At 67.0% G+C, this 57,671-nt stretch carries 50 protein-coding genes and 1 riboswitch (2 of these 51 running past the window's edge); of the genes, 20 read left to right on the plus strand and 30 right to left on the minus strand.

What is annotated here, in order from left to right; all coding sequences use genetic code 11:
• Both GGR90_RS15220 and GGR90_RS15225 read right to left on the minus strand, forming a co-directional pair.
• Positions 1–114, minus strand: the 5' portion of a protein-coding gene (locus GGR90_RS15220; protein ID WP_167922255.1) for a hypothetical protein. The gene continues 666 nt to the left of window position 1, outside the view; the window shows 114 of its 780 coding nt (coding positions 1–114); it begins with the start codon at positions 112–114; the stop codon falls past the left edge of the window.
• Positions 51–467, minus strand: coding sequence for a PaaI family thioesterase (locus GGR90_RS15225; protein ID WP_209023797.1), 417 nt, complete (start codon positions 465–467; stop codon positions 51–53). The genes GGR90_RS15220 and GGR90_RS15225 overlap by 64 nt, the downstream gene beginning before the upstream one ends.
• A 183-nt stretch (positions 468–650) precedes the next feature.
• On the opposite strand from GGR90_RS15225, the gene GGR90_RS15230 reads away from it, so the two are divergent.
• Positions 651–881: a hypothetical protein gene (locus GGR90_RS15230; protein WP_037553358.1), complete on the plus strand. Its 231-nt coding sequence runs from the start codon at positions 651–653 to the stop codon at positions 879–881.
• Between the two features lie 7 nt (positions 882–888).
• On the opposite strand, the gene GGR90_RS15235 is transcribed toward GGR90_RS15230, so the two are convergent.
• The 4 genes from GGR90_RS15235 to GGR90_RS15250 are packed head-to-tail and all read right to left on the minus strand — an operon-like array spanning position 889 to position 3,247.
• Positions 889–1,785, minus strand: coding sequence for a JAB domain-containing protein (locus GGR90_RS15235; protein WP_167922257.1), 897 nt, complete (start codon positions 1,783–1,785; stop codon positions 889–891).
• 41 nt (positions 1,786–1,826) lie between these two features.
• Positions 1,827–2,300: a hypothetical protein gene (locus GGR90_RS15240; RefSeq protein ID WP_167922258.1), complete on the minus strand. Its 474-nt coding sequence runs from the start codon at positions 2,298–2,300 to the stop codon at positions 1,827–1,829.
• A gap of 41 nt (positions 2,301–2,341) precedes the next feature.
• Positions 2,342–2,671 (minus strand): hypothetical protein, encoded by a 330-nt coding sequence (locus GGR90_RS15245; RefSeq protein WP_245198718.1) that lies wholly within the window; start codon positions 2,669–2,671, stop codon positions 2,342–2,344.
• A gap of 57 nt (positions 2,672–2,728) precedes the next feature.
• Positions 2,729–3,247 carry a LuxR C-terminal-related transcriptional regulator gene (locus GGR90_RS15250; RefSeq protein ID WP_167922259.1) on the minus strand — a complete coding sequence of 173 codons (519 nt, stop codon included), beginning with the start codon at positions 3,245–3,247 and terminating at the stop codon, positions 2,729–2,731.
• 268 nt (positions 3,248–3,515) lie between these two features.
• Between GGR90_RS15250 and trbB the strand changes: the two genes are divergently transcribed.
• The 11 genes from trbB to GGR90_RS15305 are packed head-to-tail and all read left to right on the plus strand — an operon-like array spanning position 3,516 to position 12,689.
• Positions 3,516–4,445: a P-type conjugative transfer ATPase TrbB gene (gene trbB / locus GGR90_RS15255; RefSeq protein WP_381448615.1), complete on the plus strand. Its 930-nt coding sequence runs from the start codon at positions 3,516–3,518 to the stop codon at positions 4,443–4,445.
• A gap of 2 nt (positions 4,446–4,447) precedes the next feature.
• A complete protein-coding gene (locus GGR90_RS15260; RefSeq protein ID WP_167922261.1) occupies positions 4,448–4,780 on the plus strand; it encodes a TrbC/VirB2 family type IV secretion system protein in 333 nt (110 codons plus the stop codon).
• Complete coding sequence (locus GGR90_RS15265) at positions 4,780–5,049, plus strand: VirB3 family type IV secretion system protein (RefSeq protein WP_037553365.1); 270 nt, start codon at positions 4,780–4,782, stop codon at positions 5,047–5,049. Before GGR90_RS15260 ends, GGR90_RS15265 begins: the two co-directional genes overlap by 1 nt.
• On the plus strand, positions 5,046–7,487 hold the full coding sequence (trbE, locus tag GGR90_RS15270) for a conjugal transfer protein TrbE (protein WP_167922262.1): 2,442 nt from the start codon (positions 5,046–5,048) through the stop codon (positions 7,485–7,487). The genes GGR90_RS15265 and trbE overlap by 4 nt, the downstream gene beginning before the upstream one ends.
• Entirely contained in the window at positions 7,484–8,200 is a 717-nt protein-coding gene (trbJ, locus tag GGR90_RS15275; RefSeq protein ID WP_167922263.1) for a P-type conjugative transfer protein TrbJ, read from the plus strand. Before trbE ends, trbJ begins: the two co-directional genes overlap by 4 nt.
• A gap of 1 nt (position 8,201) precedes the next feature.
• Complete coding sequence (gene trbK-alt / locus GGR90_RS15280) at positions 8,202–8,453, plus strand: putative entry exclusion protein TrbK-alt (RefSeq protein WP_039579026.1); 252 nt, start codon at positions 8,202–8,204, stop codon at positions 8,451–8,453.
• A complete protein-coding gene (gene trbL / locus GGR90_RS15285) occupies positions 8,450–9,736 on the plus strand; it encodes a P-type conjugative transfer protein TrbL (protein WP_167922264.1) in 1,287 nt (428 codons plus the stop codon). The genes trbK-alt and trbL overlap by 4 nt, the downstream gene beginning before the upstream one ends.
• Before the next feature lie 4 nt (positions 9,737–9,740).
• Positions 9,741–10,424 carry a conjugal transfer protein TrbF gene (trbF, locus tag GGR90_RS15290; RefSeq protein WP_054731684.1) on the plus strand — a complete coding sequence of 228 codons (684 nt, stop codon included), beginning with the start codon at positions 9,741–9,743 and terminating at the stop codon, positions 10,422–10,424.
• On the plus strand, positions 10,421–11,257 hold the full coding sequence (gene trbG / locus GGR90_RS15295) for a P-type conjugative transfer protein TrbG (RefSeq protein ID WP_167922265.1): 837 nt from the start codon (positions 10,421–10,423) through the stop codon (positions 11,255–11,257). Before trbF ends, trbG begins: the two co-directional genes overlap by 4 nt.
• The gene (locus GGR90_RS15300) at positions 11,254–12,477 is read left to right on the plus strand and encodes a TraB/TrbI/VirB10 family type IV secretion system protein (protein ID WP_342449951.1); all 1,224 of its coding nucleotides are present in this window, start codon (positions 11,254–11,256) and stop codon (positions 12,475–12,477) included. Before trbG ends, GGR90_RS15300 begins: the two co-directional genes overlap by 4 nt.
• Positions 12,474–12,689 carry a DUF2274 domain-containing protein gene (locus tag GGR90_RS15305; RefSeq protein WP_167922266.1) on the plus strand — a complete coding sequence of 72 codons (216 nt, stop codon included), beginning with the start codon at positions 12,474–12,476 and terminating at the stop codon, positions 12,687–12,689. The genes GGR90_RS15300 and GGR90_RS15305 overlap by 4 nt, the downstream gene beginning before the upstream one ends.
• Positions 12,690–12,765: 76 nt before the next feature.
• Here the strand turns inward: GGR90_RS15305 and GGR90_RS15310 are convergent, their stop codons facing one another.
• Together GGR90_RS15310 and GGR90_RS15315 are read right to left on the minus strand one after the other, a co-directional pair.
• Positions 12,766–13,977: a helix-turn-helix domain-containing protein gene (locus GGR90_RS15310; protein ID WP_245198719.1), complete on the minus strand. Its 1,212-nt coding sequence runs from the start codon at positions 13,975–13,977 to the stop codon at positions 12,766–12,768.
• 77 nt (positions 13,978–14,054) lie between these two features.
• Positions 14,055–14,531: a hypothetical protein gene (locus tag GGR90_RS15315; protein ID WP_167922267.1), complete on the minus strand. Its 477-nt coding sequence runs from the start codon at positions 14,529–14,531 to the stop codon at positions 14,055–14,057.
• A 27-nt stretch (positions 14,532–14,558) separates the two neighbouring features.
• On the opposite strand from GGR90_RS15315, the gene GGR90_RS15320 reads away from it, so the two are divergent.
• On the plus strand, positions 14,559–14,834 hold the full coding sequence (locus GGR90_RS15320; RefSeq protein WP_167922268.1) for a hypothetical protein: 276 nt from the start codon (positions 14,559–14,561) through the stop codon (positions 14,832–14,834).
• Positions 14,835–15,041: 207 nt separating this feature from the next.
• Here the strand turns inward: GGR90_RS15320 and GGR90_RS15325 are convergent, their stop codons facing one another.
• From GGR90_RS15325 to ectA, 8 genes are all read right to left on the minus strand, one after another.
• Complete coding sequence (locus GGR90_RS15325) at positions 15,042–16,310, minus strand: integrase arm-type DNA-binding domain-containing protein (protein WP_167922571.1); 1,269 nt, start codon at positions 16,308–16,310, stop codon at positions 15,042–15,044.
• 287 nt (positions 16,311–16,597) lie between these two features.
• On the minus strand, positions 16,598–17,953 hold the full coding sequence (locus GGR90_RS15330) for an MFS transporter (protein ID WP_167922269.1): 1,356 nt from the start codon (positions 17,951–17,953) through the stop codon (positions 16,598–16,600).
• Entirely contained in the window at positions 17,938–19,215 is a 1,278-nt protein-coding gene (locus tag GGR90_RS15335) for an MFS transporter (RefSeq protein ID WP_167922572.1), read from the minus strand. Before GGR90_RS15335 ends, GGR90_RS15330 begins: the two co-directional genes overlap by 16 nt.
• A 20-nt stretch (positions 19,216–19,235) precedes the next feature.
• Entirely contained in the window at positions 19,236–20,678 is a 1,443-nt protein-coding gene (locus GGR90_RS15340) for an aspartate kinase (RefSeq protein ID WP_167922270.1), read from the minus strand.
• Positions 20,675–21,595, minus strand: coding sequence for an ectoine hydroxylase (gene thpD / locus GGR90_RS15345; RefSeq protein WP_167922271.1), 921 nt, complete (start codon positions 21,593–21,595; stop codon positions 20,675–20,677). The genes GGR90_RS15340 and thpD overlap by 4 nt, the downstream gene beginning before the upstream one ends.
• 31 nt (positions 21,596–21,626) lie before the next feature.
• Complete coding sequence (locus tag GGR90_RS15350; protein ID WP_167922272.1) at positions 21,627–22,028, minus strand: ectoine synthase; 402 nt, start codon at positions 22,026–22,028, stop codon at positions 21,627–21,629.
• 16 nt (positions 22,029–22,044) lie between these two features.
• Positions 22,045–23,349: a diaminobutyrate--2-oxoglutarate transaminase gene (gene ectB / locus GGR90_RS15355; protein WP_167922273.1), complete on the minus strand. Its 1,305-nt coding sequence runs from the start codon at positions 23,347–23,349 to the stop codon at positions 22,045–22,047.
• 4 nt (positions 23,350–23,353) lie between these two features.
• On the minus strand, positions 23,354–23,857 hold the full coding sequence (ectA, locus tag GGR90_RS15360) for a diaminobutyrate acetyltransferase (protein ID WP_167922573.1): 504 nt from the start codon (positions 23,855–23,857) through the stop codon (positions 23,354–23,356).
• Between the two features lie 279 nt (positions 23,858–24,136).
• Here ectA and GGR90_RS15365 point away from each other — a divergent pair, with 279 nt between their 5' ends.
• Positions 24,137–24,616, plus strand: a complete 480-nt coding sequence (locus GGR90_RS15365) for a MarR family winged helix-turn-helix transcriptional regulator (RefSeq protein ID WP_167922274.1) — start codon at positions 24,137–24,139, stop codon at positions 24,614–24,616.
• Positions 24,617–24,619: 3 nt separating this feature from the next.
• On the opposite strand, the gene GGR90_RS15370 is transcribed toward GGR90_RS15365, so the two are convergent.
• Positions 24,620–25,108, minus strand: coding sequence for a PilZ domain-containing protein (locus tag GGR90_RS15370; protein ID WP_167922275.1), 489 nt, complete (start codon positions 25,106–25,108; stop codon positions 24,620–24,622).
• Between the two features lie 489 nt (positions 25,109–25,597).
• Here GGR90_RS15370 and GGR90_RS15375 point away from each other — a divergent pair, with 489 nt between their 5' ends.
• From GGR90_RS15375 to GGR90_RS15400, 6 genes are read left to right on the plus strand one after another with little or no spacing between them, the layout of a single operon-like run.
• Positions 25,598–38,164, plus strand: a complete 12,567-nt coding sequence (locus tag GGR90_RS15375; protein ID WP_167922276.1) for a VCBS domain-containing protein — start codon at positions 25,598–25,600, stop codon at positions 38,162–38,164.
• A gap of 48 nt (positions 38,165–38,212) precedes the next feature.
• On the plus strand, positions 38,213–38,935 hold the full coding sequence (locus tag GGR90_RS15380) for an OmpA family protein (protein ID WP_167922277.1): 723 nt from the start codon (positions 38,213–38,215) through the stop codon (positions 38,933–38,935).
• A complete protein-coding gene (locus tag GGR90_RS15385) occupies positions 38,935–40,329 on the plus strand; it encodes a TolC family protein (RefSeq protein WP_167922278.1) in 1,395 nt (464 codons plus the stop codon). The genes GGR90_RS15380 and GGR90_RS15385 overlap by 1 nt, the downstream gene beginning before the upstream one ends.
• A gap of 36 nt (positions 40,330–40,365) precedes the next feature.
• The gene (locus GGR90_RS15390) at positions 40,366–42,513 is read left to right on the plus strand and encodes a type I secretion system permease/ATPase (protein WP_167922279.1); all 2,148 of its coding nucleotides are present in this window, start codon (positions 40,366–40,368) and stop codon (positions 42,511–42,513) included.
• The gene (locus tag GGR90_RS15395) at positions 42,510–43,592 is read left to right on the plus strand and encodes a cell wall hydrolase (protein ID WP_167922280.1); all 1,083 of its coding nucleotides are present in this window, start codon (positions 42,510–42,512) and stop codon (positions 43,590–43,592) included. The genes GGR90_RS15390 and GGR90_RS15395 overlap by 4 nt, the downstream gene beginning before the upstream one ends.
• Positions 43,593–43,594: 2 nt before the next feature.
• A complete protein-coding gene (locus GGR90_RS15400; protein ID WP_167922281.1) occupies positions 43,595–44,854 on the plus strand; it encodes an HlyD family type I secretion periplasmic adaptor subunit in 1,260 nt (419 codons plus the stop codon).
• Here GGR90_RS15400 and GGR90_RS19705 read toward each other — a convergent pair.
• The 13 genes from GGR90_RS19705 to GGR90_RS15465 form a co-directional block, all read right to left on the minus strand.
• A complete protein-coding gene (locus GGR90_RS19705; protein WP_167922282.1) occupies positions 44,800–45,783 on the minus strand; it encodes a transglutaminase-like cysteine peptidase in 984 nt (327 codons plus the stop codon). The genes GGR90_RS15400 and GGR90_RS19705 overlap by 55 nt on opposite strands.
• Positions 45,784–45,920: 137 nt before the next feature.
• Positions 45,921–46,442, minus strand: coding sequence for a bifunctional adenosylcobinamide kinase/adenosylcobinamide-phosphate guanylyltransferase (gene cobU, locus GGR90_RS15410; protein ID WP_167922283.1), 522 nt, complete (start codon positions 46,440–46,442; stop codon positions 45,921–45,923).
• Positions 46,439–47,896, minus strand: a complete 1,458-nt coding sequence (locus GGR90_RS15415; RefSeq protein WP_167922284.1) for a cobyric acid synthase — start codon at positions 47,894–47,896, stop codon at positions 46,439–46,441. Before GGR90_RS15415 ends, cobU begins: the two co-directional genes overlap by 4 nt.
• Positions 47,884–48,822, minus strand: a complete 939-nt coding sequence (gene cbiB, locus GGR90_RS15420) for an adenosylcobinamide-phosphate synthase CbiB (RefSeq protein ID WP_167922285.1) — start codon at positions 48,820–48,822, stop codon at positions 47,884–47,886. Before cbiB ends, GGR90_RS15415 begins: the two co-directional genes overlap by 13 nt.
• Positions 48,815–49,783: a threonine-phosphate decarboxylase gene (locus GGR90_RS15425; protein ID WP_167922286.1), complete on the minus strand. Its 969-nt coding sequence runs from the start codon at positions 49,781–49,783 to the stop codon at positions 48,815–48,817. Before GGR90_RS15425 ends, cbiB begins: the two co-directional genes overlap by 8 nt.
• A complete protein-coding gene (locus tag GGR90_RS15430; RefSeq protein ID WP_167922287.1) occupies positions 49,780–50,499 on the minus strand; it encodes an adenosylcobinamide-GDP ribazoletransferase in 720 nt (239 codons plus the stop codon). Before GGR90_RS15430 ends, GGR90_RS15425 begins: the two co-directional genes overlap by 4 nt.
• Positions 50,496–51,065, minus strand: coding sequence for a histidine phosphatase family protein (locus tag GGR90_RS15435; RefSeq protein WP_167922288.1), 570 nt, complete (start codon positions 51,063–51,065; stop codon positions 50,496–50,498). Before GGR90_RS15435 ends, GGR90_RS15430 begins: the two co-directional genes overlap by 4 nt.
• Entirely contained in the window at positions 51,062–52,078 is a 1,017-nt protein-coding gene (gene cobT / locus GGR90_RS15440) for a nicotinate-nucleotide--dimethylbenzimidazole phosphoribosyltransferase (RefSeq protein WP_167922289.1), read from the minus strand. The genes GGR90_RS15435 and cobT overlap by 4 nt, the downstream gene beginning before the upstream one ends.
• On the minus strand, positions 52,075–52,482 hold the full coding sequence (locus GGR90_RS15445; RefSeq protein WP_167922290.1) for a DUF1636 domain-containing protein: 408 nt from the start codon (positions 52,480–52,482) through the stop codon (positions 52,075–52,077). Before GGR90_RS15445 ends, cobT begins: the two co-directional genes overlap by 4 nt.
• A complete protein-coding gene (locus GGR90_RS15450; protein ID WP_167922291.1) occupies positions 52,482–54,437 on the minus strand; it encodes a TonB-dependent receptor plug domain-containing protein in 1,956 nt (651 codons plus the stop codon). Before GGR90_RS15450 ends, GGR90_RS15445 begins: the two co-directional genes overlap by 1 nt.
• A 143-nt stretch (positions 54,438–54,580) precedes the next feature.
• Positions 54,581–54,764, minus strand: a riboswitch (cobalamin riboswitch).
• 161 nt (positions 54,765–54,925) lie between these two features.
• Positions 54,926–56,383 carry a S41 family peptidase gene (locus tag GGR90_RS15455; protein WP_167922292.1) on the minus strand — a complete coding sequence of 486 codons (1,458 nt, stop codon included), beginning with the start codon at positions 56,381–56,383 and terminating at the stop codon, positions 54,926–54,928.
• Positions 56,384–56,415: 32 nt separating this feature from the next.
• Positions 56,416–57,135, minus strand: coding sequence for an RlmE family RNA methyltransferase (locus GGR90_RS15460; protein ID WP_209023801.1), 720 nt, complete (start codon positions 57,133–57,135; stop codon positions 56,416–56,418).
• Positions 57,132–57,671: the 3' portion of a Ppx/GppA phosphatase family protein gene (locus GGR90_RS15465; protein ID WP_381448616.1), read on the minus strand. Its footprint extends 549 nt past the window's final position; 540 of the gene's 1,089 nt are visible here — the last part of the coding sequence; the start codon falls outside the window, past its right edge; it ends in the stop codon at positions 57,132–57,134. The genes GGR90_RS15460 and GGR90_RS15465 overlap by 4 nt, the downstream gene beginning before the upstream one ends.

Genomic DNA, 57,671 nt, shown 5'->3' on the forward strand with positions numbered 1-57,671 from the left:
GCCGAAGAACAGCTTCCCATCGGGCGCGACATCGAAAAGGCGTTCGGGCATCAGCTGCGATCTAGGCCGCTCGTCGACACCACCCGTGCCGAGGCGGTCGCGCGCGCCACGCATCGACCCTCTGCGTCGAAAAGCTCGCCCTCGAGAAAGGCGACCGTCTTCCCCAATTGGACGATCCGGCCGACACCGGTGAAGCTGCCCGGCCGCGCGGGAGCGAGATAGCTGATGTTGAGCGAGATGGTTGCGCAATAATAGGCGCCCCCTGATTTCACGAGAACCGTCGGTCCCAGCGTATCGTCGAGCATCGCAGCGACGAAGCCGCCCTGGATATTGCCTCCGGGATTACAGAAGGCGGGCTTCCCTTCCATTCTCACGCGTATGGTGCCGGTGGCTTCGTCGGCCTCGATAAGCTCCCAGCCAAGTGTTTCTGCGCAGGGCGGGCGTGCGAAGCCGTCGAATATGCTCATGTCCATCTCCCGATGCTGCCTGGCTAGTGCAGGCATTCGGCAGCATAGTGACGGGCCTCTCCGCCAAACTCCAGACCTGTCGCAATCAGCATTCCATCCCGGACCAATCTGTCTGGTCATGCTCGCTTTTCTCCGGGTGCGAATGCTGGCATCCCCGGTGCTCCATCACATTGGGAGAGAATAATGGACGAAGACGCTTTGTTCGCGGTTGGAACAGTCCTGGCGGCGATCGGCGGCCTGCTGGAACGAAAGGGCGTCTGTACCACCACCGAATTTGCCGAAACTCTTGGCGGCGTTGCCCTGATGACCGCCGAGTCCGGTGAGCAGTACCGGAACCGTGCCGCCTATGTCGGCAGTTGGGCACAGATGGTGCGCGCTGCCGCCGAACATGCTGGCGGCGCGCGCGAGCATTGACCCATCCTCATTCGGCGCCAGCTTCGAAATAGGCGCGCATCCGGTGGGCAATGACTGGATCGAGCCGGATGAAAGTCCGGCGCCCGTCGATCGGATCGGGCACGCGGCGCGTAATCCCGGCATCGCAGAGGCGCTGCGCCAGCCTCAACGCGCTGCTCATCGGGATCGAGGATGTGACGCACAGCGCGCTGATGGAGAGGCGCTTGCGTTCGCACTCGTGAACAAAGAGATCGATCAGCATCTCCCAAGCGGGATCGCCGAAGAGTTCGGGTGCCCCGATCAGCTGCTGGCGGAGGAGGCGCCTGCGCATTGCGGCCCTTGCATTGGCGAGCGCAATGTCCCCATGGTCGATGCGCGCGGGACCTCCCGGACTTCGCAATGTGAAGGAGGCTGACGGAACGGGCCTTCCGGCAAGGGTGTCATCTCTCACGACGTGATGGCAGTGGGTTGAGGTCACGACGATGTGGTCGATGATCTCGACGTTAAGCGATCGGCCGATAATCTGAAGCTTCTGCGTCGCCTCGATGTCCTCGGTACTCGGATTATGGTTTCCACTCGGGTGATTGTGGACAAGGATGAGGCCCGCTGCATTCAACTCTAAGGCGCGTCGAAAGATCGTTCTCGGAAAGATGGAAAGCTGTGCCAGCGAGCCGCTTTGAACGACCTCATCGGCAATCAGGTGCCGTGCGCCATCTAGGAACAATATCCTGAGACGCTCGTCTGGCAGCGATCCCATCGACATGATCAAATATTGGCGCAGCCGCCGGTCGAACGGATCTATAGCGATGCCTCGCATGTCCCCTGCAAGACTCTCGATGGCGACCGCCCGGGCCTGGAGAAGAAGCGAGACGACGCTGGATTGAGATCCGAGCACCTTGGTCAGTGCCTCGGGCGATTGCGCCAAAATGCGACTGACCGACTGGAACGCTTCTAGAAGCCGCTTCGCTAGGAGGTCGCTGTCCTCGGGCGCGATAACTTCGATGAGCTTCGCCAGGCTGGATCGCTGCCGTTCTTCATGAGCCGCTTTTGATGCCGCCAGGTTGCGGCGATGAGGAGAGGGGGAAGCACCCAGGAAGTGGCCACCTGCATCGTGAGATAGGCCACCGGGTCCATCTGAACGTCCACCGCGCGGCTGAAGTGCGCCAGTAGCGGCAAACTGTGAAGCGGTGCCGCAATCATCGGCCAAAAGCGGTGCGCGACCATCGCGAGGATGAAGGTCGAAGAAGCTCCGAAAATATCGAGAGCAAGATATCCAACATCGACCGAGTGATAGACTACGGTGCCAAATGTCACGAGGATTCGGTCCCAGATCACGATCGTCACCGCAATCCCGACCATCGTTCGCTCGGGAGCGCCACCCCGCCACGCGGCATAACCGAGAGCAACCAGCAAAAAGGCGGCGAAGATGGCTATTCGCATCTTCCGACCTTCCCATGCCGACTGCTCCCGGTCAATTCACCTCAGGCTACGGCCGAAAGATGGTCGCCGCGGAGGCCTGCGGCGGCCGGGCATTCCCGTAAATCGTAGCCAGCAGTCTCTTTTCCGATATCGGCAAGTTCGCCGTGGGCACGGAGGATGTCGCCGCTCACCTCGACCAGCGACATCTGCGCCTTTGCCAGACGAAGAATCGTGCCTTGGCCGGTTTTCGTGGGCACGCCCGTTTCTCGCCTCGCAGTAACAACGCTGGTGAAGAGCGATGATACTGCGATCAGCGCGTCGTCGACCCGCATCTCTGCATTGGGTACCTCACGCTCCAAGCGGGCGGTCATAGAATCCAAATTCTGAAGCATATCCTCTCCTTCGCCGGAGCGCGCGGCTCCTCACGTTGCGGTTGAACGATGAAGGGATCAGCGCGACACGAGCTCGGTAAGCAGGTGTGCAATTCCTAGGCCGCCAAGCGGAACCAGAAGCAGAATGACCACGACGGCCAGCATGATGCCAATTCGCGTTGCCGAACCAAAATCGTGTCGAAACAAATCCCTGAACGGCGAACCCGTGGCCGTTGAACTTCCAACGGCAGCGACGCTGTCGTGCAAGTCCATCAGGTTTGGCGGGCTTCCGTCTGGGAAGTTTGATGGCACCAGTTCGGGAACTGCCGGTAGTATGATTGGATCACATGGTATCCGATCATAGGTCTGGCGGAGCCGCGCGTAGATGATCGCGGTCTCGTCGCGGTTGGCCGCGCCCAGCGTGTCGCGTGCGGTGGTGAGCCGCAAATCCACCGCCTGCTTCGATATGTCGAGGTCGCGGGCGATCTGTTTCGAGGTTTTTCGTTCCAGCAGCAAATCGAGACAGGCCCGCTGCTTTTCTGTCAAGCGCGTCCACCTCAAGAACTCGTCCGAATGCTGCGACCCCGAATCACTCATCCTGACACTGTTGTCAAAATCGCGCTCGGCACAACCCGCCGACCTTCATTTAATCGCTTCCGAATCGGAACTGATCGCATCGCGGCCTACGCCATTCCCTGTCTTTCTTACCCACAGTACGACGCGCGCAAATCTCTGTTGAAGATAGTGAATCTCTGCGTCTCTTACTCGTCCCCGTCGAGCCGGGCGTCCTTGCCCGGACCATCCAACGGGGACTATCATGGGCGCAGAAGCGGTCCGTTTCGAGGCACAGGGACGTGGTGCCCGCATGCTGCGGACAGCGCTTGGCGGCGCGATTGCCGAGTGGCTTGCCGACCCCGCGGTCATCGAAATCATGCTCAATCCCGACGGTCGGCTCTGGGTCGATCGCCTCGGCGCAGGGATCGCCGATAGCGGCATCCTTCTCGCGGCCACCGATGGCGAGCGCATCATCCGGCTCGTGGCGCATCATGTCGGCGCCGAGGTCCATGCCGGGTCGCCGCGCGTGTCGGCCGAACTTCCCGAAAGCGGCGAGCGCTTCGAGGGCCTGTTGCCGCCCGTGGTCGCGGCGCCGACCTTCGCGATCCGCAAGCCCGCGGTCGCCGTCTTCTCGCTCGGCGATTATGTCGCAGCCGGCATCATGTCCGCACCGGCGGCCGAGGCGCTACGCTCCGGGGTCGCCGACCGCCTCAACATCCTCGTCGCCGGCGGAACCGGGACGGGCAAGACCACGCTCACCAATGCCCTGCTCGCCGAGGTCGCCAAGACCAGCGAGCGCGTCGTCCTGATCGAAGACACCCGCGAGCTCCAATGCGCGGCTCCGAACCTCGTCGCGATGCGCACCAAGGATGGGGTCGCGTCGCTGTCCGATCTCGTCCGTTCCTCGCTTCGGCTTCGGCCGGACCGCATCCCGATCGGCGAGGTCCGCGGTGCCGAGGCGCTCGACCTTCTGAAGGCCTGGGGCACCGGACATCCCGGCGGCATCGGCACGATTCACGCGGGCAGCGCGATCGGCGCGCTCCGCCGCATGGAGCAGCTCATCCAGGAAGCCGTGATCACGGTCCCGCGCGCTCTTCTCGCGGAGACGATCGATCTCGTTGCCGTTCTCGTGCGCGACGGCGCCGGGCGGCGCCTTGCCGAACTCGCCCGCGTCGACGGTCTCGATGCGTCGACCGGCGACTATCGCATCACCCCCCTCTTTACCCCCGAAGGAGACTGACCATGACCCACGCCGCCCGGCGGGAGGCACCGCGCTTCCTGCTCGCCTCGACCGCTCTCTATGTCGGCCTCGTTACCGCCTTCCAAGCTCGGGCCGGTGGCTCGTCGATGCCGTGGGAAGCACCGCTGCAATCGATCCTCGAAAGCGTCGAGGGGCCGGTCGCGAAGGTGATCTCGCTGATCATCATCATCATCACCGGGCTGACCATCTCGTTCGGCGACACGTCGGGCGGTTTTCGCCGCATGGTCCAGATCGTGTTCGGGCTGTCGATCGCCTTCGCGGCGTCGAGCTTCTTCCTGACCTTCTTTTCCTTCGGCGGCGGAGCCGTCGTCTGATGGATGCCCCGGCCGAAGTCACCGGTTTCTTCGCGCCCGTGCACCGCGCGCTCGCCGAGCCGATCCTGCTCGGCGGCGCACCGCGCGCCCTCGCGATCGCCAATGGCACGCTCGCAGCCGGGATCGGCCTTGGCCTCCGCCTCTGGATCGCTGGCCTCGTCCTCTGGATCGTCGGCCATGCGCTCTCGGTCTGGGCGGCGCGCCGCGACCCGCAATTCGTCGACGTCGCCAAACGTCACCTCAAATATCCTGTCTGGATGCGGCCATGATGAACCTCGCCGAATATCGCTCGAAGTCGGCCTGCCTTGCCGATTATCTTCCCTGGGTCGCGCTGGTCGCCGAGGGCGCCGTGCTGAACAAGGATGGCTCCTTCCAGCGAACCGCGTCCTTCCGCGGTCCCGATCTCGACAGCGCCACCCCCGCCGAACTCGTCGCGGTCACCGCCCGGCTCAACAATGCGATCCGGCGCCTCGGCTCGGGCTGGGCCTTGTTCGTGGAGGCGCAGCGGCTGCCGTCGCGCGATTATCCCGCATCCTCATTCCCCGATCCGGCATCCGCTCTGGTCGACATGGAGCGCCGCGAGCAATTCCGGGAGGAAGGGGCGCATTTCGAGAGCCGCTATTATCTGACCCTCCTGTGGATGCCGCCGGCCGAGGATGCCTCGCGGGCGGAGGGCTGGCTTTATGAAGGGATGGAGCGCTCGGGGGTCGATCCGAAGGAGCATCTCGCGAGCTTCATCGACCGGTCGAACCGTATCCTTCATCTCGTCGAAGGCTTCATGCCCGAAGCCGAATGGCTCGATGACGGCGAGACGCTGACCTATCTCCATTCAACCGTATCGACGAAGCGGCAGCGTGTCCGGGTCCCCGAGACGCCCATCTATCTCGACGCGCTGCTGACGGACCAGCCGCTCATCGGCGGGCTTGAGCCGCGGCTCGGCGAGCAGCATCTGCGGACACTGACGATCACGGGATTTCCGACCGCCACCTGGCCCGGCCTGCTCGACGATCTCAACCGGCTGGCCTTCGCCTATCGCTGGTCGACCCGCGCGATCATGCTCGACAAGACCGACGCGACCAAGCTGCTGACGAAAATCCGGCGGCAGTGGTTCGCCAAGCGCAAGTCGATCGCGGCGATCCTGAAGGAGGTGATGACCAACGAGCAATCGGCGCTCGTCGACAGCGACGCCTCGAACAAGGCCGCCGATGCCGACATGGCCTTGCAGGAGCTCGGCGCCGATCATGCCGGCGTCGCCTATGTGACCGCGACCGTCACCTTGTGGGACAGCGACGCGGCCCTCGCCGCGGAGAAGCTGCGGCTGGTCGAGAAAGTCATCCAGGGGCGCGACTTCACCTGCACGATCGAGGGCATGAACGCGATCGAGGCCTGGCTCGGGAGTTTGCCCGGCCACGCCTACGCCAATGTTCGCCAACCGCCGATCTCCACCCTCAACCTTGCCCACATGATCCCCCTGTCTGCCGTGTGGGCGGGGGCGGAACGGGACGAGCATTTCGGAGACGCCCCCTTGCTGTACGGCAAGACCGAAGGCTCGACCCCGTTCCGCCTTTCGCTCCATGTCGGCGACGTGGGCCATTGCCTCGTCGTCGGTCCGACGGGGGCGGGCAAGTCGGTCCTGCTCGCGACGATGGCCATGCAGTTTCGCCGCTATCCGGGCTCGCAAATCTTCGCGTTCGATTTCGGCGGCTCGATCCGCGCCGCCGCCCTCGCGATGGGCGGGGACTGGCAAGATCTTGGTGGGGCGCTCCACGATGGGGAGGGCGGCGTGGCGCTGCAGCCGCTCGCCCGGATCGACGAGACGTCCGAGCGGAGCTGGGCGGCCGAATGGCTCGCCGCGCTGTTCACGGGCGAAGGAATGACGATCGACCCCGCGGCGAAGGAGCATCTCTGGTCGGCGCTGACCTCGCTGGCGACGGCGCCTGTCGCCGAACGCACGCTAACGGGGCTCGCGGTGCTCCTCCAGTCGCGCGACCTCAAGCAGGCGCTCGCGCCCTATTTGGTCGGCGGACCCTGGGGACGGCTGCTCGATGCCGACGAAGAGCGCATCGGGGCCGCGCGCGTGCAGGCCTTCGAGACCGAGGGACTTGTCGGCGCCGCGTCGGCGGGACCCGTCCTGTCCTATCTGTTTCACCGGATCGCAGGACGGCTCGACGGCTCGCCGACGCTCATCATCATCGACGAAGGCTGGCTCGTGCTCGACAGCCCGGCCTTCGCGGCGCAGCTCCGCGAATGGCTTAAGACGCTCCGCAAGAAGAATGCGAGCGTGGTCTTCGCGACGCAGAGCCTTGCCGACATCGAATCCTCTAGCATCGCACCCGCGATCATCGAAAGCTGTCCGACCCGCATATTCCTGCCGAACGAGCGCGCGCTCGAGCCGCAGATTGCCCGCATCTACGAGCGCTTCGGCCTCAACGACCGGCAGATCGAGATATTGAGCCGGGCGACGCCTAAGCGCGACTATTATTGCCAGTCGCGGCGCGGCAATCGTCTCTTCGACTTGGGGCTGGGCGAGGTCGCGCTCGCCTTTACCGCGGCATCCTCGAAGACCGACCAGACGCGCATCGCCGAACTCTTCGCAGCGCATGGTCCCGACGGATTCGCGGCCGCCTGGCTTTCCCACCGCAAGCTCGAATGGGCGGCCGAGCTGCTCCCCACCATTGCCGCCCCCAATGAGGAGTCCCCCCGATGAAGAAGAATATCGTCCGCGCCGTCGCTGCCGCGGCACTTGTGTTGCTGCCCGTGTCGGGCGCGATGCTGGCCGTCCCGGCGAGCGCCCAGCTCGGCGGCATCGTCCACGATCCGCGCAACTATTCGCAGAATATCCTGACCGCGGCGCGCACGCTCGAGCAGATCAACAACCAGATCAAGCAGCTGCAGAACCAGGCGACCTCGCTGATGAACGAGGCGAAGAACCTCAACAGCCTGCCGACATCGACGCTGGGCACGCTCGAGGCGCAGGTCGACCAGACGCGCCAGCTCCTCGCGCAGGCCGAGGGCATCGCGTTCAACGTGTCGGACATCCAGAAGGGGTTTGAGGCACGCTACAAGGGCGGAGCGCTGACGGGCTCGGCGGCCGAGATGGTCGCCAATGCCGAGGCGCGCTGGAAGGACAGCGTCGGCGCCTTCGAGGATGCGATGAAGGTGCAGGCCGGCATCGTCACGAATATGGGCAGGACGCGGACGTCGATCTCGACGATCGTCGGCGCCAGCCAGTCGGCAACCGGCGCGCTGCAGGCCGCGCAGGCGGGTAACCAGCTGCTCGCCATCCAGTCGCAGCAGATCGCCGATCTCGCCGCCGTCATGAGTGCGCAGGGCCGCGCCGAGATGCTCGATGCCGCGCGCGCCGCGGCCGCCGAGGCCGAAGGCCGCGAACGCTTCCGCCGCTTCCGCAAGGGCAATTGAGATGGGCCGGGCGGGCGGGCTGGTGATGGGGGCAATCGTCCTGGGTCTTGCGCTGACCCTTGCCCTTGTCGCCGCGCTCGATCCGCCCGCGCCCCGTGCATCCGCTCCCGCGATCTCCGGGGCGGACGCACCCCCCGATTATGGCGACACCCTTCGTCGCTGCCGAACCGCCACCGAAGCCGATCCCGAATGCGAGGCGGCCTGGGAAGCGAAGCGGCGCCATTTCTTCCGGACCGAAAAGAGCAAGCCATGAACGACACCGGCGTTATCGATAATTTCCTGTCGGTCTTCTCGACCTATATCGACAGTGGGTTCGGATTGCTCGGCGGCGAGGTCGGCTTCCTGTCCTCGACGCTGATCGTGATCGACATCACGATCGCGGCGCTCTTCTGGGCATGGGGCACCGACGAGGATGTGCTGCAGCGACTGGTGAAGAAGACGCTCTATATCGGCGTCTTCGCCTTCATCATCGGCAATTTCCAGGCGTTGGCCACGATATTGCTCGAGAGCTTCGCCGGGCTTGGCCTGAAAGCGGCAGGAAGCGCGATGGCGATCGGTGATTTCATGCGCCCCGGCATGATCGCGTCCACCGGCCTCGACGCGGCCGAGCCCTTGCTCGACGCGACCGCCGATCTTGTCGGCCCCGTGGGGCTCTTCACCAACTTCGTTCAGATCCTGATCCTGCTGATCGCATGGGTGATCGTCGTGATCGCCTTCTTCATTCTCGCGGTGCAGGTCTTCGTCACGATCCTGGAGTTCAAATTGGTGACGCTCGCGGGCTTCGTCCTGCTGCCCTTCGCCTTCTTCGGACGCACCGCCTTCATGGCCGAGCGCGTCCTCGGTCACATCATTTCCTCAGGCATCAAGCTGCTCGTGCTCGCGGTCATTACCGGCATCGGCACGACCCTCTTCCAGCGCTTCATGGACGCGGGGCTCGGGACCGAACCCGACATCCGCGAGGTGATGGCGATCGCACTCGGCGCCTTGACCCTGCTCGGTCTCGGCATCTTCGGTCCGAGCGTCGCCAACGGCATCGTGGCGGGCGGCCCGCAGCTCGGCGCAGGCGCCGCCGCAGGCACGACCCTCGCGGCCGGGGCGACCCTCGCCGCTGGCGCGGCGGGCGCGACGCTGGCGGCCGGCGCGGCGAGCAGCGCCGTCGGTCGCACCGCGCTCGGAGCCTCGCGCGCGTCCGGCAGCGCTTCGGCATCCTATGCTCGGGGTGCGGCCGGGAAGAGCGGGATGCGGGCGTTCGGTGCGGGGCTCGCCAATGTGGCCCGTGACACGGCGCGCGGCGCGGGTTCGCCGCTCCGCGCCGCGGCTGACCGCCTGCGTCAAAGCTATGCAGCGGGGCAGGCGGGCAAGTCCGCGGCCGGCGCTGCCGCCGCCAGCGACGGCGCGGCGTCGCCCCCGACCTGGGCGGCCGCCATGAAGCGGCGGCAGGCCGTCACCTCGGGCGCCACCATCGCCTCGCAGACCCTCAAGGCCGGCGACAGCCATGGCGCCGGCTCCGCTCCCGACATCAGCCAGAAGGATTGAACCCATGTTTCGACGCCCGTCCCAACATTATGGCAAGTCCCCGGTCCCGGTTACGCCCTACCAGCGCGCGGCGCAGGTCTGGGACGACCGCATCGGCTCGGCCCGCACCCAGGCGAAAAGCTGGCGTCTCGCCTTCTTCGGCTGCCTTGCGCTTTCGGGCGGACTCGCCTCGGCGCTCGTCTGGCAGTCGCTCCGCGGCACGATCACCCCCTGGGTGGTTGAGGTCGACAAGCTCGGCGAAGCCAGGTCGGTGGCGCCCGCCGATGCCGACTATTCGCCGACCGATCCGCAGATCGCCTTCCATCTCGCGCGCTTCATCGAGCATGTCCGCTCGATCCCGGCCGATCCGGTGGTGCTCCGCAAGGACTGGCTCAGCGCCTATGACTTCACCACGCCCAAGGGCGCGCAGGCGCTGAGCGATCACGCCCGCGCGAACGATCCCTTTGCCGAGGTCGGCAAGATGCAGGTCGCCGTCGACGTGTCGAGCGTGATCCGCGCATCGCGCGATAGCTTCCGCATCGCCTGGACCGAGCGCCGCTATCAGGATGGCAGCCTCGTCGAGACGTCGCGCTGGTCGGCGATCCTGACCACGTCGATCCAGCCGCCCCGCACCCCCGACGCCCTGCGCCGGAACCCGCTCGGCGTTTTTGTCACCGCTATTTCTTGGTCGAAGGAGCTCAGCCAATGATCCGCCTTACCCTTCTTTTCGGCGCCGCTGCGCTCGCGCTGCCGGCGCAGGCGGCACCCGCCGATCCGCGCACGCAGGTCGGCCGCGCGAACGACGCGGCGCGCGTCCAGCCCGAGCGCGCGACCTTCCTCAACGCCATCCAGAAATATGCCTGGGCCGATGGCGCGCTGTTCCAGGTCTACACCGCGCCCGGACAGGTTACCGATATCGCATTGCAGGAAGGCGAGGAGCTTGTCGGTCCGGGGCCAGTCGCGGCCGGCGACACGGTGCGCTGGGTCATCGGCGATACGGTGAGCGGGTCGGGCGCGTCGCGGCGCGTCCATATTTTGGTGAAGCCCACGCGCCCCGACATCGTGACGAATCTGGTCATCAACACCAGCCGTCGGACCTATCACATCGAGCTGCGCGCGACCCCCGCCACCTATATGGCGGCGGTCTCCTGGTCCTATCCGCAGGACGAGCTGATCGCGCTTCGCGCCGCCGAGAGTGAACAGGCGCGGCTCGCTCCGGTTGCAGGCGGGATCGATTTCGCGGCGTTGAGTTTTGCCTATCGCATCTCCGGCGCGAAGGTCCCCTGGCGGCCGGTGCGCGTTTTCGACGATGGGCGCCAGCTCTTCGTCGAGTTCGGCGCTGCGATCGCAACAGCGGACATGCCCCCGCTGTTCGCGATCGGCGAGAAGGGCGCGGCGGAGCTGCTCAACTACCGGGTCGACGGCCGTTACATGATCGTCGACCGCCTTTTCGATCGCGCCGAACTCCGGCTGGGGAGCGGGCGCGGCGCCAAGGCCGTGCGGATCGAACGCGAAACGCCGCGCCCGCGAGGCCGGTCGTGACGGCGCCCGAACAGCCGGGCACAGAAGCTGTGCCCGCCGAGGCCGAGGTCGCGCCGATCGCCCCTGCGAGCCCCGATGCGTTCCGCCTCGCGGGTGAGGCTCCGCGGGTCATGCGTCTGTCGCGGAAAACTCTGGCGGTTATCGGCGGGGCCGGCGGCATCGCGATCGCGGCATCGCTCATGTGGGCGCTGCGAACGCCGGCCCCGGCCGAGCGTCAGGAGCTCTATGAAGCGAGCAACAATGCGAGGCCCGACGCGATCACCGGAGCGCCCGCCGATTATGGCGCCGTGCCGAAGCTCGGTCCGCCGCTCCCCGGCGACCTTGGCCGGCCGATCGTTGCGGCGCAGGGGAGCGGCGAAGCCATCCCCGTCCCGCCGATCGGCGCGGAAGGGGGCAATCCTCCCGATCCGCGCGTGGCCGCCGCCGAACAGGCGCGGCAGCGGGCACTGCAGGAGCGCGAGAGCGCCCAGACGAGCCGGCTCTTTCTGGGGGGCGGAACCGCAAGTTCCGCAGCAACAGATATTGTGTCTCCTGAGGCGGCCGCGCCCGAACAGGCGGCGGAGCCTCGCACGCCCAATGAGGGGCGGCGTCAGTTTCTGGCGTCGGGGACGAAAAGGCCCCTCGAAAGTGGCGAGCGCCTGATCGCCCCGAGTTCCGCGCTGGTCGTCCAGGCCGGGACTGTCATTCCGGCAGCGCTCATCACGGGCATACGCTCCGACCTGCCGGGCCAGATCAGCGCGCAGGTGACGCAGAATATCTACGACAGTCCGACCGGGCGTATCCTTCTCATCCCGCAAGGGTCGCGGTTGATCGGCGAATATGACAGCGAGATCGCGGCGGGACAGAGCCGGGTGCTCCTCGCATGGGATCGCCTCATCTTGCCCGGCGGACGATCGATCCGCCTCGAACGGCAGCCCGGCGCCGACGCCGCAGGCATGTCGGGGCTGGAGGATCGGGTGAACAATCATTGGGGCCGGATGGTCCGCGCCGCGCTCGTCTCGACCCTGCTCGGGGTCGGGAGCGAGCTCAGCGTGGGCGGCGACGACGAACTCGCCCGGGCGCTCCGCTACGGGATGCAGGACAGCACGAGCCAGGCCGGGCGCCGCATCGTCGAGCGCGAACTGGCGGTGCGTCCGACGCTCACCATCCGACCGGGTTTCGCGCTCCGTGTGATCGTCACCCGCGACCTCATTCTCGAGCCGCAGGCGGATTGGCGATGAGTCGGCTGCGACTTGGGCCGATCGTTGAGGAGAAGCCGGTCAAGGCTACTGTTGAACTCACGGGCAAGCTTGCGCGCGATCTCGCCGACTATGCTGCGGCACATGCGAAGGAAAATGGCCTGTCGGAGCCGTTGTCGATCGAACGGCTCATACCGCCGATGCTGGAACGGTTCGTCGCGACCGATCGCGGTTTTGCGAGGGCGCGGCATTAGGCGGCTGAAAGTCTCTTGTAAGCTGGGCCCTTATCGCCGTGGGAGATATTCTCGCGCAATCTTGAGCCTCTCAACGTCAGCGGTGATGGCGGTCCGGAAATGCGATGACTTGACCTTCACCTCGCAGGGAAGCGTCACGATCGGACGATGCGAGCTTCAGCGTAACAACCTCAGCCGCATCGCGATCGAACCATCCTGGCGACAGGCCGCAAAGCAGTTCGACATCGGTCGCCGAGATTGTGAACTCGGTCGCCAGCAGGTCAGCCTTGCTGCGAACGCCGTTGTCGACGATCAGGTTGAGGCTGTCACGCAGCGCTCGTGGTTGCTGGACTGGCCAGTGCTGGTCGAGCGGTTCGCCTTTTGACCAGCCTTTTGCCGAGTAAAGTTTGTAAAGCTGCCGCGACAAGTCCTCGGGAATGATGTCGAGATCCGAAAGGCGCTTGATCTGCGCCTTGATCGATACCCGCCACCTTTCCTTGAGGCTGGCCAACACAGCAAGCGAGCAGCGCCGGACCTCATGGGGATAGCTTGTCGAAGGCATGAGAAAGGCGCTGCCGAGCCGAAAGGCCTGCCGCTCGATTACGCGGAGATTAGCCTCGAACTCCTCTTCTGGCACCGCTCTATGGAGGATGGCGTGCGCTAGCTCGTGAGCTGCGTCCATCTGCCTGCGAGGGAAGGACATCTTGTCGGTCGCAAGAAGTACATGCGGCCGGCCGTCGATAGGGGACCAACTGCAAAGACCATCAAGCTTGGTCGTATTCATCGGTATCGTCGCAACGACGATGCCGATGCGCTCCATCAAAGTGACCATGTCGCCGCTCGGTCCTTCGCCGAGGTTCCAGTGCTTGCGAAGGTCGAGGGCGATCTGTTCGATGTCAGCATCGCGAAGCTGGGTATAGTCGGCACCCGCCAATACGTCGGGAATGTCGACTTCCGGCAGGTCGACATAATGGCTGATGATAAAGCTGGCCTCGTGCAGCCACTGCATCTGGGCCTTCTGATACGCGAGGTCGCGTACAAGGGTGCTCGACAGCGAACGCAAAAAGGTCGGTCGGTCGCTCTCATACGTTTCGCGCAGGAAATATTCCGGACGGACCTGCATCTCGCCGGCGAGCTGAAGAAGCGCGGCCGGGTCTGGGGTCTGGTCTGAATCCTCATCTTCCCATCGCGACACGGTGCTGGCGCTCGAATTGAGGCGCCGCGCCAACGCAGCGCGAGACGGGATACGCCGCGCATGACGAATCTCGGTCAGCCGTGCCGGGATGAACCCTGGAGTACCAATTCTCATGGCCGGAGTCCTTGCGGCTTCGCACCCTTTGAGGGGTGCGAAGCGGAGAAAAATCAGCGTTTGTCGGTGCGACCGACTTATTCGTTCGAGCCGTCCTCGGCGTCGCTATCCGGACGATTCTCCGGAGGCAAGAACAGCTTGCGAGTCTTGCGGAGTTTGACCTCGGCACCGCGATCGTCGGAACCATCGGGGCCATCCGGAGCATCGCTGTCTTCGCCGTAGCCGCGCAAGAAGTCTTCGAGCGACTCGTAAAAGATGAAGTCCTTGTAGTCGGCGCCGATGACGCCGACCGCTATTTCCTCAATCATGCCGGCTTTGTTGCGGTCGCGAGCGGTGAGAAAGAGAACGAAGATATCATTCGCGCGCAAGCTCTTCGGATCGTCGAACATGCTCGGCTGAAGATGCCAGTTCAACGTGACGCCGGCGGCACGCGACATGTTCTTCGCGGGCATCTTGCGCCGTTCGGGCATCGCCGCAAAACCGAGGATGACCCCGACCTTCGGACCCTGAAAGCGGGCGAAGGGCTGATATACGCGCAAGTCGGTGCCGGGCATGATGCCATCTTCGACGAGGTGGCCGCCATGAAGCTGGACGACCTCTTCATAGCCCTGCTCCTGCAGGCGGAAGCGGATCTGACCTTCGACCTCGCGGCTGCGCTTGGCGTTCAGCGGGATGTTCGTCTTCACGACATCGTGCGCTTTGAACGCCTCAGCGCGGTGACGGTCTTCGAGGTCGATCCACAGTTCCTTCGGAACGGTGTCGAGAATGGTGCGGCGAATATCCATGGAGCAGTGTCCCCGTTTAGCAACAAGGGATTTCTGTCACGAATCTGTGCGTATTGCAAGATGCTTTTGTAAATATCGTGCGCCTACCCGCATCTGACAGCGAAACGGAGCGCAATGGGGCGCAATTCGTGATCCGCTCATCCTCATGTCTGCCCAAAAGGAAACTGTCTGGAACTGCTAGAGGCGATCGTTTTCTGCATGACGCGGAAGTATGACCACCAGACCGTTTTCCTCCGGTTGCCGGCTGTAACGCCGGGCGAGCGCGCGACGCCGCCCTGATCAGGCGGCGAATTTCATCTGCGCCGCCTTCCGCACGCCAGTCTCGAGATGTTTCGCGATCTCGTCCGAGGTCCGGCTTACCGCCAGCTTCACGGCTTCGTCGATATGTACATAGTCCTGCGTCACGCTTTGCGACGCGTGGCCGAGCATCGCGCGGATCGTGAGCTCGGAGAAGCCGAGTTCGCCAGCCATGCTCCCGAAGGTGTGGCGCAGCGTATGCGGCGTTACACCCTCGATGCCGGCCGAGCGGCATAGCCGGGCGAGGCAGTCGCTGACGGCGGTAAAAGGGCCTTCGCCATTCGACGCGGGAAAGACGTAGGGGCAGCCGGCAATTTCGGTTTGAGCGACGACGATCTTGATCGCCTCGGGGCCGATCGCCCGATATTGCGCGTCGCTCTTCGTGTCGGGGAACGCGACGTAACCGCCCATGGGGTTGACCCACTGCCGCTGCAGCGCCTGCGCCTCTTCGCGCCGATAGCCGGTCAGAAGGAGCGTCCTCACGATAGCGAGCGCAACGGGGTTCTCGGAACCCAGTTCGGCCCGGCCGATTGCGCGCCCAAGCAGCACGATCTCGGCGATGCTGAGACGCCGGGTCTTTTTCTTTGTCGCGAGCTTCTTCGCGCCCTTCGTGGGATGTTCCGCAATCAGTCCCTTATGCTTTGCATGGCCGAGAATGGCCTGAAGGGTGCCGAGGCTCCTCCCGGCAACGCCGGCGCCGCCGGTCGGGCGGCCGCCGCGCCCGCCCGAAGGAGGCTTTCGTGTCTGACCGGTGGCGATGTCATTCTGCATGGCCTCGACGTCGGCGATCGTCAGCTTTCGCACGAGGCGTTTGCCCATCAGCGGGATGATGTGCGTCCGGATGCGGCTCTCGTCCATGTTGAGCGAGGTGTTCTTGATCGGGCGGTTCTTCCGTCCAAGAATGCGGCCGGCCCGCGCTTCGACGAGATACCATTCGCACATCTCGGCGACATTAAGATCTTTCCGGACCCGGCGTGACTCCTCTGCGGGATCTTCGCCAGAGGCGACCTTGCCCAACTGAATCTTCGCCAGCTCGCGGGCTTGTTCAACCGTCATGACGCCGAAGCGCCCGATCTTCACTCGCCGAACCCGGCCTTCCTCATTCATATACTGGATGACGAAGGTTTTCGTCCCGGTTGCGCCGACACGGACACCGAAACCCTTGATCTCGGTATCCCAAAGAAATGCCTGGCCTGTCGCTGGTGCAGCCAGCGCATCGACCGTCCGCTTATTGAGCTTTGCAAGCGCCACAAGTTCCTCCATCATATTACGCGAGGGTGGCAGATTCGAAAAGTAATAAGGACGTAATAGAAATTCACCGCTTCGCAGGGTAGGCCGAGGATAGAATATCGTAGGCTGAAGTCAACAAAAGCTTGCTTTTTAGTGCCTTGGCGTAGAAAAAGAAGTTCTGGCGTAGTTGTCGTAATTTCTTGCCAAGGTTGGGGTCGAGGGTTCGAATCCCTTCGCCCGCTCCAGAATTCCGAATAGTCGCAGCAGCTTGCCGGTGTCTCCGCCGGCATCGTCCGGTCGCGCGCCGATCAATCGTCGTCGGCGGGCGCGGCTGCGCGTCTGAACGGATCTTCGCGCAGCGAACGGCCCGCCGTCTCAGGCATGTAGCGCAGCGCGGCGAGCCCGACGAGGCAGGCGAGCATCATATAGTAGGCGGGCATGAGCGGATCGCCGGTCAGGGTGATCAGGCCGCTGCCGACAATCGGCGCGGTGCCGCCGAAGATCGAGGTCGAGATATTATAGGCGATCGCGAAGCCCGCGAAGCGCACCGCGGTCGGGAACATCGCGGGGAAGGTCGCCGAGATCGTCGCAAGCTGCGGCACATATAGCAGGCCGAGCGCCATGAAGCCGATGAGTGCGCCGGTGAAGCCGGTGCCGATCAGCATATAGAGCGGCACGACGCCGAGCAGCAGGCCGATCAGCGACCAGCGCCACATCGCCCGGCGTCCGACGCGGTCGGACAGCGCGCCCGCGAAGGGCAGGAAGATCATCATAAACAGCATGCCGACGATCGGCACCAGCAGCGCCTCTTCGTTCGACAGGCCGATGCGACGCTGGAGATAGGTCGGCATATAGGAGAGCAGCGAATAATTGACGACGTTGAGAGCGACGACGAGCCCGCCGACGACGAGCAGCGGACGCCAATAGTCGCGTATGAGGACGCCAAGACCGGGCGGCTGGCGCCGTTCGGCCGACGCCATTTCCTCGCGAAAGATCGGCGTGTCCTCCATCTTCGATCGCACATACATACCGATCAGCCCGATCGGGCCCGCGATCAGAAAGGGGATGCGCCACCCCCATTCGTGCATCGCCTGATCGCCGAGATGCAGCGAATAGCCGAGCATCAGCGCCGCGCCGAAGGAAAAGCCGGCGAGCGTCCCGAATTCGAGGAAACTGCCGTAAAAGCCGCGCCGGTCGTCGGGTGCATATTCGGCCATGAAGGTCGCCGCGCCGCCATATTCGCCGCCGGTCGAAAAGCCCTGAAGCATCCTGAGCAGGATGAGCAGGGCCGGGGCCCAGAAGCCAATGTTGGCGTAGGATGGAATCAACCCCACCGCGAAGGTCGCGCCCGCCATCAACAGGATCGTCATCGCGAGCACCGACTTGCGCCCGATGCGGTCGCCGAGGGGCCCCCAGAACAGCCCGCCGAGCGGCCGGACGAGGAAGGAGATGGCGAAGGTCGCGAGCGCGAACAATATCGCTTGCTCGGTATCGCCGGGGAAAAGCGCGGCCGAGATATAGGTCACGCCATAGGCGTAGATGCCATAGTCGAACCATTCGACCGCATTGCCGAGCGCCGACGCGGCGACCGCGCGGTGCAGCGGTGACGGCTCGCGAAAGGGGGGCGGGTGCCCCGGGGCGTGAAGCGTTACGGGTTTTTCCATGGGTCACCTGTTTGCGGATGGGATTCGGTCGATGCGGCGGAAGGTTCGGGGCCGGCGGGGTCGAGCAGCGCGGCGACCGGCGTCGTGCGCGGCAGAATCTGGAAATCCTGCTGCGCCGCGCCCGGCACCGGCTCGCTGGTCGCGAGGCGCCACAGCCCGAAGCCGAGCATCGCCGCCGCCCCGAACGCGATGAAGAGGAAGAGCCCGCCGGCGCCCGCCAGCGTCATCGCCGCGGCGGCGCCGAGCGGGCCGAGCGCCGCGCCGGCCGAATAGAGGAGGACGAGCTGGCCGCTCGCGGTGACGCGCTCCGACGGCAGCAGGCGGTCGTTCGCAAAGGCGACGCAGAGCGGATAGAGCGCGAAGCTGAGCCCGCCGAACAGCGCGCCGAGGGCCAGCAGCAGGGCTCCCGCCGGTGCCATGGCAAGCGCGATGCTGACCGCGAGCGTCGCGGCGAAACAGGCGATGATGACGCGCCGCCGGTCGTAGCGGTCCGACAGCCGGCCGAGCGGCCATTGCAGCGCGACGCCGCCGAGGATCACCGTCATCATAAAGGTCGCGGTGTCGCCGAGGCTCAGGCCGATCCGGCGCGCGTAAATGGCGGCGAGGCCGTAAAAGGCGCCGAGCAGCAGCCCGGTGATCCCCGCGCCGGCGACGCCGAGCGGCGACGCTTCGAACAGGCGGCGCAGCGGTAGCGAAGCCGCATCCTCGAGCGTCGGCGCGGTGGCGCGTGTCAGGCAAACCGGGATGATCGCGAGCGAAATCAGGAGTGAAGCAAGCTCGAACGGGATTTGCGGCGCGCTGTTCCCCGACCGCAATATGAGCTGGCCGAGCGCCTGTCCCGAATAGAGCGCGACCATATAGCAGGCGAGTATCGTGCCGCGCGTCGTGGGTTCGGCGCGGTCATTGAGCCAGCTTTCGACGCAGATGAAGACCCCCGCGACGCACAGCCCGTCGACGAGGCGCAGCGACGCCCACAGCGCGGGATGCTGGAACAGCGCATAGGTAAGCGTGCTCGCCGACAGCAGCGCGACGAAGGCGGCGAAGGCGCGGATATGGCCGACGCGGCGCACGACCTCGCCCGCGCGGAGCGCGCCGACGACGAGCCCGCCGAAATAGGCGGTCGCGACGAGGCCGATGATCATCGTGCCGCTGCCCGCGCGTTCGAGCCGCAGGCCGATCAGCGTCGACAGGAAGCCGCTGCCCGCCATCATCACGAAAATCGCGACCAGCAGGCTTCGCACGGGCAGGATCGTTGCGAACATCGGCCGCGGCGGCCGCCGCGTCACGCGGCGCGCCGGCCCTCCGCGCGCGCGTCCGCATCCTCGACCAGCGCCTTGTGCAGCACGCGCACCGCGGCGTCGAAGTCGCGGCTTTCGACGATGAACTGGACGTCGACGTTGCGAATCTGATGCTGCATCGCGATCATCGCGATGCCCGCATCGTCGAGCGCGCGCAGCGCATCGGGGACGAGCCCGGGGCGCGAAATATCGCTGCCGATCGCCGCCACCATCGCCACCGGCTGCGCCGAAATCGCCGCGTCGGGATAGGTTTTTTGCAGGTCGGCGATCACGTTCTTCATCGCATCGGCGCTCGCCGACAGATAATGGGTGATCGTGTTCGCGTTCGACGATTTGCTGACGATCCAGACCCCGTGCCGCGTCAGCGCGTCGAGGATCGCGGCGTCATAGCCCTTTATCCCGACCATATCCTGTTCGAAAAATTGCAGCGCCTGCATCTGGCGGATGCCGGTGACGATCTCGACGCGCGGCACATCCGAAACATAATCTCCGGTCACCAGCGTGCCGCCATCCTCGCGGTCGAAGGTGTTGCGAACGCGCAGCGGAATGTCGGTCTGGCGCAGGCCGCGCCCGGCGCCGGGATGGATCGCTTCCATGCCCAGGTTCGCAAGCTGATCGGCGACGTCGTAGTTGGTGCGGCCGATCTTGCGCGCCTTGTCTTCGCCGACCAGTTTCGGATCGGCGCTCGACAGATGGAATTCCTTGTGGATGATCGCCTCGCGCGCGCCGGTGAGCACCGCGAGCCGCGAAAAGGTCATCTCGGTATAGCCGCGCGCATAGCGGCGCACCATGCCGCCCTCGCACCCGGCATAGCCGGTGACGATGGGAAGCGTGGTCGCCAGGTCGATCGCGGCGAAGGCGTCGCCGATCCGCGCATCGAGGGTGCGGAGGTCATCCTGGTCCCACAAGGTCAGGTCGACGAAGCGGGCGTTCACGTCGCGGTCGCGGAGCAGCAGCGCGGTGCTGTGCGCGCTGTGCGCCTCGCCGATCCCGGCGAGCAACTCGCGCACCGTCATCAGCTGCTCCTTGACGCAGAAGCGGCCGTGCGCGCGCAGGCGCGCGAGGTCTTCGAGGCATGCGGCAACCGTGGCAATGCGGGTGTCGACGAAGGCGTCGGCCTCGTCGCGACTTTCGGGCCGCGCGAACATCGCCGCATTGCGTGTCTGCATGGCGCGGCGGACGTCTTCCATCGCCTCGCGCCAGCCGCCCGCGTCGTCGTCGGCGACGAAACGGCCATAGACGCCGGGCGCGCCGCTCTTCTTGTTCTCGAGCAGCAGGTCGGTCATCCCGCCATAGGCCGAGACGACGAAAATGCGATTGTAGAGGTCGGCGCCCGCGCGCCCCGCGATCAGCACATTGTCGAACAATGTCGCAGTGGCTGCCATCGACGTGCCGCCGATCTTTTCGACGCTGTGACGTCCGCTCATGCCGCCACCGCCTCGAACAGCGGGCCGCGCTCGACGGTCAGCGGTTCGGGATCGCCGCGATGCGCGAGGAACCAGGGGCGCGGCTTGTCGACGCCGAACGGTTTTTCGAGCCGATTGGCGACCGCATTATAGACGAGGAAGGCGTTGGCGCGCGGGAAGGGCGTGATGTTGCCGTTCGACCCGTGCATCAGGTTGCAGTCGAACAGGATCACCGTCCCCGGCTTGCCGGTCGGCGCGACGATGCCGTGCTTGTGCGCGAGTTCGGCGAGGCTTTCCTCGTCGGGGACGCCATATTCCTGTTTCTTGAGCGAGCTCAGATAATGGTCGTCGGGGGTTTCGCCGACGCACGTCAGATAGGTGCGGTGCGATCCCGGGATGACCATGAGCGGGCCGTTGTGCGGGGTGTTCTCGGCGAGCAGCACCGACATCGACAGCGCGCGCATCCGCGGCATGCCATCCTCGACATGCCAGGTCTCGAAATCGCTGTGCCAATAGAATTCGCGGCCCTTGAACCCGGGTTTATAGTTGAGCCGCGACTGGTGGATATAGACTTCGTCGTCGAGCAGGAAGCGCGCGACATCGGCCAGCCGCGCGTCGGCGGCGAGCCGCGCCATCACGGGGCTCTGCGCGTGAATCTCGAAGATCGAACGGATTTCCCGGCTTTGCGGCTCGGTGACGATCGTCTCGCCGTCGAGCGCGGCCGGATCGGCGAGCAGCGTGCCCGCGGCCTTTTGCAGGAACGCGACTTCGTCGGCCGAGAAGATGTCCTCGAGGACGATATAGCCGTCGCGGTCGAACTGCGCCGCCTGGGCCGGGCTGATCGGCGCGTCATTGCTCCATTCGCTATGGACGACGGGATCCTGCCGCGGCCGCATTTCGGCTTCGGCGGCGTGGCGCGAGGGGTAGAGGTCTTGCATCGGACGTCTCCCTTTCTTGTTTTGCTGAATGTCAGTCGGCGACGACGAGCTCGGCGTCGGCCGGATAGGCGCCCGTTTCGTCGTGCACTTCCTTGCCGGTCACCGGCGGATTGAAGGCGCAGGCCGTCAGAATATCGGTTTCGGGCCGCACGATATGTCGGTCATGGGCATTGAGCGCATACATCACGCCGGGTTCCAGCCGGTGGATTTCGCCCGTTCCCAGATCCTCGATGGTGCCAGTGCCCTTGAGCACGAAGACGGCTTCGAGATGGTTCTGATAGTGCATCTTGAGCTCGGTGCCGGCGAACATGGTGGTGACGTGGAAGGAAAAGCCCATGCCATCGTCCTTGAGCAGCATGCGGGCGCTGGCCCAGCCGTCCGAGCGGACGTTACGGTCGGATTTGCGGATTTCGTTGAGGTGGCGAACGATCATGTGAATGTCTCCTGTATCATTCGGCGGCGACGGCGTAGTCGGCGGCCATCGCGTCCCGGATCTTGGTTTCGAGAATGTCGAGGCCGGCGCCGAGGACGGCGTCGTCGATCACGAGCGGGGCGAGCACCTTGATCACCTCGTCATAGGCGCCGCTCGTTTCGATGATCAGCCCGGCGTCGAAGCAGGCGGCGGTCACGGTCGCGGCAAGCTCGCCCGACCCGACATTGACGCCGCGCATCATGCCGCGGCCGCGCACCTCGAAGCCATGGTCGGCGGCGATGCGGGCGAGCCGCGTTTCGAGCAGGTCGCCGCGCCGCTTGACGTCGCGCTGGAAATCGCCGCCGCTCCAGAAATGCTTGAGCGCGGCGGTTGCGGTGACGAACGCATGGTTGTTGCCGCGGAAGGTGCCGTTATGCTCACCCGGCGACCATTGGTCGAGTTCGGGGCGCAGCAAGGTCAGCGCAAAGGGCAGGCCCATGCCCGACAGCGATTTCGCCAGCGTCACGATGTCGGGGGTGAAGCCCATATCCTCGAAGCTGAAGAAGCCGCCGGTGCGGCCGCAGCCGGCCTGGATGTCGTCGACGATCAGCAGCGCGCCATGCGCTTTCGCAATGTCGGCGATCCGGCGCAGCCATTCGGGCGATGCGGCGTTGAGCCCGCCTTCGCCCTGCACGGTCTCGACGAGGATCGCCGCGGGGGCGTCGAGCCCGCTCGACGGATCGGCGAGCCGCTGTTCGAGCAGGTCGGCGGTGTCGACATCGGCGCCGTAATAGCCATCGTAAGGCTCGTGCGCGACGTGGCTCAATGGCACGCCCGCGCCGCCGCGCTTCGCGGCATTGCCGGTGCAGGCGAGCGCGCCGAGCGTCATGCCGTGAAATCCGTTGGTGAAGGCGATCACCATTTCGCGGCCCGTGACCTTGCGCGCGAGCTTGATCGCGGCTTCGACGGCGTTGGTGCCCGTCGGGCCGGTGAACATCACGCGATGGTCGAGCCCGCGCGGCTTCAGGATCAGCTCCTCGAAGGTGGCGAGGAAATCCTGCTTGGCATCGGTGTGGAGGTCGAGCCCGTGCGCGATGCCGTCGGCGGCGATATAATCGAGCAGCGCCTGCTTCAATATCGGGTGGTTGTGGCCATAGTTGAGCGTCGAGCAGCCCGACAGGAAGTCGAGGTAACGCCCGCCCTGGCCATCGTGCATCCACACGCCTTCCGCCTTGCCGAACTGGCGCGGCATCGAGCGGGAATAGCTGCGCACCGCCGATTCGCGGCGCTCATAGATCGTCCTGTCCGGAATCGCGCCGGACGGCTCGGGGGTCGTAATCATGTGTCTATCCCTGTTCTGCGTCTATCTTCATGCGGTCGAGCGGCCCGATGCGGGCCAGATATTCGGTGGCGTGGGCGCCCGCGAAATGAGTCTCGCGTTCGAACAGCGCGCTGCGTTCAAGCTCGGCATTCCATTTGCGGGCAAGGCTGCGGAACAGTCCCCACGAGGCCTGATTGTCGGCGGTGATCGTCGTGATCATGTGCGTCACGCCGTCCTGAGCCGGCCTCGTGAGCAGATCGGCGATCATGCGGCTGGCGAGTTGCTTCCCGCGCCCCTCGGTGGAGACGGCGACCTGCCACACGAAAAAGGCTGCCGGATCCGACGGTGGGCGATAGCCCGACACCCAGCCGACGATCCGCCCCGCCTTCTCGGCGATGACGCAATGGTCGGCGAAATGTTCGCACTGGAGCAGGTTGCAATAGCGGGAATTGCGGTCGAGCGGCGGACACGCCGCGATCAAGGCGGTGATCGCCGGTCCGTCGGCCGCGATCGGCCGGCGGAAGCCTATGTCGGCTTCGGGCGCCGCAATCGCGTCGAAATCTTTCGCTGGAGGCAATGACTCTTCGTCTTTTTGCCGATCTAGTATCTTTCATCTCCTGAAATAAATTTCGGATTTTGGCGGCCCGTCGAGGCCGCAGTTCGCGCAAAATATAAGGATTGAAGCCAATCGCGCAACCCGCTACCGTAATTTTATTTCATATATCGAAATATATAACATGCCTGCGTCACGGGTGGGCGATCGGGGATAATGCGTTGGCGCGCGCTTGCCGGGCCGCTAATGAAGGCCATGGAATCCGAGATTGCGAATGCGACGTTAAAAGCCTTGCGGCGCGTTCTGCGCGCGACCGACGGCGGCACCCGCCGGCTTGCCGCGGCGACGGGGCTGACGCCGTCGCAATTGCTGGTGCTGCGCGAAATCGATACGGGCGAGGCGGTGACCCCGGGCCTGATCGCGCGGCGGTTGCAGTTCAGCCATGCGACGATCACGGCGATCGTCGACCGTCTCGTCGCGCTCGATCTCGCGTCGCGGTCGCGGAGTGACCAGGACAAGCGCCGCGTACTTCTGGAGGCGACGGCGAAGGGGCGGCGCTGCCTCGCCGAAGCGCCCGACATGTTGCAGGAAATATTCGCCGACCGCTTTGCCGCGCTCCCCGCATGGGAACAGGCGATGCTGCTCGCGGGCACCGAACGCCTGGCCGACCTGCTCGGCGCGGGCGACATGGATGCCGCGCCGTTGCTCGATGCGGGGGCGATCGATCGGGCTTAGGACCTAGGAGAAGGTCAGCGACGCGAGCGCGACGATGAAGAGCAGGATCACTGCGCTGAACAGCGCCGTCAGCGCGGTGAACAGGACCGCGCTCGAACGACGGCGCGGATAGAGTTCCCCGAAATCGACCGCCGCCGTCGCGTCCGCATCGTCGCCCGCGGCGTCGTCATGCGACGCCTTGAGCAGCGCGGCGCTGATCGCGCTCGCCGGGACGGGCGCCAGAAACTCGCACCCGAAACGCCGGCCGTCCGCGCGAACGACGCGCGCCGGGGCGGCGCCCAGCTCGGGCAGGACGAGCAGAAAGGTTTCACCGAGCGAGAAGGCGGCATCGGTCTCGATCAAAAGGCCCGTTCGCGACAGGTTCCGGATGACGACCGCGACCTCGGTCGTCGCCGAACGCGCCGCGACGTCAAGCCGCAAGGTGCGCCGCCGCATCCGCCTGCGGTCGGCGGTCAGGGCGGGTTCCGCGATATGGGCGAGCAGCGATCTCACCACCGTCTCCTTTGGCGAACAGCTATCGCGCGGCAAGCTTAATATTGCCTTGTCGCCGGCCCGGTCGCCGGATCGAATGCGTAAAAACCCGGTCGGCACGGGCGTCCAAAGGAGCCCCTCGCGACTAAACAATTAAACGGATTTGCCCTCGCCGACCGCTGGGGGTTGCGACGAGCCGTTGCATCTTGTGGACCGAATCGGGACGCAATCGGGCGGGTAGCGAGCCCGGCGCCGCTTCGGCAAGATATTGCATCTTATTGAATAGTAACCCTCTTCTGCTCTGAAATGTCGCATGGGGATGGCGAAGGTCAAGTCCAAGACCGGCTTTCCTAAAAAATTGTTAACGCGCTTGCGGAGTCTCGAGATTCCATGCTCTCCTGATGGGTGGGGAAGGTCCGAGTCGCTCGGACAGTGGGTCGCACTGACATTGGTGGAAATTTTGCTGTGCCGTTTTCGCGGCAGGGCGAGGTGCGTGCGAGGGAAACAGACATGGATGCTTTCGACAATCCGGTCCGCGACGGAATCATTGGTCCTCAACATGACGGCGCATCGGCCGATCAGACGAACAAGGCCGCGCCGGACAGCGATTTCCTGGCGGCCGCCGCGTATGTCACCGCCACCGCATCCGCCTTGCCGCTCGCGATCCAGGCGATCCTCGTTCCCGACGCGAGCGGACGCATCGTCCTGCCCGCGGGCGCGTCGATCGACGACGTCAGCGTATCGGGCGCCGACCTGATCGTCACGCTGCCGAACGGCCAGGTGCTGATCATCCCGAACGGCGCGGTCGATATTCCCTCGATCGTCATCGACGGTGATACGGTGCCCGCCAGCACCGTCGCGCAGCTGCTCGACAATCTCGGCGAGCTCAATCCCGAAGCCGGCGTTCGCAGCTCGGGCGGCAATTTCGCCGACCCCGAAGGGCCGATCCAGGACGCCTATGCGCTCGGCGACCTCCTGCCCTACACCGAACTCGCCTTTTCGCAGCCCGAAGACCGCGAGCTGTTGCCCGCCATCCCCGATGACGAACCCGAGGTGGTCATCCTTACCCCCGACCAGCCCGCCGGGGCCGCGGCCGCCACCGCGAGCGTCGACGAGGCGGGGCTTCCGGTGCGCGAGGGTGAACCCGCGGGCAGCGACAGCGCCGCGAACAGCGAAACCACGACCGGATCGATCGTCTATGATGCGTCCGACGGCCTCGATGCGATCACGATCAACGGCACCGCGATCACCGCGGTCGGCCAGGTCATCGCGACGCCGCTCGGCCAGCTGACGATCACCAGCCTGACGCCGGGCCAGGTCGGTTACAGCTATACGCTCGCCGACAACAGCGATGCGAACGCCGATCCGACCGACGTCTTCACGGTCGTCGTCACCGACCGCGACGGCGACACCGCGACCGCGACTTTGACGATCGACGTCATCGACGACGTCCCGACCGCGCGCGCCGACACCGACGCGGTGCCGGCGGGCAGCTTTGCGCCCGAGGCGGGCAATGTGCTGACCGGTGCGGGGACGACGAGCGGCGCGGCGGGCGCCGACACGCCGGGCGCCGACGACGCGGCACTGACGGGCATTCGCGGCGCGGACGGCGAAGGCGGCTTTGCGGCGCCCGGCACGGTGCAGGGCCAATATGGCGCGCTGACGATCGGCGCCGACGGCGGCTATTCCTACGTCCGCGATCCGGGGACGCCGGGCGGGGTCGACGACGTTTTCACCTATCAGATTACCGACGGCGACGGCGATACTTCGACGGCGACCCTGACCATCCGTATCGCCGACGCACCGACCGTCATCACCTTCGTCCCGGGCGAAGGTGATGACGGCACCATCGTATACGAAGCCGACCTGCCGGGCCGCGATGGCGAGACCCCGGGTTCGGCCTTCGGGGGCGGTGGAGGTGGTGGCGCTTCGACCAGCGGTACCATCACCTTCACTGCGGTCGACGGCGTCGGCAGCGTCGCGATCGGCGGCACGACGCTGAACCCCGGCGCGCTGCCGCAGACGATTTCGAGCGACGCGACCGGAACGCTCGTCGTCACCGGCTATAGCTTCGATCCCGCGACGGGCGAGGGATCGGTCACCTATGTCTATACGCTGATCGACAACACGCTCGACGGCGACGGCACGACGGTCAGCTTCGACCTCATCATCACCGACGCCGACGGCGATGCGGCGTCGGATACGCTCGACATTATGATCGTCGACGACGCGCCGACCGCGCGCGCCGACAGCGACAGCGTGGCTGAAGACGGCGCGGCGACCGCTGACGGCAATGTTCTGATGGGCTTGGGTGGCGGCGACGCCAATGCGACCGACGGCGTCGCCGACACTCAAGGCGCCGACGGCGCGGTCGTGACCGGCGTGGCCGGCGGCAGCGTCGGCGAACCGCTCGCCGGCGCCTATGGGGTGCTGACGCTGAACGGCGACGGCAGCTACAGCTATGTCCTCGATAACGCATCGCAGCCGGTGCAGGGCCTCTCCGCCGGCGAGGTGCTGACCGAGATCTTCACCTACACGATCACCGACGGCGACGGCGACACGTCGGCGACGACGCTGACGATCACCATCAACGGCACCGACGACGGTGTGACGGTCGACGGCCTCGACGCCGAGGGCGCCGAACTGACGGTCGATGAGGATGATCTTGGCGATGGTTCCTCGCCCGATGCCGCCGCGCTGACGCAGGACGGCAGTTTCAACATTTCGACCCCCGACGGCCTCGGCAATGTGACCGTCGGCGGCGTGCCGGTCGTGACCAACGGCGTGTTCGCGCCCGCGACGGTGCCCAGTCCGCTCGGGACGGTCAACGTCACCGGCTTCACCCCCGTCACCGGCGCGGATGGTTCGGTCGTGGGCGGCACCTTCACCTATGAATATATACTCGCCGACAACACGCTGACGCATGGGGCGGCCGGCGAGGACAGCGTCACCGACAGCTTCGACGTCCTCGTCACTGACAGCGACGGATCGAGCGCGAACGCCAGCCTCGACGTGCGGATCATCGACGATGTCCCGACCGCGCGCGACGATGCCGATAGCGTGACCGAAGATGGCGCGGCGACGGCCGACGGCAATGTGTTGACAGGCTTGGGTGGCGGCGACGCCAATGCGACCGACGGCGTCGCCGACACTCAAGGCGCCGACGGCGCGAGCGTGACCGCGGTCACGGGCGGCACGATCGGCGCCGCCTTCGCAACGACCTATGGCACGCTGACGCTGAACGCCGACGGCAGCTACAGCTACGTCCTCGATAATGCGGCGCAGGCGGTGCAGGGCCTTTCGGCGGGCGAGGTGCTGACCGACAGCGTCACCTATACGATCACCGACGGCGATGGCGATACGGCCACCGCGACGCTGACGATCACCATCAACGGCGCCGACGACGGCGTGACGATCGAGGGTCTCGACGCCGACGGCGCCGAGCTATCCGTCGACGAGGATGATCTGCCCGCGCGCGCCGGCGAAGCGCCGGGATCGGACGCGATCCCCGACGGCGTCACCGACGGCGACAGTTTCAGCGTGTCGACCCCCGACGGCATGGGCAGCGTCATACTCGACAGCTTCAACGGCGTGCCGCTCGGGGCGCCGTTGACGCTGGTCACCGCCGACGGCGGCTTCACGCCGCAATCGATCGCGACCGCCTATGGCACGCTCGCGGTCACCGGCTTCACCCCGGTCACCGGCGCCGACGGATCGGTGATCGGCGGCAGCTTCACCTACACTTACACGCTGAACGACAACCGCACCGACCATCCGGCGGCGGGACAGGACGACCGCACCGACAGCGTCGGCGTCACCGTCACCGATGCCGACGGGTCGAGCGCCAGCGCGGCGATCGACATCGGCATCACCGACGATGTGCCGGGCGCGATCGACGATGGCACGGTGCAGACGGTCGAGAATGCGCCGGTCACGATCGACGTGCTCGCCAACGACGTGCAGGGCGCCGACAGCGTCCAGCCGTCGGCGGTCGCGCTCGTCGCGGGTTCGCTGACGGGCACCGGCACGCTCGTGAACAATGGCGACGGCAGCTTCACCTACACCCCCGCGGCGCAGGAAAGCGGCACCGTCAGCTTCCAGTATCGCATCACCGACGGCGACGGCGACAGCGACGTCGCCACCGCGACGATCACGCTGGTGGCCGATTCGGCGCCGCGGATCCGCAATGCGCAGGATGTGACGGTCGACGAGGACGGGCTTGCTGGCGCGAACGTCGACAACGGCCTGCCCGGCGAAACGACCTCGACCGGCAGCGCGAGCGCGGCCGGCACGATCACCGTCGATTTCGGCAGCGACGTGCCGGGGGCGCTCGCGGGCTCGCTCGTCCTCAATGACAGCCCCGCGCTCGACACGCAGCTTACCGTCGGCGGCGCGCCGGTGACCTTCGCCAAGGACGGCGCCGATCTCGTCGGTTCGGTCGGCGGCAATGAAGTGATCCGCATCGCCCTGACGACCGCGGCCGCCGGCCCCGGCGCGACCGAAGTCACCTACGGCTATTCGGTCACGCTGGCGCAGGCGGTCGATCAGGCGCTTCCCGGCGTCGAGGACAGCGATCTGCTTGCGGGCATCGGCTTCACCGTCACCGACAATGACGGCACCCAGTCGTCGGGCGCGTTCGGCGTCACGATCGTCGACGACCTCCCCACCCTCAACCTGTCCGACACGCCGACGAGCGTCGTCGAAGGCGCCACCGTCAACGGCAGCTGGACGCTCGACGTCGGCGCCGACGGCGTGACCTCGGTCGCCGTGACCTTCGGCAGCGGCAGCGCCACGCTCGCGCTGACCCCCGGCAGCAGCGTGTCGATCGCGCAGCCGACCGGCACGCTGACGGTGAGCGCGAACGGCAGCTTCAGCTTCGCCGCCACGGGCGACCAGAACGACGCTGCGAATCCGTCGGCGAGCTTCACCCTGTCGGCGGTCGACCGCGACGGCGATCCGACGTCGGACAGCCTGACGATCGCGATCGCCGACGGCGCGAACCCGGTGGGCGCGGCGCCGATCACGCTGACCGTGAACGAAGCCGCGATCAATGGCATCGGCAGCGATCCGGCAAGCAACGCCGAAACCGCCAGCGGCAACCTCAGCTTCACCGCCGGGTCGGACACGCTGTCGGGCTTCGCCTTCACCGGCGTCGCGGACCTCACCGCCAGCCTCGACGGCACGGGCACCGACATCTTCTGGATGCTCGTCGATGGCCAGACGATTACCGGTTCGCTGACGCCGGGCGGGCCCGCCGCGATCACGATCAGCCTGACCGCACCCGCGAGCATCGCGCCCGGCGCGCCCGCGAACGCCAGCGTCACCGTCACGCTCGCCGACAATCTGCCGCACGCGATTGCCAATGCCGCGCAGACGCAGGGGCTCGGCAATGTCACTGTGCAGGCGAGCGACACCGACGGCGATCTCGCGACCGGGGTCGTCACGGTGCAGGTCACCGACGATATTCCCGCCGCAAAGCCCGACACCGACAGCGTCGCGGAGGACGGCGCGCTGATCGCCGACGGCAATGTGCTGACCGGTGGCGTCAGTCCCGATGCGAACGCCACCGACGGCGTGGCCGATACGCCGGGCGCCGACGGCGCGAGCGTCACAGCGCTGGCGGGCGGCACGGTCGGCGCGCCGCTGGTCAGCGCCTACGGCACGCTGACGCTGAACAGCGACGGCAGCTATAGCTATGCGCTCGACAATGCGAACAGCAGTGTGCAGGGCCTCTCGGCCGGGCAGACGCTGACCGAAATCTTCACCTACACGATCACCGACGGCGACGGCGATCCCGCGACGACGACGCTGACGATCCTAATCAACGGCGCCAACGACGGCGTCACGATCAATGGCCTGGCGGTCCCGGGCGGCGAGGAGGTCGTGAACGAGGACGACCTTCCTGACGGCTCGTCGCCCGATGCGGCGGCGCTGACCCAGACGGGCGCCTTCACCATCGACGCGCCCGACGGCCTCGACGACGTCACCATCGGCGCAGTGCAGGTGATGACGAATGGCGTCTTCACCCCCGGCCTGACGACGACGAGCCCGCTCGGTACGGTGACGATCACCGGCTTTACCCCCCTCACGGCGGCCGATGGCTCGGTGATCGGCGGCACTTTCAGCTATGCCTATGTGCTCGACGACAACACGCTGACCCACCCGGCGGCGGGCGAAGACGATGTGACCGACAGTTTCGCGGTCACCGTCACCGACAGCGACGGCTCGGTCGGAAATGCCAGCCTCGACGTCCGGGTCATCGACGACGTTCCGGCCGCATCGCCCGAGCCGAACCAGAATGTCGCCGAGGGCGCGACCGTCACCGGCACGCTCGATTTCGTCGCGGGCGCCGACGGGGCGAGCGTTACCGCGATCAACAGCACGGCCCTGGTCTTCGGCATGGACGGCTTTTCGCAGATCATCGACATCGGCGACGGCTCGATCAAGGTGAAGGCAGACGGCAGCTACAGCTTCACCGCCGATGCCGCGGTGCCGGGAACGGGCAGCGCCTCGGCGACCTACACGGTCACCGACGGCGACGGCGACGCCGCGACCGCGGCGATCAGCTTCACGATCACCGACGCCAATGCGCCGACCGCGGGCGAGACGCAGGCGTCGGTCGACGATGATGCGCTTGCGGGCGGCAACCCCGCGAGCATGACCGGCGACCTTGCCGACCCTAACGGCGACGGCGACAATGATCAGGCGACCTTCAGCGGCCTGTTGAATCTCGATTTCGGCGGCGATGGCGCGGGCTCGGTGAACTTCGCCGCGATGGACGGGCTGTCCGTCAGCGTCGGTCAGGAATCGGTCCAGCTCGCCTGGAACGCCGGCACGAACACGCTGACCGCCACGGGACCGCGCGGCGCGCTGTTCACGGTCGAACTGACCAATCCGGCCACCGGCGCCTATCAGGTTACGCTGCTCGACAACGTCCTGCACACGCCGGGCGGCGACGAGAATGACGCCTCGGTCGTGCTCGGCTTCACGGTGATCGACAGCGACGGATCGACCGCGCCCGGAACGCTGCGCATCGCATTCGACGACGACGCGCCGACCGTCGTTGCGGGCACGGTGCAGCCGACGTTGACCGTCGACGAGAGCAATTTCGCCGGCGACGACGGCGCCAGCTTCGCTTCGGTGTTCACGCCGGCCTTTGGCGCCGACGGCGCCGCGGCGGCGAATTCGGTGACCTATGCGCTCGGCATCGGCGCCGGTGCGACCGGCCTCGTCGACAGCGCGACGAACGAAGCGGTCGTTCTGGTGCTCAACGGCAACATCGTCGAAGGCCGTACCGCGACGACCAACGCGCTTGTCTTCACGGTCGGCGTCGCGGCGAACGGAACGGTGACGCTCGACCAGAGCCGCGCCGTCATGCACACGCCGGACAGCGGTCCCGACCAGCCGGCGGGGCTCTCGGCCGACAATCTGATCACCCTGACCGCGACGGTGACCGACGCCGACGGCGACACCGCGACCGCGACCGCGAACATCGGCCAGAATCTCGTCTTCAAGGACGACGCGCCGGTCGCGAACGATGACAGCGCGGGCCTGACCGAAGGCGGCCCCGCGTCTGTCATCTTTGACGTCGATACCAACGACAGCAACGGCGCCGACGGCTTCGGCAGTCGCAGCTTCACCAGCCTGACGGGCAGCTATGGCACGATCACGGTCAATCCCGACGGGACGCAGACCTATACGCTGACCCCAGCCGGACAGGCGGCGATCGATGCGCTCGCCCCCGGGGCGACGCTGACCGACATCTTCACCTACACGCTGACCGACAAGGACGGCGACAGCGACCCCGCGACGCTGACGGTCACGCTGACCGGCGCCGACGATGGCGTCACCATCACCAATCTCACGCCCAAGCTCGGCGGCGGCGACGCGACGGTCGACGAGGATGACCTCCCCGCCGGATCCGATACGACAAAGGAATCGCTGACCACGACGGGCAGCTTCAATATCTCGGCGCCCGACGGGGTCGCGAACCTGTCGATCCATGGCGTGCAGCTGATCAACAATGGCGTTTTCACGCCCGCGGCGATCCCGACGCCGCTCGGCAATATGCTGAACATCACGGCCTACAACGCCGCGACCGGCGAGGTGAGCTACAGCTACACGCTGAACGCCGCCGAAACGCACCCCAATGTGCAGGGCGAGAACAGCCTGTTCGAGGATTTCACCGTCGAACTGACCGACAGTGACGGCGACGATACCGACAGCCTGCTGTCGATCGCCATCGTCGACGATGTGCCGACCGCGCGCCCCGACACCGATGCGGTGGCGGAGGATGCGCCGGGCGGTGCGACGGGCAATGTCATCACCGGCATCGGCACCACTAACGCACCGGGCAGCGCCGACACCGCGGGCGCCGACGGCGCGGCGGTGACCGGGGTCGCGGCGGGGACGTCGGCGACGGCGGTCGCGGGCAACGTCGGTGCGGCGCTGGGTGGCAGCTATGGCTCGCTGACGCTGAACGCGGGCGGCGGCTACACCTATACGCTGAGCAACGGCAATGCGGCGGTGCAGGCGCTCGGCGTCGGCGAGACACTGACCGAGACCTTCACCTATACGATCACCGATGGCGACGGCGACCAGGCGACCACGACGCTGAAAATCACCATCAACGGCACGAACGACCTGCCGACGATCGGAACGGCGGCGACCGCCGTCTCGGACGAGGGGCTGGCAGGCGGCTTGCCCGACGGCGCGGGGACCGTCGACACGACCAACCTCACGCTGCGCACCGGAACGATTACGGTCGGCGATCCCGACGGCGATCCGCTGACGCTGTCGCTCGGCGCGCCCGCGACGGCGCTGTTCTCGGGCGGCCAGCCGATCGTCTGGGACACGGCCAATCCGCAGCTCTTGCTCGGCAAGGTCGGGACCGACACGATCATCAGCGTCGCGATCGACAATGGCGGCAATTACAGCGTGACGCTGTCGGGGCCGATCGACCACCCCGACACGACGCAGGAAGACGCGCTGTCGCTTGTGGTGCCGGTCAGCGTCTTTGACGGCACGACCACCGTTACCAATACGACCGCGCTGACGATCGGCCTCGAAGACGATGCGCCCATCGCGATCGCGCCGCTGGCGGCCGGGCTGATCAACGCGCCGGGCTCGTCGGTCTATCAGTCGCTCGATAGCGATGGCGACGTCGACAATAATTACGGCGGCGACGGCCCCGGAAGCGTCATCTTCACCGCCGCGACGATCGCCGCGCTGCAAGGCCAGAATCTGACCGCGGGCGGCCAGGCGCTGACCTATGTCCTTTCGGCGGACGGCACCGTGCTGACCGCCGAAAAGCCGAACGGCGACGATGTCTTCATCATCCGCCTGCAACCGGCGGGCCATGCCAATCAATATCAGGTCGAGATGGTTCAGAAGCTCGATTCGACAGCGACGATCGATTTCGACGACGGCGGTTATGACTTTAACGGCGGCAATACTTCCTGGGCTGGTTTCTCGGTGGCGGGCGACAACAATAGCCAGGATCTCTTGTTGACGCCGATGACGGGCGGGGTCGACGGCGGCACCGTGAACACCAACAACGGAACGGGCGGCATCGGCGCCGGCCAGTCGGTCGACGCCGGCGAGGCGATGCGCGTCGATTTCGTCGTCGACCTCACGGGTTCGCCGAACAGCGGACAGAGTTATGCGGTGTTGGCGAACCAGAACCATGCCTTCGACTCGCATTACAATGCGAACGGCGCGTCGGCGCTGTTTACGAATATCGGTTCCAGCAGCAGCGTCCGGCTTGTCGCGCGCGACGATATCGACACCGACAACGACATCGGCGACGGGGTCAAGGACACGATCACCAAGGTCGCGATCAGCTTCAACAATGCGACGCTCTCCGTGACGGCCAATGGCACCTATAATGTTGGCGGTCAGGACTTTACCGTGACCTTCGCCAACGACGAAGCGACCGTCGCCGGTGTTGTCACGAATACCGTCGTCGCGGGCTTCACCGCCGACGGCTACAACAGCATCGAATTCCACCACGCGGGCGGCGATACGTTCAAGATCGGCGATTTCGGCGCGGTCGTGCAGACCGAAAATCCGGTGAATTTCAACGTGCCCGTCACGATCGTCGATGGCGACGGCGACACGGCGCCGGGCTCGCTGGCGATCACCACCGCGCCGCCGTTGCTCGTCGTCGGTTCGGCCACCGACGACGACGCCGGCGAGCCGACCGACCATGTCGTCGCCAACCCGCAGGGCCAGCCCGACGGCGCGATTGCGGGCGGCGCCTTCGACGACACGCTCGTCGGCGACCCCGGCTCGGTGACGATCACCGAGGGGCAGCAGGCGAATATCGTGCTCGTGCTCGACAGCTCGGGCAGCATGACGACGCAGATCGACTTCGGCAACACCACGATTTCGCGGATGGATGCGCTCAAGAACGGCGTGAACGCGCTGATCGACAGCCTGGCGCAATCGGGTGCGAAGGACGTCCGCATCACCGTGATCGATTTCGATGGCGACGGCGACAATCTGGGGACGTTCGACCTGATCGTGAACGGCGTCGTCCAGACGGGCGAGGTCGACGACGCGAAGGATGCTGTCGATGGCATGTCGGCGTCGGGCAGCACCAATTATGAGGACGGGCTTCAGGAGGCGCTGGGCTGGATCAACGGCGGCAACGGCATCGCCGGCGCCGACGTGAACAAGGTCGTGTTCGTTTCGGACGGCAATCCCACGGTCTGGAACAGCGGCGGCAATGGCAGCGACAGCGACGCCACCAACGTCCAGAATTCGATGGATCAGGTTCTGGGAATCGACGACAGCACGAACGAACCGCAGCTGATCCTCGCGACCGGCTATTCGATCGATTCGGTCGGGGTCAACGTCAATTCGACCCTCCTTGCCCGGCTCAGCGATGTCGAGGACGGCAATGCTTCGGGCGGAACCGGCAGCGCGACCAACGCGGCCTCGGCCGAAGAGCTGGCCGCCGTGCTTCAGGTTCTCGGCGGCTCGACCGACCTCGCCGCAGCCGGAAACGACACGATCAACGGCGGGGGCGGCGCCGACGTCATTTTCGGCGACGTGCTCTACACCGACACGCTCGCCGCCGACCTCGGCGTGAACCTGTCGTCGGGATCGGGCTGGGCGGTGTTCCAGACGCTCGAAGGCCGGGTGAGTGCCGAATCGATCGATCCCGCGGGCAATGGCGCGGACTGGAACCGGCAGGACACGATCGCCTATGTCCGCGCCAACTATGCGGAACTGGCGCAGGAAAGCGGCCGAACGGGCGGCCATGACACGATCAGCGCCGGCGACGGAAACGACGTCATCCTCGGTCAGGAAGGCAATGATATAATCGACGCGGGCGGCGGCGACGATCTGATCGCCGGCGGCACGGGCCGCGACGTCATGGCCGGCGGCGCGGGGAGCGACAGCTTCGTCTTTAACGCGGGCGAAAGCCGTCCGACGCTGGGCGGCAGCGGCAATGCCGGGACGATCACCGGGCATGATGTGATCACCGATTTCGATCTGGCGACCGACATATTGAACCTGCCCGGCACGCCGGTCGCCGACGGCGACGGGATCGTCAACGGAATCAATTCGGGGCTGACGATCGGCGGCGAACCGGTCCGGTCGCATTCGGTCACCAACGGCGTGATCAGCTTCGACGACAACAATAGCTTCACCGTGGCGCTGGACCTGTCGAGCGACGCGCGGGTAGCGGCGGCTGTCGACTATCTGCAAAGCAACAACATCGGCCCCGCGGGGACGACCGTCGCCTTCGTCGCGGGCACGCGGACCTTCGTCTATCAGCAGGTCGGAACCGATCCGGACCCGGTCAACGACATCCTCGTCGAGTTGCAGGGCGTCACGATCACCAATTTGAACACGCTGATCGGCACGCGTGTCACCCCGGTGACGCTCGATCTCGGCGGCGACGGGCTCGATTTCGTCTCGGCGGCGGCGGGCGCCGCCTTCGACCATGACGGCGACAGCGTGCGCGAGGCGACCTCGTGGGCGGGCCGCGGCGACGGCATCCTCGTCCGCGACGCCAATGGCGACGGCATCGCCAATGATGGCGGCGAGATCAGCTTTTCGGTCGCCGGCTCGACCGACCTCGAAGGGCTGCGCCTGCAATATGACAGCAACGGCGACGGTCAGCTCAGCACCGCCGACACCGAATTCGCCAGCTTCGGCGTGTGGCAGGACGCGAACGGCGACGGCGTCACCGACGCGGGCGAGTTCCGCTCGCTCGCCGATCTCGGCATCGCCAGCATCGCGTTGACCTCGGACGAACAGGCCTATGTCGCGGGCGACGGCGAGGTGATCGTCCATGGCGAGGCGAGCTTCACGCGCACCGACGGCAGCGGCGGCGCGGTCGGCGACGTGTCGTTCATCACCCCGCGCGCCGCGAACGATGCCGACCGCACGGCGGGCAACCAGGCGCTGACCGGCTCGCTGGTCGCCGCATCATTGATCGCCATCGCGCATGACGAGCGGCCGGACGGCCCGGCGACGGACAAGACCGTGAGTGAAAATGTCGTCACCATCGAAGCGGCCGATGAAAGCGGCGCCCCCGCGCTGACCGAAATCGCCCGCGCGGTCGCACCGCACATCGCGGCCGAAACCGCGCCTGAACGGGAGGAGGACGCCCGGTCCGCTCCATCGACGACCGCCCACGACGACGCGGCGCCCGCTTCGATCGACGCGGATCGCGGCGACTGGCGCACCGACGCCGGGGGCGATGCGGGTCCGGACGATAATGCGGATGCCTTGTTCGACCAGGTCGCGGACCATGCGGCGCCGGGTCAGGGCCTGATGGACGGGCTGCTCGCGCTCGCCGCGCTGCCGGCCGATGCCACCATCGCCGATGCCGCCGCGCCCGAACCGGCCGCGACGGCGGTGCTCGCCGAAGTGCTCGAAGGCGCCAATGCGATCGACCAGCTCATCGACACCGTCGCGGGTGCCGGGACCGCACAGGAAGCGGCCGAAGCGCCCGCCTTCGATCTGGCGCAATTGCTGGATCAAAGCGTGATTTTGGAGGCGGGGATCGTCCCGCATCCGACGATCGAGCAGGAACTTCACCAATTGGCGACGGCCTGACCGGCGCATTTCAGGACCAGAAAGACCTAGTGGGAGGGCGATTAGACCATGGCATATCAACCGGGACAATGGATGGTGGGGGCGCTGGCGGCGCTGGCACTCGTCCAGCCAAGCGGCGCGATGGCGCAGCCGTTCGCCGATCGGCCGATCGGCGAGCTGAAGACCGAAGTGCGGAGCCGTTACGACGCGGCGCTGGCGATGTCGATCGATCCCGCGGTGGCTGCGGCCGATAGCAACAGCTACGCTTGGGCGTCGGAGGCGAAGGTCCAGTGCGGCATCGCGCTGGGGTTCCTGAAATCGAACAGCAAGGACGCCGAAAGCCTGCGCCGCTGCGATTTCGCCTATGGCATGATGACCCGCGCGCCGCAGCCCGCGGCCGAGGTGCCGCTGGTGCCGCCGCCGCCGAGCACCGAAAACTGCCCGCCCGAGGTCGCCTCGACCTTCTATTTCGACTGGGATTCGACCACTCCGCCCGTCGACGCGGCGCAATCGGTCGCTTTCATGGCCGAAAATCGCGCGCGCTGCGGCTGGGCGCACTTCACCGTTGTCGGCCACACCGACCGGTCGGGCCCCGATAGCTATAACGACGGCCTCGCCCTGCGCCGCGCGCACGCGATCGCCGACATGATGGGCGGCGCGGGCATTCCGGCGGGCACGATCGCCGTCTCGGGAATGGGCGAGCGCCAGCCGCGCGTCCAGACCGTCGACGGCCAGCGGACGCCGGAAAACCGGCGCGTCGAAGTCGAAGTAAACGGGATGGGGGGACAGTGATGAAAGCGCAACATAAGCTCGCCGGCTTCGCTTCGGCGCTCGCCATGTCGCTTTTCGCCGCCTCGGCTTCGGCCGAGCCGACCAGCATGCAGAATGTCATGGCGGTCGCGATCGATTCGAACCCGCAAATCCATCAGGCGGAGATGAACAAGCAGGCGATCGAGTTCGAGCTCGAACAGGCGAAGGGCCTCTATCTGCCCCGCATCACGCTCGAAATGTCGGCGGGCGTCCGGCGGCTCGAAAATTCGACGCGCCGTGCGCTCGGCATCGCCGGCGACGAACTCTATCCGCTCGAAGCCGGGATCCGCGCCGAGCAGACTCTGATCGATTTCGGCCGCCGCCGCGGCGAGAAATTGCGCCAGGCGGCGCGCGTCGACGGCGCCGCGCTGCGCGTCGTCGAACGCTCCGAATTCATCGCGCTCCAAAGCGCGCGGCAATATCTCGACGTCCTGCTCCAGCAGCGCGTCGTCGCCGCCGCCGAGGACAATATGACCTTTCACAACAGCCTTGTCTCGGACCTGTCGAGCGGGGTGAGCGCGGGTTCGATCAGCATCGCCGACCTCCAGCAGGCGCAGGAACGCGCCAAGGCGGCGAGCGTGCGCGTCAGCGAAGCGAAGGAGGCGCTGCAAAATGCCAGGATCGAACTGCTCGCGTTGAGCGGGCTTCAGGTCGACGAGGTGCAGATGCCGCCGGCGATGGCCGAAAAGCTCCCCGGCAGCCTCAGCGAAGCCGTCGGCCTCACCCGCGCGCGGCACCCCAAGGTGCTCGAAGCGCAAGCCGATGTCGACGCCGCCAATGCCGAAGCGAAGAAGGCGAAGGGCGATTTCGCCCCGACGATCGGCCTCGAACTGTCGGGCCGGATCGGCGACGATATCGATGCCTTCCGCGGCGAAACGAACGACCTGCTCGGCCGCGTCGTGCTGCGCTGGGATATTTTCGACGGCGGGATCAACCGTGCGAAATATCAGGAGATGGTGCGCCGCGCGAGCGAGAGCCGTTTCCGCCTGCACGAAACCGAACGCAATGCCGAGGCCGATACGCGCCGCGCGTGGAACGCCCGTGAGACGCAGACCGCGGTGTTCCGCGACCTGGTCGATCAGAGCAAGTCGACCGACGAGCTGTTGCTCTCCTATCGCGAGCAATTTTCGGTCGGCCGCCGCTCGCTGCTCGACGTGCTCGACGCGCAGAACACGCGCTTCAACGTTCAGGTCCGCGCTGAAACCGCGCGCTTTTCGGAGATGTTCGCGGTCTATCAGATCCTCGCTTCGACCAACAATCTGCTCGACGCGTTCGACCTGACCGCCCCCGAATCGCGCCGCGTCTATGCGCGCGAAGAGGTCGGTTACGGCCCGCCGGCGCCCGCCGAGCTTCAGCGTCGCCGCTACCCGCAATGATCGTCGGTGGATTGATTCCAAATAGAAAAATTTGACATGTTCCAGGATCAATCCACGATTGCGCGTATCGGCAAGGAGGCGCCGGGCGATCCGCTGATCGCCTGCATCCTCTTCGTCGCGCAGCATTTCGGGCAAAATTTTCAGCGCGGGGCGCTGTCGGCGCTCGCGCGCGACGAACGCGGCTTCCTCCCCTTTCATCAGGCCGAGGCCGCGCTCGACCTGTGCTTGATCAACAACGAGCGGCTCGATGCGCGCAAGGTGCGGCATCTCGCGCGCGAGCTGCCCGCGATCGTCCGCCGCAGCGACGGCAGCTGCGCGGTGCTGCTCGAGGCGAAGGACGAACAATATCTCGTCTGGGAACCCGGCGCCGCCGCGCCCTTCTGGGCCGACGAGGCCTCGGTCGAGGACAGTTACGCCGGACAGGCGGTCGCGGTCGCCGCCGACCCGACCGCGATCCGCGCCGAGGAACGGCCGTGGGACGAGGCCGCGAAGCGCCACTGGTTCTGGAGCGAAGTGCGGCGGATGCGCCGTTCCTTCTATCCCGTGCTCGGCGCGGCGCTGATGATCAACCTGCTCGGCTTCGCGCTGCCGCTGTTCACGATGAACGTCTATGACCGCGTCATCCCGAACAAGGCGGTGTCGAGCCTCTGGGTGCTCGCGATCGGCGCGCTGCTCGCCTTCGCGATCGAATTCACGCTGCGTCTCGCGCGCGCGACCTTGCTCGACGATCTCGGCCGCGACCTCGACGTCAAATTGTCGGAGAAGATTTTTTCGAAGGTGCTGAACATGCCGCTCGCCGACCGGCGCGGCAGCACCGGGATGCTCGCGCGCCGCGTTTCGGAATTCGAATCGGTGCGCGATTTCTTCGCCTCGACGACGATCGTGCTGATCGTCGACCTCGCCTTCCTCTTCCTTTTCCTGATCATGATCGCGGTGCTCGCCGGCTGGCTCGCGCTCGTTCCGCTCGCGATCATCGCCGCGATGGGCGTCGCGGGCTTTTTTCTCCAGCGGCGCATGATGCAGGCCTCGCTCGACAATCAGGCCGACATGAGCATCCAGCACGCGATGCTCGTCGAGGCGATCGGCGGCGCCGAAACGGTCAAGAGCTGCGCCGCCGAGGGGCAGGTGCTCGGCCAGTGGCGCCGGATGGTCGACACCAGCGCGCGGACGCAGGCGGTGATGCGCCGCACCGGCGCCGCCGCGATCAACCTCGCGACGCTCGGCCAGCAATTTTCGGGTCTCGCGCTCGTCGTTGGCGGTTTCTATCTCTTCGACGCGGGCAAGATTTCGATGGGCGCGATCATCGCGATCGTCATGCTCGCCGGCCGCTCGATGGCGCCCGTCGGCCAGCTCGCTTTCCTGATGACGCGCGGGCGCCAGGCGCTGACGACGATGGCGAGCATCCAGCAGATGATCGAAGCGGGCGACGAACGCCGCATGGGCAGCAGCGCGCTGAACCTGACGATCGACAAAGGCGACGTCTCGGTCGAAGGGCTGTGTTTCACCTATCCCGGCGCCGCGGCGCCGTCGCTCATCGGCATCGACCTCAAGATCGCGGCGGGCGAGCGGATCGCGGTCGTCGGCCGCGTCGCGTCGGGCAAGTCGACGCTCGGGCGCCTGCTCTGCGGCCTCTATGCGCCCGAGGCGGGCAATATCTTCATCGACGGGCTCGACAGCCGCCAGCATTCGCCGATCTACCTGCGCTCGCAATTCCGCTTCGTCGGGCAGGACGCGGTGCTGTTCAGCGGCTCGATCAAGCAGAATATGCAATATTGCGCGCCGGCCGCGACCGATGCCGAGCTGCTCGCGACCTTGCAGTCGATCGGCGCCGACCGCTTCATGGGCCGCGACGAAACCGGGCTCGACCGAGGGGCGGGCGAGCGCGGCGGGCAGCTTTCGGGCGGCCAGCGCGGCTTCCTCACCATCGCGCGCGCGCTCGCCTCGCCCTCGCGCCTGCTCTTCCTCGACGAACCGACCGGCGCGATGGACACGCAGAGCGAGCGGCTGTTCATCGAGGCGCTCGATAGCGCGGTTGCGAAATCGCAGACGCTGATCATCGCGACGCACCGCGAGGCGATCCTCCAGATGTGCGACCGCATCATCGTCATCGACGGCGGCCGCATCGTCGCCGACGGCCCGCGCGCCGAAATCCTCGCGCGGACGAGCAGGGAAGCTGCATCATGATCCCCGAACTCCACATCGGGCGCGACGGCGCCGCGCGCGCCGAAGCGCCTTGGGCCGATGGCGATAGGCGAGGCCCGTCGAAGCATCTCAAGCTCGTCCTGCTCGGTCTTGCGCTGGCTGCCGCCGCAATCCTCTTCGCCGCATCGAACGACCGCCTGTCGCGCTTCGTGGCGGGCTGGAACGCCGACCCGGCTCAAACCGCGAAGGCCGCGAAGCAAAAGGCGATCGCGAAGCTGATCACCGAGACCGAAACCGACTCGATCGTCCCGGCGGCCGAGGGCGCCGACGCCGTCGCGCGCAACGCGCTGCTCCCGCTATCGACGCTGCCGGTCGAGGCGGCACGGCCCTTCACGATGCCGACGATCTCGCTGGCGCAGGCGACCAACGCGCAGCGCTGCCTGACGCAGGCGATCTATTATGAAGCCGCGACCGAATCCGACGCGGGCCAGGCGGCGGTCGCGCAGGTCATCCTCAACCGGATGAAGCACCCCGCCTATCCGAACACCGTGTGCGGCGTCATCTATCAGGGCAGTTCGCGCCCCGGATGCCAGTTCAGCTTCGCGTGCGACGGATCGATGCGCCGCCCGCCGGTCCCCGCGCTGTGGCGCCGTTCGGCCGAGATCGCGCGCGCCGCGCTGTCGGGCCATGTCGAGGCGAGCGTCGGCATGGCGACGCATTATCACGCCAATTATGTGCTGCCGCGCTGGGCGCCCAAACTCACCAAGATCGAACAGATCGGCGCGCATATCTTCTATCGCTGGCCGGGATCGTGGGGCAAGCCGCGCGCCTTTTCGGACGCCTATGCCGGCGCCGAATTTATCCCCGCCTTCAGCCAGCTCTATCAGGGCGGCAGCGCCGCCGCCGACGCTCTGCCCGGCGAAGCGATCGCGGCCCCGGGCGCGCCGCCGCCGCGCGACCCGACCGACCACCGCGCCGACAATGACGTCGGCGGCCGCGTCGACGTCAGCAAGGGCTGGGTCCCCAACATCCCCGACCCGGCGCAAAGCCAGTCGCGGTTCGACAGCCTGACGAGCCAGCAGGGCGCCGCCGCCGCGCCCGAATCGCAGCCCGGATCATAGCCATGGGCATCGTCAAATTTTGGCAACGCCTCCGCGGCAGCGAGCAGATCATGGTTGCGGCCGCCGCCGGAATCGTCCTCTTCCTGCTATGGGCGAGCATCGCGCGCGTCGATGAGGTGTCGCGCGGGCAGGGGCGGGTGATCCCCTCGTCGAAGGTGCAGATCATCCAGTCGGCCGAGCCCTCGACGATCCGCGAAATCCTCGTCCGCTCGGGGCAGACGGTGAAGAAGGGCCAGCTCCTCGTCCGCCTCGACAATACGACCTCGCAGTCCGAGCTCGGCCAGCTCGAAACCGAAAACGCCCGCCTCGCCCAGCGCGCGGCGCGCCTCGCGGGCGAAGGCGGCAGCGGCGCCGGCTGCACCGGAACGAACTGCGGCGACGAAGCGCGCCTCGCCGAAGTGCGGCGCTCGTCGCTGCAAAGCCAGCTCGCCGCGCTCTCGGCCAGCGTCGAACAGCGCCGCCGCGACATGGCCGAAGCGCAGGCGACCGCCTCGTCGCTCGAAAGCAGCCTCCGCCTCGCGCGCGAACAGGTGGGGATGCTCGCGCCGCTCGCGGCGAAGGGCGTCGTGCCGCAGACCGAGCTTCTCAGCGCGCAGCGCGAGGTCGTCGATATTCAGGGCCGGCTCGCCGCGGCGCGCCAGGCGATCTCGCGGTCGCAGGCGGCGGTGCGCGAGGCGAGCGCCGAGGTGCAGCGCGCGCGCTTCGACTTCCAGCAGGAGGCGCTTAACGAACGCAGCCAGCTGAGGACGAAAATGGCGGTCAATGAGGAGACGATCCGCGGCGCCGAAGGCCGGCTCGCGCGCTCCGAAATCCGCTCGCCGGCGCGCGGCGTCGTCAACGACCTGCTCGTCAACACCTTGGGCGGCTATGTGAATGCGGGCGAACAGATCATGCAGGTCGTGCCGCTCGGCGACAAATTGCTCATCGAAACGCGCGTCACCCCGCGCGACATCGCCTTCATCAAGGTCGGCGACCCCGCGAACGTCAAGGTCACCGCCTATGATTTCTCGATCTATGGCGGCCTCAACGGCAAGGTCGTCCGCGTCTCGGCCGACAGCATCTATGACGAGGTCGAGCGGCAGGCCTATTTCACCGTCGTCGTCGAAACGACGAACGCCTATCTGACCTCGAACGGCCGCCGGCTCCCGATCACGCCGGGTATGTTATGCGATGTCGAGATCGTGACCGGCAAGAAATCGGTGCTGAGCTATTTGCTGAAACCGGTCTTGAAGGTCAGCGGATCGGCGCTCACCGAACGCTGATTGTTGAGAGCGAGCGTATAGTTTTTCTGCGACGCCGGGATTGCGGCGAGATTGGGTGACGGCTGCGCGCCGCGGTAGGCATGCACCCAGCGTCGGTTGCCGCTGAACGACAGCACCGGGCGCACCGCATTGGCTTGGCTGCCGTCATAGAGCCGGTCGGTCACATTATCGAGCACCAGCTTGCCCGCATCGGTCTGAACGAGCAGAAAGGCATGGTCGGCGTTGGCGGCCAGATCGCGGAGCAGCACCAGCTTCATCCGCCCGGCATCGATCCCCGCGGCGCGCAGCATCTGCATCTTGAGGATCGCGAAATCCTCGCAATCGCCCTTGCCGCGCGCGATCGTCTGTTCGGCGGTCGCCCAGAAATCGCGCTGGCGGTAATTGCGGTCGTCACCGACATAGGCGATTTCGCGATTGACCCACTGGTTGACGCGCGCGAGCAATTCGCGCTCGTTCAGCCCCGGCGCAGCGTTCGCGCGGCGCAGCTTGCCCTGCATCAGCACTGCGGGCGCGGCGTGGCGGACGCGGTCCCAGCGGTCATCGAAACGCGTCCGCCTGACCGGGATCGCGCGCGTGCCGAGTTCGGACGCGGGGTCGGCTTCGGCGAGCGGAGCGAAAAGCGACGACGCTCCGCAATCGGTGAGAGGCAGCGCGAAAGACACGGCATCCCGGCTCGCAGGCTCGAGCGTCTGCCGGACGGGCGGGCGCTCGGAGCTTGCGGCGAGCGGCGCGGCGGCCGCCTGCTCCGCCCGGATGCGGTCGAGCGCGCTCGGTGCGCCGCCCAATATGGCGCGTGCGATGTCGGCCGCGGGTGCAGCGCCTGCGGCGACAGGGCAAGCGGCCTTACCGCCTGTGACCGACTTCGCGTTGACCAGCTTCGGCGCGGCATGCGCCGCCGACGGCGTCAGCGCGAGGACGGCAAATGCCACCGAAGCGGCAAGCCACCGCGACTCGGAAACAGGATGGGCGGATTTGCTCATGCCGCCCGCTTTGCCGGGACGGGGTGAGAATCTGCTTCATGGTCATGGTAAACATAGAATTCACCATGTGCGCCGCGCCGGAGCGATCAGCCCGCCGATTTGAGCGTCAGCGGCAGCGCCGCCGTCAACAGCACGACTTCGGCCGCCGCCGCGGCGACCGACTGGTTGAGCAGCCCCGCCGCGTCGCGAAAGCGCCGCGCCAGCGCATTGTCGGGGACGATGCCCAGCCCGACCTCGTTGGCGACAAGGATCAGCGTCCCGTCGAAGCGCGCGATCGCGTCGCATAATTGCCCCCCGGCGCGCGCTATGTCGGCATCGGCGAGCAGCAGGTTCGACACCCAGAGCGTCAGGCAATCGACGAGCACCACCGCCTCGCCGCCGCTCAGCGCATCGATCGCAGCGGGCAGTTCGCGCGGCGCCTCGACCGTCGACCAGCGCGCATCGCGGTCGGCCTGGTGGCGCGCGATCCGTTCGCGCATCTCGTCGTCGAACGCCTCGGCGGTCGCGATAAAGACCGGGGCGCTCCCGGCCGCCTCGGCGCGCGCCTGTGCATAGCGGCTCTTGCCCGACCGCGCGCCGCCGATCACGAACAGCGATGCGTCGCTCATCCGCCGATCCCCGCGATCCGCAGCATCGCGCCGATGTCGGCGTGCGCGGCGAACTCCGCCGCGATCTCGTCGAGCGCCGCGTCAACGTCGGCGACATAGTCGCGCCCGCTCCCCGCCACATCGATCCGCGCTAGCAACGCATCGCGCAACCGCGCCGAAGCGAACAATCCGTGGAGATAGGATCCGATCACCTTGCCGTCCGCGCTCGCCGCGCCGTCGCTTGCGCCGTCGTCCAACATCGCAAAGGGGCGCTCGGTGCTGGGACCAACGGTTTCGCCCATGTGCATCTCATAGCCGGTGACCGGCGCACCCAGCGCCGTCCCGGTCACCCGCCGCAAGCACTTCGCGGACGAGAGCGTCGTCTCGACATCGAGCAGACCGAGCCCGCGGGCCTCGGCGGTCGCGCCTTCGATCCCCAGCGGGTCGGCGATCCTTTTGCCGAGCATCTGATAGCCGCCGCACAGTCCGACGATCATCCCGCCGCGCCGATGGTGCGCCCGGATGTCGATGTCCCAGCCTTCGGCGCGCAGCGCGGCCATGTCGGCGATCGTCGCCTTCGATCCCGGCAGGACGATCATCGCGGCCTCGGCGGGGATCGGCCGGCCCGGCGGCACCATCGCCACCTCGACCCCAGGCTCGAGCTTCAGCGGGTCGAGATCGTCGAAGTTCGAAATGCGCGGCAGGATCGGGCAGGCGATCATCCGGCGGCCGTCGCGCGGGTCGGCGGGGCGTTCGAGGATCACCGCATCCTCGCTCGGTAGCCGCGCCGCGGCGCTCAGCCAGGGAATGACGCCGAGCCCGTGCCAGCCGCTCCGCCGCTCGATCTCGCGATAACCGTCGTCGAACAGCGCGGGGTCGCCGCGGAATTTGTTGATCAGGAAACCGCGGATCATCGCCGCATCTTCGGGCTCGATCACCGCGCGCGTGCCGACGATCGAGGCGATCACCCCGCCGCGGTCGATGTCGCCGATCAGTATGACGGGCACATCGGCGGCGCGCGCGAAGCCCATGTTGGCGATGTCGCCTTTGCGCAGATTGATTTCGGCCGGCGATCCCGCGCCCTCGACGATGACGATGTCGCACTGGCCGCGCAGCCGGTGATAGCTTTCGAGCACTTCGGTCATCAGCGCGCCGCGCGCTTCGCGGAAATTGCCGCTGCCCAATGTGCCGCGCACGCGGCCGTGAACGATCAGCTGCGAGGTGCGGTCGGCCTGCGGTTTCAGCAGCACCGGGTTCATGTCGCTGTGCGGTTCCACTCGGCACGCCATCGCCTGCAAGGCTTGTGCGCGCCCGATCTCGCCGCCGTCGGCGGTGACCGCGGCATTGTTCGACATATTCTGCGGCTTGAACGGCCGGACGCGGAGCCCGCGATGGGTCAGCGCGCGGCAGAGCGCCGCGACGAGCACCGACTTGCCGACGTCCGACCCGATGCCTTGCAGCATCAGCGCAGCCATGCCGCGCCTCCCGCGATCAGCCACAGCAGCAGGCAGGCGCGCAGGTAGATAGTGAGCGCGCGGTCGATGGCCTCGCCGTCCGCCGTGTTCGTACCGTCGCCGATCCATGGTTTGTCGTGCATGACGCCGTCATAGGCGATCGGCCCCGCGATCCGAAGCCCCAGCGCGCCCGCCATCGCCGCTTCGGGCCAGCCGGCGTTGGGCGAAGCATGCTTGCGTGCGTCGCGCCACAAGACACGCCATCCGCCGCCGCCCGCGAGACACAGCAGCACCGCCGCGAGCCGCGCCGGGATCAGGTTCAAAAGGTCGTCGGCACGCGCCGCCGCCCAGCCGAAGGCGCGCCAGCGGTCCTCGCGGTGGCCGATCAGGCTGTCGGCGGTGTTCACCGCCTTATACGCCCACACGCCCGGCAGGCCGAGCAGGAGCAGCCAGAACAGCGGCCCGGCGACGCCGTCGCAAAAGCTTTCGGCCAGGCTTTCGATCGCCGCGCGCGCGACCCCGCTTTCGTCGAGCGCGGCCGTGTCGCGGCCGACGATCATTGCGACCGCCTCGCGCGCTCCGGCGAGGTCGCCCGCGTCGATCCGGTCGCCGACCGCGCGGACATGGTCGAACAGGCTGCGCTGCGCGAGCGCCGGCCAGGCGAGGATCGCGACGCCGATCCAGCCCCAGCCGTCGAAAGTCGCGAGCAGCAGATGCTGGATGCAGAGGCCGAGGCCGCCGACCGTGACGAGCAGGAGAGCGAGCGTCAGAACGCCCAGACCGCGCCGCTTGGCAAAGCCATATTCGCTGCGGTTCCACCGCGCCTCGCAGCCGGTGATGACGCGCGCGAACAGCCCGACCGGATGGCCCGCACGGCGATACAGCGCGTCGGGCCAGCCGAGCGCCGCATCGAGCGCGAGCGCGGTCAGCGCGACCGGATCAGCCACGCCCAAGCGCCGCGTCGAGCCGCGCCAGCGCATCGGCATCGGCGGGTAGGCCGAGGCGCAGCCAGCGCGGCTGGCTGGCGAAAGGGCGGGTCAGGATCGCGCGCCGCGCCAGCCGCTCGAACAACGCTCGCCCGTCGTCGGCTTCGATCAGGCGAAACAGTGGGCAGGCGCCCGCCGCGCGATAGCCGTGCCGCGCCAGCATCGCGTCGAGCGCGGCCGCCTCGCCGGGCAGGCGCCGCCGCGTCGCGGCGATCCACTCGGCGTCGGCATAGGCGGCGGTGCCGATCGCGATCGCCGCTTCGGATAGCGGCCATGCGCCCAGCCGGTTTCGCAAGGCCGCGGCAATCGCTTCCGGCGCAAGGACGAAGCCCAGCCGCACGCCGGCGAGGCCAAAGAACTTTCCGAACGATCGAAAGACGATCAGCCTTTGATCGTCGGCGACCGACGAGGCGACGCTGTGCGCCGGATCGGCGTCGGCAAAGGCCTCATCGACCAGCAGCCAGCCGGTGCGGCGGGCGAGCAATGCGCGCACAGCATCGGCGGAGATGCTTCGGCCGTCGGGGTTGTTGGGATTGGCGAGGATCAGGTTGCCGCCCACATCGTGCGCCTCGTCCCAGCCGGCTGGCGCGCTTCCCGCGATCATGTCGCCATGCGTGCGATAGCCCGGAGCGATATGGCGCGCGGCGCCGCCGATCAGCGCGCCGACGAGGCGGAGGCCGATCTCGCTGCCCGGCACCGCACAGACATGACGGGGGTCGACGCCAAAATAGTCCGCCGCGACGCGTTCGAGCTGCGCGAGATCCTCGGACTCGGGCAATCGCCGCCAGTCGAACGCCATCGCGGCGGCGCCCGGCCATGGATGCGGATTGATTCCGGTCGACAGGTCGATCCAGTCGCCGTCGCCAAATTTACGCTTCGCGGCCTCGATGCCCCCGCCGTGCCAGGTCCAGCGATCGCTCATGCAAGATGCGCCAGTAGCAGCGCGGCGGCGAGCAGCAGGCTTTCGCCGATTTCGATCCCCGCCCCATGGCCGTCGCCCGAAATGCCGCCGATCTTGCGCGCCAGCCACCAGCCCCACAGGATGAAAACCGGTGGCGCGGCGAGCAGCGACGGCGACACCCACGCCGCTGCGAGCAGCAACGCACCCCAGACCGCGAAATCGACCGGGCGCACCGCATTGCGGAAACGCGAGCCCAACCCGGCGTGCAGGTCGGGCAGCGTGCGCGACCAGACCAGCGGGCCAATCCGCGCCGCAAAGGGGACGAGCGCGACGGCAACGAACGCTTCCCGCTCGATCAGCGCATGGAGCAGCACCAGCTTCGCGATCAGCTGCAACGCGATCGCCACCACCGCGAAACTGCCGGCATGCGGGTCGCCGAGAACGCCAAGCAGCCGTTCGCGGTCCTTATGCGCGGCGCCGCTCGCATCGGCGATGTCGCCGAGCCCGTCGAGATGCAGCGCGCCGGTGGCCGCGACCCAAAGGATCAGCGCGGCGAGCGCGCCGGTCCACGGATCGACCCTTGCCCCCGCCCAGCCCAACCCCGCGACGATCGCGCCGACGATCAGGCCAACGACGGGAAACCAGCGCATCGACGCCGCGAATTCTTCGTTCGACACCGTGATGCGCGGCGTCGGCAGGCGCGTCAGGAACTGGATCGCGACGATCAGCCCCTTCATGCGGCGAGCCCCGTGATCTGCGCGCTTGGTCGCTCGCCGGGCCAGACGTTGAGCGACAGGCGCGCCGCATAGGGCAGGTCGAACGCCCAGAGCTGGCGCTGATCGAACCCGCACAGGATATGCAGCGCCGCGCGCATCGCCCCGCCGTGGGTGAAGACCAGCGTCGGGCGGGGCGCAAGATCGGCGATGGCGGCCGATATGCGCGCGACCAAAGCCGACCAGCTTTCGCCGCCCGGCGGCGGATTGGCGTCGGGATCGTTCCAGAACCGGCCCAGCGCCTCGCGGTCGACCCTGCTCGCCGCCCGGCCGTCCCATTCGCCGAAATCAAGTTCGCGCCAGCGCGGGTCGATCGTCAGCGGCAGGCCCGTCGCGTCGCCGATCGCCTCGCCCGCCGCGCGGCAGCGCCGCAGGTCCGACGCGATCAGCCGCTCGATCCCCAAGCCCTCCGCCCGCGCAACACACGCGGCGATCCCCGCTTCGGTCGGCGCGCCGTCGGTCCGCCCCATCAGCAGTCCCGGCGTCGCGGGCGCGCCGTGGCGCAGCAGGTGGAGCGCGAAGCCGGTCACAGCGACGCCGAAACCGCGGCCTCGGCAAAGGTCGCCATCCGGTCGTGCGCGGCGAGCGCGCTGCGCACGATGTTCGCCGCGACCGCCGCCCCGCTGCCTTCGCCGAGCCGCATATCGAGCGACAGTAAAGGGTCGAGCCCGAGCAGCGCGAGCAGGCGCTTGTGCCCCGGCTCGGCCGAGCAATGGCCCGCGATGCAATGGTCCACAATCGCCGGATTTTCGGCCGCGAGCGGCGCGATCGCCGACGTACAGATAAAACCGTCGAGCAGCACCGGCACGCGAAGCTGGCGCGCACGCAGGACCGCGCCTGCGATTGCCGCGATCTCACGCCCGCCGACGCGGCGCAGCGTCTCGAACGCCGTTCGCGGCGCGGCGCCATGGAAGGCGAGTGCGCGTTCGATGACCTCCGCCTTGCGCGCGACGCCGTGCCCGTCGACGCCGGTCCCCGGTCCGACCCATCCCGCGACCCCGCCCGCGAAGCTGCGCGCGCAGAGCGCGGCGGCGGCGGTCGAGTTGCCGATCCCCATCTCGCCGAGCACGAGCATGTCGAGCCCCGCCTCGACCACCGCCGCGCCGCGGTTCAGCGCGTCGAGGCATTCTTCCTCGCGCATCGCGGCATCGACCGTGAAATCGGCGGTCGGCCGGTCGAGGTCGAGCGCGACCACCGTCAGCTCGAGCCCCGCCGCCCCCGACAGCGCGTTGATCGCCGCGCCCCCGTTCGCGAAATTGGCGACCATCTGCGCGGTGACGCTCGGCGGAAAGGCGCTGACGCCGTGGACGGTGACGCCGTGATTGCCCGCGAAGATCGCCGCACGCGCATGCTCGATCCGCGGCCGCGCGCGGCGCTGCCAACCGGCGAAAAAGATCGCGAGATTCTCGAGCCGGCCGAGCGAGCCCGCCGGCTTGGTGAGTTCCGCCTGCCGCACCCGCGCATCGGCGGCGGCATCGGCGTCGGGTTCGCGGAGGTCGGCGAGCGCGGCCTCGAAAGCGGCGATCGAAGCGAAGCCGGTCATTCCGCGATAAATCCCGGCGGCGGGGTGCGCGTGATGAAATGGCCTTTGACGCCCTCGGGCCACAGCGAATAGGCGACGCGGCCATGCTCGCTCGCGGCATGGAGAACCGCATAGTCGAGGATCGCGCGCGCCGAATCCGCGTCGGCCTGAAAGCGGCCGAGCACATAGCCGATCTTGCCGGGCGCGCGCAGGTGGACGGTGCAATGATCCTGGCAGGCGAAGAGGCACGCCATTTCCTGCACCGCGATCCCGGCATAGCGCGGTTCGGCCGCCTTGAGGCGCGTCAGCGCCGCGGCGAGCCGCGCGCCGCCGCGCACGCCTTCGGCGTCGTCCCGCGCCTCGCGGCTGTGGCGGCAGGTGCTGCACACCACCACCGCGGGGCCCGGATCGACGCACGTCAGCATCAGAACCGCCCCCGGACGCCGGCATAGATGCTGCGGCCGAGCGAGCCATAGCGATACGCCGTCATATATTGCTCGTCGAAGAGATTCTCCGCCCGCGCGAACAGTTTCACCGCGTCGGACAGCGCAACTTCGGCGCGCAGATCGACGAGCGTATAGTCGTCGAGGCGCCGGGCATTGCTCGCATTGTCATAGCTCTTGCCCGACCAGCGCAATGCCGCGCCGAGCTCGAGCCCGAAACCGAAGGCGTAGCTCGCCGACGCATTGGCGCTGTGGCGCGGTCGGCGCGGCAACCAGTTGCCGAAATTGGCGCTGTCTTCGGAGCGGTCCTCGGCGACGATCCAGCTGTAATTGCCGTCGAGCGTCAGCCCGCCGAGGTTCAGCGCCGCCGCCGCTTCGACGCCATGCGCCTCGCTGCGCGCGACATTGAGATAATAGCCGAAGCGCGGCGTCGGCGGGTTGCTGCCGGGCACGGTGCAGAGCGGGTCCGTCGTGGGCGACGAGCAGCCGTTATAGATGATCTGGTTCGTCGTCGTGCGATCGAACCAGGTCGCGCCGACCACCAGCTTGTCGCCGAACAGATGCTGCTCGACCCCCGCTTCCCAGCCATGCGCTTCCTCGGGGTCGAGCCCGACATTCCCATATTCGCTGAACAGCTGATAGAGCCCCGGCGCCTTGAACCCCTCGCCATAGCTCGCGCGCAGCACCGTTCCCGTTGGCAGCCGCCACACGCCGCCCGCGGCGAACAAGGTCTGCCCGCCATAGCGGCTATGATCGTCATAGCGGACCCCGCCGTTCAGCGTCAGCCCATCGACGGGCTCGATGCTGAGCTGCCCGTAAGCACTCGTCAGTTCGGCCTTGCCGCGCACGAAGTCCGGCACCGGCACGCCGAGCGATGCCGAAGGCGAGCGGCTGCGAAAGTTCGACCGCTCATTCTCGGCCCCGAAGATCGCGGTGATCCGGTCGCTGACGTCGAAGCTGCCCTGATATTCCCAGCGCTTGTTCTTGCCGTCGGCCTCGAAGCTGCGCGGCCGTTCGCGGTCGGGGTTGAAATTGTCGCGGTTGGTGTCGGTATAGGCATAGGCGATCCGGTTGCGGAACCGTCCGCCGACGAGGTCGAAATTCAGCCCCGCATAGCCGACGAACTCCTTGTTCTGCCCATAGTCGTTGCTGTCGGTGTTGAAGCCGTCGAACTCGACCCGGCCGCTTGAATAATATCCGCGCACCTCGGCGCTGACATTGTCGGCGAGCGCCAGTTCGGCGCGGCCCGAGACGTTGGTGTTGCGATAGCCGTCGCGCTCGGTCCCGCCGAACGCCCTGGCGTGCGACGAAATGCCGTCGGTTGCGAACCGCTGGCCCCCGATGCGCCAGGCGAGCGGACCGGTGCGCCCGCCGATCGCCGCGCGCGCGTTCACCGTCTCGCGCGACCCCGCCTCGAGGTCGAAGCTGCCTTCGAGGGTCTTTTCGGGCGATGCGGTGACGATGTTGATCACGCCGCCGATCGCCTGGCTGCCCCACAGGATCGACTGCGGCCCGCGCAGCACCTCGATCCGGTCGATATCGCCCGCGAGCAGATTGGCGAAGTTGAAGCCGCCGCCGGTCGACGACGGATCGTTGAGCTTCACCCCGTCGATCACCGTGACGGTATGTTCGGACTCGGCGCCGCGGATGCGCAGCGAGGTCGAGGTGCCGTAACCGCCGTTGCGCGAAACGCTGATCCCCGGCGTACGGAGCAGCAGTTCGGTGACGCCGATATCCTGCGCGCGGTCGATCGTCGCCTTGTCGAGCACCGCGACCGACGACGGGATTTCGTCGAGCGTCAGCGGCGCGCGCGTCGCGGTGACGACGATGCTGTCGGCGTCGGCCGCGACCGCGTGCGCGGCTTCGTCGGCGGAGGCGGTGGAGGAAGCCGCAACGGCGGCGAGGCAGATCGAACTTCGGTAAATGACTTGGAACATTGGAGTACCCATCGACAATGCCGCCCATGCGCGCGGCCGATGGCTCGTCCTTTGGGGACGCACGACATCGCCCGCGCACCTGCGCAGCCAGCTTTGTCGTCATGCGGGTTCACCCCCGTCCGCCCGGCACACCCTGTCCGCGCGAAAGACGACGGCGACGGGCAGGTCTCCTGGCTTGCGGGTCAGCGCCGGTCGGCCGCCTTCTCGGGACCGGGGTCCCAATGGCATGTGGCCGATGGCTCGCCGCGTACAGTTGCAGGGGCAGCCGGGGTTTTCCCGTTCCCTCTTAGTCTCCGTCGCCGGAGAACCTGTCGCTTGCCGCGGCCGTTAGCCCCGTTCGGGGGGTGCGGTCAATCGCTCTCCGGTCATGTCTGCTTTTGATTTTTCCGTCATCCCGGCGAAGGCCGGGATCTCGCCGGTGCATCGGGACGAGACGGTGAGATCCCGGCCTTCGCCGGGACGACGATTCAATTAAGAATGACCATGCTCTAAAACAGCCCCGGCAATTCGCGCTGCGCCGCGCTCGGGCGGTCGGGGACCAGCATGGTGGGCGGCGCCGCGACGGCGAAACGCCGGTCGCGCGAGGCGGTGCGGGCGCTCGCGTCGGCGATCCGCGTCGGGCAGGCATTGCCGGCGAGAAAGTCGATCGCGGCGCGGATCGACGCTTCGCGCGGGTCGCCGAGCGGGAAGCTCAGATCGTCGTTCGCGGCGCAGCTGTTCGCGATCTTCGGCGCCAGCCCGTCATAATAGTCGCTCTGGCCGCTCGCGTTGCCCGTGCCGAATGCGACGACGCGCATGCGGTCGTCGCATTCGGCCTTGTCGAGCGCGATCTGGCCGACCGGCTTGCCATAGGTGTTGCTGCCGACCAGCGTCATATCGGCGCCGAGCCAGGGCAGCATCGAATTGATCACCAGCTCGCTCGCCGATGCGGTCGACCCGGTGCCGATGAAGGCGATCCGCGTCGGCGCGATCGATTGCGCGCCCGGATCGAAGCGATGTTCGTCGTCCTCGGCGGATTTGCTCGGCCGGAAACGCGTCTGCGAAAAGAGCTCGCCGGCGCGTCCCGCGCCCAGCAGGTCGCCCATCAGATTCGCCGTCGAAACGAGGCCGCCGCCATTATAGCGGAAATCGATGATGATGTCGGTGACGCCCTGCGCGCGGAAATCGGCAAAGGCGTTCGTCAACTGGCCGTCCGCCGACGCGATGAAGGTGCGGAGGTTCAGATAGCCATAACTCCGGCCGCCCTCGCTGATGATCTTGGCGCCATAGCGGTCCGACACCGGGTCGAGCGCATAGTCGGCCTTGGCGACGGTGACGTCGCGCGTGCCCGCCGCGTCGGTGATACGCAGCACGCGGCTCACCCCCGGGTCGTTCGCGCCGAGCGCATCGGTGAGTCCCTGGACTCCCTCGGCGGCGACGATGCTCGCGACGCTCCGCAAATTGCCGCTGCTCGTGCCGATCCCGACGATCGCGGTGCCGCGGTCGATCCCCGCCGCAAAGGCCGGCGCGCCTTCATAGGCTTCGGCGATGACGATGCGCTGATTGACCGAATCATAGGCCATGAGCACGCCGAATCCCGCGCTCGATCCGTTCGCGAAGAAGGCGTTCTCCTCGGCGATCGAGGTGATGTAGGTGAAGAAACGATCCTTGTTCAGCGCGCGCGCCGGGGCGACCAGCGCATCGATATAGGATTGGACGTCGCCATAGGCCCCGGGGTTGACGCTCGCGACGTCGCCCGGGAACAGATACCATTCGTCGATCACCGCCTTGGCAAAGGATTGGCGCGAGGCGAGGGCGCACGTGGGCGTCGGGGTCGGCGTCGGGCTTGGGGTCGGGGTGACGGTGACGGGGCCGCCGCTCAATGTCCCTCCATCGCCGCCGCCGCACGATGCCAGCATCAGCGCCGCGAGCGTCACAGCCGCGACCGGCCGCCTCGACTTGACCATCAAAACTCTCCCCCGGTTCGACCCTTCGATGTTTACTCGGCTTCCGCCTCGCGATCCTTGTGCTGGCCCTTGAACCCCTGCGCGATGACATAGAGTTCGGGCGATCCCTTGCGGCTCGCGGGCGGCTTGGCGTGCTTTACCGTTGAAAAGTGTCGCTTTAGTAAAGTCAACAGCTCGCGGTCGGCGCCGCCCGCGAACACTTTCGCCACGAAAGCGCCGCCGGGCAGCAAATTCCGCACCGCGAAATCGGCGGCGGTTTCGGCGAGGCCGATCGTGCGCAGATGGTCGGTCTGCGGATGGCCGACGGTGTTCGCCGCCATGTCCGAAATGACGAGGTCGGGCGCGCTGCCGAGCGCCTCGATCAGCGCATCGGGCGCGGCGTCGTCCATGAAATCCATCTCGAGAATCTCGACTCCCTCGATCGGCTCGCAGGCCAGCAGGTCGATCCCCGCGACGCGCGCGCGGGGATTCGCCTTGCGCACGACCTGCGACCAGCCGCCGGGCGTGATGCCCAGGTCGACGACCGCACGCGCTTTCTTGAGCAAGCCGAATTTCTCGTCGATCTCGATCAGCTTGTACGCGGCGCGCGAGCGATAGCCCTCGGCTTGCGCGCGGCGCACATAAGGGTCGTTCAATTGCCGTTGCAGCCAGCGCGTCGACGACACGCTGCGCTTCTTCGCGGTCTTGACCCGCACATGCAGCCCGCCGCGCCCCCCCGATCCTTTGGCGCTGCCGCCCTTGCCGCCGCTCATTTGCGATATTCGCGGCGCGTGACGGGAATGTCGCGGCCCTGCATCGCCAGCGTGCGCAATATGCCTTCGCGGATGCCGCGGTCGGCGACGCCGACGCGCGCGGCGGGCCACAGGTCGATGATGCTCTCGAGGATCGCACAGCCCGCGACGACCAGATCGGCGCGCTCGCGGCCGATGCAGGCGATTTCGGCGCGGTCGGCGATGCTCGCGTCGGCGAGGCGGCGGCTGATGTCGCGCATCGCGTCGGTGGGGACGACGAGCCCGTCGACCGCGCGCCGGTCGTAACGCGGCAGGTCGAGGAAGACGCTGGCGAGCGTCGTCACCGTGCCGCTGGTGCCGAGCAGGCGCAGCGGCTCGCCGGCAAAGCGTTCGGCGCGTGCGGCAAAGGCGGCAAAGGCCTCGCGCGTCACGCCGCGCATATGCGCATAGGCGGCCTGCCGGCCCGCCAGGCTGTCTTCGGGCAGCGGGGCGTGCTCGGTCAGCGACACGACGCCCCACGGCACGCTGATCCAGTCGTGAATCCGGACGTCCTGGTC

This window comes from Sphingopyxis italica (assembly GCF_011926545.1).
GTDB classification, from domain to species: Bacteria; Pseudomonadota; Alphaproteobacteria; order Sphingomonadales; family Sphingomonadaceae; genus Sphingopyxis; species Sphingopyxis italica.

What these genes read in the sequence shown, in the direction of transcription:
- trbB (WP_381448615.1), top strand. Translation starts at nt 3,516, where the DNA reads ATGCTGCGGACAGCGCTTGGCGGCGCGATTGCCGAGTGGCTTGCCGAC.
- GGR90_RS15430 (WP_167922287.1), bottom strand. Translation starts at nt 50,499, where the DNA reads ATGAAGGGGCTGATCGTCGCGATCCAGTTCCTGACGCGCCTGCCGACG.
- GGR90_RS15455 (WP_167922292.1), bottom strand. Translation starts at nt 56,383, where the DNA reads ATGGTCAAGTCGAGGCGGCCGGTCGCGGCTGTGACGCTCGCGGCGCTG.
- GGR90_RS15330 (WP_167922269.1), bottom strand. Translation starts at nt 17,953, where the DNA reads ATGGAAAAACCCGTAACGCTTCACGCCCCGGGGCACCCGCCCCCCTTT.
- thpD (WP_167922271.1), bottom strand. Translation starts at nt 21,595, where the DNA reads ATGCAAGACCTCTACCCCTCGCGCCACGCCGCCGAAGCCGAAATGCGG.
- trbF (WP_054731684.1), top strand. Translation starts at nt 9,741, where the DNA reads ATGTTTCGACGCCCGTCCCAACATTATGGCAAGTCCCCGGTCCCGGTT.
- GGR90_RS15340 (WP_167922270.1), bottom strand. Translation starts at nt 20,678, where the DNA reads ATGAGCGGACGTCACAGCGTCGAAAAGATCGGCGGCACGTCGATGGCA.
- cobT (WP_167922289.1), bottom strand. Translation starts at nt 52,078, where the DNA reads ATGACCGGCTTCGCTTCGATCGCCGCTTTCGAGGCCGCGCTCGCCGAC.
- trbG (WP_167922265.1), top strand. Translation starts at nt 10,421, where the DNA reads ATGATCCGCCTTACCCTTCTTTTCGGCGCCGCTGCGCTCGCGCTGCCG.
- GGR90_RS15250 (WP_167922259.1), bottom strand. Translation starts at nt 3,247, where the DNA reads ATGAGTGATTCGGGGTCGCAGCATTCGGACGAGTTCTTGAGGTGGACG.
- GGR90_RS15450 (WP_167922291.1), bottom strand. Translation starts at nt 54,437, where the DNA reads ATGTTCCAAGTCATTTACCGAAGTTCGATCTGCCTCGCCGCCGTTGCG.
- GGR90_RS15265 (WP_037553365.1), top strand. Translation starts at nt 4,780, where the DNA reads ATGGATGCCCCGGCCGAAGTCACCGGTTTCTTCGCGCCCGTGCACCGC.
- GGR90_RS15400 (WP_167922281.1), top strand. Translation starts at nt 43,595, where the DNA reads ATGGGCATCGTCAAATTTTGGCAACGCCTCCGCGGCAGCGAGCAGATC.
- GGR90_RS15240 (WP_167922258.1), bottom strand. Translation starts at nt 2,300, where the DNA reads ATGCGAATAGCCATCTTCGCCGCCTTTTTGCTGGTTGCTCTCGGTTAT.
- GGR90_RS15380 (WP_167922277.1), top strand. Translation starts at nt 38,213, where the DNA reads ATGGCATATCAACCGGGACAATGGATGGTGGGGGCGCTGGCGGCGCTG.
- GGR90_RS15260 (WP_167922261.1), top strand. Translation starts at nt 4,448, where the DNA reads ATGACCCACGCCGCCCGGCGGGAGGCACCGCGCTTCCTGCTCGCCTCG.
- GGR90_RS15335 (WP_167922572.1), bottom strand. Translation starts at nt 19,215, where the DNA reads ATGTTCGCAACGATCCTGCCCGTGCGAAGCCTGCTGGTCGCGATTTTC.
- GGR90_RS15305 (WP_167922266.1), top strand. Translation starts at nt 12,474, where the DNA reads ATGAGTCGGCTGCGACTTGGGCCGATCGTTGAGGAGAAGCCGGTCAAG.
- cobU (WP_167922283.1), bottom strand. Translation starts at nt 46,442, where the DNA reads ATGAGCGACGCATCGCTGTTCGTGATCGGCGGCGCGCGGTCGGGCAAG.
- GGR90_RS15425 (WP_167922286.1), bottom strand. Translation starts at nt 49,783, where the DNA reads ATGAGCGATCGCTGGACCTGGCACGGCGGGGGCATCGAGGCCGCGAAG.
- GGR90_RS15390 (WP_167922279.1), top strand. Translation starts at nt 40,366, where the DNA reads ATGTTCCAGGATCAATCCACGATTGCGCGTATCGGCAAGGAGGCGCCG.
- GGR90_RS15385 (WP_167922278.1), top strand. Translation starts at nt 38,935, where the DNA reads ATGAAAGCGCAACATAAGCTCGCCGGCTTCGCTTCGGCGCTCGCCATG.
- GGR90_RS15245 (WP_245198718.1), bottom strand. Translation starts at nt 2,671, where the DNA reads ATGCTTCAGAATTTGGATTCTATGACCGCCCGCTTGGAGCGTGAGGTA.
- GGR90_RS15415 (WP_167922284.1), bottom strand. Translation starts at nt 47,896, where the DNA reads ATGGCTGCGCTGATGCTGCAAGGCATCGGGTCGGACGTCGGCAAGTCG.
- trbK-alt (WP_039579026.1), top strand. Translation starts at nt 8,202, where the DNA reads ATGGGCCGGGCGGGCGGGCTGGTGATGGGGGCAATCGTCCTGGGTCTT.
- GGR90_RS15230 (WP_037553358.1), top strand. Translation starts at nt 651, where the DNA reads ATGGACGAAGACGCTTTGTTCGCGGTTGGAACAGTCCTGGCGGCGATC.
- GGR90_RS15310 (WP_245198719.1), bottom strand. Translation starts at nt 13,977, where the DNA reads ATGAGAATTGGTACTCCAGGGTTCATCCCGGCACGGCTGACCGAGATT.
- GGR90_RS15445 (WP_167922290.1), bottom strand. Translation starts at nt 52,482, where the DNA reads ATGCTGACGTGCGTCGATCCGGGCCCCGCGGTGGTGGTGTGCAGCACC.
- trbE (WP_167922262.1), top strand. Translation starts at nt 5,046, where the DNA reads ATGATGAACCTCGCCGAATATCGCTCGAAGTCGGCCTGCCTTGCCGAT.
- GGR90_RS15395 (WP_167922280.1), top strand. Translation starts at nt 42,510, where the DNA reads ATGATCCCCGAACTCCACATCGGGCGCGACGGCGCCGCGCGCGCCGAA.
- GGR90_RS15350 (WP_167922272.1), bottom strand. Translation starts at nt 22,028, where the DNA reads ATGATCGTTCGCCACCTCAACGAAATCCGCAAATCCGACCGTAACGTC.
- GGR90_RS15315 (WP_167922267.1), bottom strand. Translation starts at nt 14,531, where the DNA reads ATGCCCGGCACCGACTTGCGCGTATATCAGCCCTTCGCCCGCTTTCAG.
- GGR90_RS15225 (WP_209023797.1), bottom strand. Translation starts at nt 467, where the DNA reads ATGAGCATATTCGACGGCTTCGCACGCCCGCCCTGCGCAGAAACACTT.
- GGR90_RS15460 (WP_209023801.1), bottom strand. Translation starts at nt 57,135, where the DNA reads ATGAGCGGCGGCAAGGGCGGCAGCGCCAAAGGATCGGGGGGGCGCGGC.
- trbJ (WP_167922263.1), top strand. Translation starts at nt 7,484, where the DNA reads ATGAAGAAGAATATCGTCCGCGCCGTCGCTGCCGCGGCACTTGTGTTG.
- GGR90_RS15365 (WP_167922274.1), top strand. Translation starts at nt 24,137, where the DNA reads ATGGAATCCGAGATTGCGAATGCGACGTTAAAAGCCTTGCGGCGCGTT.
- GGR90_RS15320 (WP_167922268.1), top strand. Translation starts at nt 14,559, where the DNA reads ATGAAGCTGGACGACCTCTTCATAGCCCTGCTCCTGCAGGCGGAAGCG.
- GGR90_RS15375 (WP_167922276.1), top strand. Translation starts at nt 25,598, where the DNA reads ATGGATGCTTTCGACAATCCGGTCCGCGACGGAATCATTGGTCCTCAA.
- trbL (WP_167922264.1), top strand. Translation starts at nt 8,450, where the DNA reads ATGAACGACACCGGCGTTATCGATAATTTCCTGTCGGTCTTCTCGACC.
- ectB (WP_167922273.1), bottom strand. Translation starts at nt 23,349, where the DNA reads ATGATTACGACCCCCGAGCCGTCCGGCGCGATTCCGGACAGGACGATC.